At 58.3% G+C, this 57,671-nt stretch carries 51 protein-coding genes and 3 pseudogenes (1 of these 54 running past the window's edge); 23 read left to right on the top strand and 31 right to left on the bottom strand.

The genetic code is table 11. The annotated features are described in order from the left end of the window. On the bottom strand, nucleotides 1-263 hold the 5' portion of the coding sequence (pap, locus tag EIY72_RS13305) for a polyphosphate:AMP phosphotransferase (protein WP_093216202.1). The gene continues 1,261 nt to the left of window position 1, outside the view; only the first 263 of its 1,524 coding nucleotides appear in the window; it begins with the start codon at nucleotides 261-263; the stop codon falls past the left edge of the window. A gap of 160 nt (nucleotides 264-423) precedes the next feature. Between pap and mnmC the strand changes: the two genes are divergently transcribed. Then, nucleotides 424-2,406 (top strand): bifunctional tRNA (5-methylaminomethyl-2-thiouridine)(34)-methyltransferase MnmC2/FAD-dependent 5-carboxymethylaminomethyl-2-thiouridine(34) oxidoreductase MnmC1, encoded by a 1,983-nt coding sequence (mnmC, locus tag EIY72_RS13300; protein WP_093216197.1) that lies wholly within the window; start codon nucleotides 424-426, stop codon nucleotides 2,404-2,406. Nucleotides 2,407-2,410: 4 nt separating this feature from the next. On the opposite strand, the gene EIY72_RS13295 is transcribed toward mnmC, so the two are convergent. Continuing rightward, a complete protein-coding gene (locus EIY72_RS13295; protein WP_093216192.1) occupies nucleotides 2,411-7,222 on the bottom strand; it encodes an NEL-type E3 ubiquitin ligase domain-containing protein in 4,812 nt (1,603 codons plus the stop codon). 295 nt (nucleotides 7,223-7,517) lie between these two features. On the opposite strand from EIY72_RS13295, the gene EIY72_RS13290 reads away from it, so the two are divergent. From EIY72_RS13290 to EIY72_RS13275, 4 genes are all read left to right on the top strand, one after another. Continuing rightward, nucleotides 7,518-9,290: an N-acetylglutaminylglutamine amidotransferase gene (locus EIY72_RS13290; protein ID WP_093216187.1), complete on the top strand. Its 1,773-nt coding sequence runs from the start codon at nucleotides 7,518-7,520 to the stop codon at nucleotides 9,288-9,290. Nucleotides 9,291-9,293: 3 nt separating this feature from the next. Further along, entirely contained in the window at nucleotides 9,294-11,039 is a 1,746-nt protein-coding gene (gene ngg, locus EIY72_RS13285; RefSeq protein WP_093216182.1) for an N-acetylglutaminylglutamine synthetase, read from the top strand. 154 nt (nucleotides 11,040-11,193) lie between these two features. Then, nucleotides 11,194-12,384: an osmoprotectant NAGGN system M42 family peptidase gene (locus EIY72_RS13280; RefSeq protein ID WP_093216176.1), complete on the top strand. Its 1,191-nt coding sequence runs from the start codon at nucleotides 11,194-11,196 to the stop codon at nucleotides 12,382-12,384. A 209-nt stretch (nucleotides 12,385-12,593) separates the two neighbouring features. Continuing rightward, nucleotides 12,594-12,821 (top strand): YheU family protein, encoded by a 228-nt coding sequence (locus tag EIY72_RS13275; protein ID WP_008060849.1) that lies wholly within the window; start codon nucleotides 12,594-12,596, stop codon nucleotides 12,819-12,821. A 5-nt stretch (nucleotides 12,822-12,826) separates the two neighbouring features. Here the strand turns inward: EIY72_RS13275 and csrA are convergent, their stop codons facing one another. The 3 genes from csrA to EIY72_RS13260 form a co-directional block, all read right to left on the bottom strand. Then, nucleotides 12,827-13,012: a carbon storage regulator CsrA gene (gene csrA / locus EIY72_RS13270; protein WP_093216171.1), complete on the bottom strand. Its 186-nt coding sequence runs from the start codon at nucleotides 13,010-13,012 to the stop codon at nucleotides 12,827-12,829. A 135-nt stretch (nucleotides 13,013-13,147) separates the two neighbouring features. Further along, on the bottom strand, nucleotides 13,148-13,480 hold the full coding sequence (locus tag EIY72_RS13265) for a YnfA family protein (RefSeq protein WP_093216166.1): 333 nt from the start codon (nucleotides 13,478-13,480) through the stop codon (nucleotides 13,148-13,150). Nucleotides 13,481-13,545: 65 nt separating this feature from the next. After that, a complete protein-coding gene (locus tag EIY72_RS13260; RefSeq protein WP_093216161.1) occupies nucleotides 13,546-14,361 on the bottom strand; it encodes an SDR family oxidoreductase in 816 nt (271 codons plus the stop codon). Nucleotides 14,362-14,640: 279 nt separating this feature from the next. Here EIY72_RS13260 and EIY72_RS13255 point away from each other — a divergent pair, with 279 nt between their 5' ends. After that, complete coding sequence (locus EIY72_RS13255) at nucleotides 14,641-14,799, top strand: DUF3309 family protein (RefSeq protein WP_172825980.1); 159 nt, start codon at nucleotides 14,641-14,643, stop codon at nucleotides 14,797-14,799. Between the two features lie 57 nt (nucleotides 14,800-14,856). Here EIY72_RS13255 and EIY72_RS13250 read toward each other — a convergent pair whose 3' ends face one another. From EIY72_RS13250 to EIY72_RS13205, 10 genes are all read right to left on the bottom strand, one after another. After that, on the bottom strand, nucleotides 14,857-16,956 hold the full coding sequence (locus EIY72_RS13250) for an LTA synthase family protein (protein WP_093216156.1): 2,100 nt from the start codon (nucleotides 16,954-16,956) through the stop codon (nucleotides 14,857-14,859). Between the two features lie 331 nt (nucleotides 16,957-17,287). Next, a complete protein-coding gene (locus EIY72_RS13245) occupies nucleotides 17,288-17,893 on the bottom strand; it encodes an START domain-containing protein (protein WP_093216150.1) in 606 nt (201 codons plus the stop codon). Between the two features lie 40 nt (nucleotides 17,894-17,933). Next, on the bottom strand, nucleotides 17,934-18,188 hold the full coding sequence (locus EIY72_RS13240) for a YkgJ family cysteine cluster protein (RefSeq protein WP_093216145.1): 255 nt from the start codon (nucleotides 18,186-18,188) through the stop codon (nucleotides 17,934-17,936). 165 nt (nucleotides 18,189-18,353) lie between these two features. Then, nucleotides 18,354-18,857: a translation initiation factor 2 gene (locus EIY72_RS13235; protein ID WP_093216140.1), complete on the bottom strand. Its 504-nt coding sequence runs from the start codon at nucleotides 18,855-18,857 to the stop codon at nucleotides 18,354-18,356. A 73-nt stretch (nucleotides 18,858-18,930) separates the two neighbouring features. Beyond that, complete coding sequence (locus tag EIY72_RS13230) at nucleotides 18,931-20,370, bottom strand: aminotransferase-like domain-containing protein (protein ID WP_093216135.1); 1,440 nt, start codon at nucleotides 20,368-20,370, stop codon at nucleotides 18,931-18,933. Nucleotides 20,371-20,582: 212 nt separating this feature from the next. Further along, complete coding sequence (locus EIY72_RS13225; RefSeq protein ID WP_093216131.1) at nucleotides 20,583-21,395, bottom strand: OmpA family protein; 813 nt, start codon at nucleotides 21,393-21,395, stop codon at nucleotides 20,583-20,585. Continuing rightward, on the bottom strand, nucleotides 21,392-21,748 hold the full coding sequence (locus EIY72_RS13220) for a DUF4398 domain-containing protein (RefSeq protein WP_197678823.1): 357 nt from the start codon (nucleotides 21,746-21,748) through the stop codon (nucleotides 21,392-21,394). Before EIY72_RS13220 ends, EIY72_RS13225 begins: the two co-directional genes overlap by 4 nt. A 9-nt stretch (nucleotides 21,749-21,757) precedes the next feature. Next, the gene (locus tag EIY72_RS13215; protein ID WP_093216122.1) at nucleotides 21,758-22,597 is read right to left on the bottom strand and encodes a substrate-binding periplasmic protein; all 840 of its coding nucleotides are present in this window, start codon (nucleotides 22,595-22,597) and stop codon (nucleotides 21,758-21,760) included. 194 nt (nucleotides 22,598-22,791) lie between these two features. Continuing rightward, on the bottom strand, nucleotides 22,792-23,721 hold the full coding sequence (locus tag EIY72_RS13210) for an electron transfer flavoprotein subunit alpha/FixB family protein (RefSeq protein ID WP_093216117.1): 930 nt from the start codon (nucleotides 23,719-23,721) through the stop codon (nucleotides 22,792-22,794). Next, a complete protein-coding gene (locus tag EIY72_RS13205) occupies nucleotides 23,722-24,471 on the bottom strand; it encodes an electron transfer flavoprotein subunit beta/FixA family protein (protein ID WP_008017740.1) in 750 nt (249 codons plus the stop codon). A gap of 546 nt (nucleotides 24,472-25,017) precedes the next feature. Here EIY72_RS13205 and EIY72_RS13200 point away from each other — a divergent pair. Further along, nucleotides 25,018-26,682, top strand: coding sequence for an electron transfer flavoprotein-ubiquinone oxidoreductase (locus EIY72_RS13200; RefSeq protein ID WP_093216112.1), 1,665 nt, complete (start codon nucleotides 25,018-25,020; stop codon nucleotides 26,680-26,682). Between the two features lie 58 nt (nucleotides 26,683-26,740). On the opposite strand, the gene EIY72_RS13195 is transcribed toward EIY72_RS13200, so the two are convergent. The 3 genes from EIY72_RS13195 to EIY72_RS13185 are packed head-to-tail and all read right to left on the bottom strand — an operon-like array spanning nucleotide 26,741 to nucleotide 28,900. Beyond that, nucleotides 26,741-27,367, bottom strand: a complete 627-nt coding sequence (locus tag EIY72_RS13195) for a 2-dehydro-3-deoxy-6-phosphogalactonate aldolase (protein ID WP_093216109.1) — start codon at nucleotides 27,365-27,367, stop codon at nucleotides 26,741-26,743. 19 nt (nucleotides 27,368-27,386) lie between these two features. Further along, nucleotides 27,387-28,370, bottom strand: a complete 984-nt coding sequence (locus EIY72_RS13190; RefSeq protein ID WP_093216104.1) for a 2-dehydro-3-deoxygalactonokinase — start codon at nucleotides 28,368-28,370, stop codon at nucleotides 27,387-27,389. A gap of 47 nt (nucleotides 28,371-28,417) precedes the next feature. Beyond that, nucleotides 28,418-28,900, bottom strand: coding sequence for a GNAT family N-acetyltransferase (locus EIY72_RS13185; RefSeq protein ID WP_093216099.1), 483 nt, complete (start codon nucleotides 28,898-28,900; stop codon nucleotides 28,418-28,420). Nucleotides 28,901-29,107: 207 nt separating this feature from the next. On the opposite strand from EIY72_RS13185, the gene EIY72_RS13180 reads away from it, so the two are divergent. Together EIY72_RS13180 and EIY72_RS13175 are read left to right on the top strand one after the other, a co-directional pair. Beyond that, nucleotides 29,108-30,313, top strand: coding sequence for an MFS transporter (locus tag EIY72_RS13180; protein ID WP_093216094.1), 1,206 nt, complete (start codon nucleotides 29,108-29,110; stop codon nucleotides 30,311-30,313). 80 nt (nucleotides 30,314-30,393) lie between these two features. Further along, a complete protein-coding gene (locus EIY72_RS13175) occupies nucleotides 30,394-30,723 on the top strand; it encodes a hypothetical protein (RefSeq protein ID WP_093216089.1) in 330 nt (109 codons plus the stop codon). A gap of 51 nt (nucleotides 30,724-30,774) precedes the next feature. Here the strand turns inward: EIY72_RS13175 and EIY72_RS13170 are convergent, their stop codons facing one another. From EIY72_RS13170 to EIY72_RS13120, 11 genes and pseudogenes are all read right to left on the bottom strand, one after another. Continuing rightward, nucleotides 30,775-31,704: a PfkB family carbohydrate kinase gene (locus EIY72_RS13170; protein ID WP_093216085.1), complete on the bottom strand. Its 930-nt coding sequence runs from the start codon at nucleotides 31,702-31,704 to the stop codon at nucleotides 30,775-30,777. Beyond that, nucleotides 31,697-33,163, bottom strand: a complete 1,467-nt coding sequence (locus EIY72_RS13165; protein ID WP_093216080.1) for a purine-cytosine permease family protein — start codon at nucleotides 33,161-33,163, stop codon at nucleotides 31,697-31,699. The genes EIY72_RS13170 and EIY72_RS13165 overlap by 8 nt, the downstream gene beginning before the upstream one ends. Nucleotides 33,164-33,297: 134 nt before the next feature. Then, nucleotides 33,298-34,296, bottom strand: coding sequence for an ADP-ribosylglycohydrolase family protein (locus EIY72_RS13160; protein ID WP_093216075.1), 999 nt, complete (start codon nucleotides 34,294-34,296; stop codon nucleotides 33,298-33,300). Next, nucleotides 34,293-35,006 (bottom strand): GntR family transcriptional regulator, encoded by a 714-nt coding sequence (locus EIY72_RS13155; RefSeq protein WP_093216071.1) that lies wholly within the window; start codon nucleotides 35,004-35,006, stop codon nucleotides 34,293-34,295. The genes EIY72_RS13160 and EIY72_RS13155 overlap by 4 nt, the downstream gene beginning before the upstream one ends. Nucleotides 35,007-35,127: 121 nt before the next feature. After that, nucleotides 35,128-35,688 (bottom strand): DUF1285 domain-containing protein, encoded by a 561-nt coding sequence (locus EIY72_RS13150; RefSeq protein WP_093216066.1) that lies wholly within the window; start codon nucleotides 35,686-35,688, stop codon nucleotides 35,128-35,130. Between the two features lie 16 nt (nucleotides 35,689-35,704). Further along, nucleotides 35,705-36,313 carry a DUF4823 domain-containing protein gene (locus tag EIY72_RS13145; RefSeq protein WP_093216061.1) on the bottom strand — a complete coding sequence of 203 codons (609 nt, stop codon included), beginning with the start codon at nucleotides 36,311-36,313 and terminating at the stop codon, nucleotides 35,705-35,707. Nucleotides 36,314-36,408: 95 nt separating this feature from the next. After that, nucleotides 36,409-37,377, bottom strand: a complete 969-nt coding sequence (locus EIY72_RS13140; RefSeq protein ID WP_093216056.1) for a GTP 3',8-cyclase MoaA — start codon at nucleotides 37,375-37,377, stop codon at nucleotides 36,409-36,411. A gap of 138 nt (nucleotides 37,378-37,515) precedes the next feature. After that, on the bottom strand, nucleotides 37,516-38,154 hold the full coding sequence (locus EIY72_RS13135) for a TetR/AcrR family transcriptional regulator (RefSeq protein ID WP_034149949.1): 639 nt from the start codon (nucleotides 38,152-38,154) through the stop codon (nucleotides 37,516-37,518). Nucleotides 38,155-38,496: 342 nt separating this feature from the next. Further along, entirely contained in the window at nucleotides 38,497-39,282 is a 786-nt protein-coding gene (locus EIY72_RS13130) for a TatD family hydrolase (RefSeq protein WP_093216051.1), read from the bottom strand. A 70-nt stretch (nucleotides 39,283-39,352) separates the two neighbouring features. Continuing rightward, nucleotides 39,353-40,339: a DNA polymerase III subunit delta' gene (locus tag EIY72_RS13125; RefSeq protein ID WP_093216045.1), complete on the bottom strand. Its 987-nt coding sequence runs from the start codon at nucleotides 40,337-40,339 to the stop codon at nucleotides 39,353-39,355. Then, nucleotides 40,332-40,670, bottom strand: a pseudogene (locus EIY72_RS13120) (dTMP kinase); the annotation flags it as partial. The gene EIY72_RS13125 and the pseudogene EIY72_RS13120, both read right to left, overlap by 8 nt. Nucleotides 40,671-40,786: 116 nt before the next feature. On the opposite strand from EIY72_RS13120, the gene EIY72_RS13115 reads away from it, so the two are divergent. The 6 genes from EIY72_RS13115 (at nucleotide 40,787) to EIY72_RS13090 (ending at nucleotide 48,977) form a co-directional block, all read left to right on the top strand. Further along, on the top strand, nucleotides 40,787-41,620 hold the full coding sequence (locus EIY72_RS13115) for a deoxynucleotide monophosphate kinase family protein (protein WP_231985524.1): 834 nt from the start codon (nucleotides 40,787-40,789) through the stop codon (nucleotides 41,618-41,620). After that, nucleotides 41,621-43,846 carry a hypothetical protein gene (locus tag EIY72_RS13110; protein ID WP_093216034.1) on the top strand — a complete coding sequence of 742 codons (2,226 nt, stop codon included), beginning with the start codon at nucleotides 41,621-41,623 and terminating at the stop codon, nucleotides 43,844-43,846. Continuing rightward, the gene (locus tag EIY72_RS13105; protein WP_093216029.1) at nucleotides 43,839-46,031 is read left to right on the top strand and encodes a tyrosine-type recombinase/integrase; all 2,193 of its coding nucleotides are present in this window, start codon (nucleotides 43,839-43,841) and stop codon (nucleotides 46,029-46,031) included. The genes EIY72_RS13110 and EIY72_RS13105 overlap by 8 nt, the downstream gene beginning before the upstream one ends. Further along, the gene (locus EIY72_RS13100) at nucleotides 46,024-47,067 is read left to right on the top strand and encodes a hypothetical protein (protein ID WP_093216025.1); all 1,044 of its coding nucleotides are present in this window, start codon (nucleotides 46,024-46,026) and stop codon (nucleotides 47,065-47,067) included. Before EIY72_RS13105 ends, EIY72_RS13100 begins: the two co-directional genes overlap by 8 nt. A 32-nt stretch (nucleotides 47,068-47,099) precedes the next feature. Further along, nucleotides 47,100-48,446 (top strand): site-specific integrase, encoded by a 1,347-nt coding sequence (locus tag EIY72_RS13095; RefSeq protein ID WP_197678822.1) that lies wholly within the window; start codon nucleotides 47,100-47,102, stop codon nucleotides 48,444-48,446. Nucleotides 48,447-48,692: 246 nt separating this feature from the next. Beyond that, nucleotides 48,693-48,977, top strand: a complete 285-nt coding sequence (locus EIY72_RS13090; RefSeq protein ID WP_093216022.1) for a hypothetical protein — start codon at nucleotides 48,693-48,695, stop codon at nucleotides 48,975-48,977. An 857-nt stretch (nucleotides 48,978-49,834) separates the two neighbouring features. Here the strand turns inward: EIY72_RS13090 and EIY72_RS13085 are convergent. Continuing rightward, nucleotides 49,835-50,098, bottom strand: a pseudogene (locus tag EIY72_RS13085) (ABC transporter permease); the annotation flags it as partial. A 267-nt stretch (nucleotides 50,099-50,365) separates the two neighbouring features. Between EIY72_RS13085 and EIY72_RS13080 the strand changes: the two are divergent. Together EIY72_RS13080 and EIY72_RS29920 are read left to right on the top strand one after the other, a co-directional pair. Beyond that, nucleotides 50,366-50,557: an MbcA/ParS/Xre antitoxin family protein gene (locus tag EIY72_RS13080; protein WP_093216014.1), complete on the top strand. Its 192-nt coding sequence runs from the start codon at nucleotides 50,366-50,368 to the stop codon at nucleotides 50,555-50,557. A 262-nt stretch (nucleotides 50,558-50,819) separates the two neighbouring features. Next, a complete protein-coding gene (locus tag EIY72_RS29920) occupies nucleotides 50,820-50,972 on the top strand; it encodes a hypothetical protein (RefSeq protein ID WP_157720924.1) in 153 nt (50 codons plus the stop codon). Between the two features lie 61 nt (nucleotides 50,973-51,033). Here EIY72_RS29920 and EIY72_RS13075 read toward each other — a convergent pair whose 3' ends face one another. After that, on the bottom strand, nucleotides 51,034-51,810 hold the full coding sequence (locus EIY72_RS13075; RefSeq protein WP_093216005.1) for a DNA-binding transcriptional regulator: 777 nt from the start codon (nucleotides 51,808-51,810) through the stop codon (nucleotides 51,034-51,036). Nucleotides 51,811-51,944: 134 nt separating this feature from the next. On the opposite strand from EIY72_RS13075, the gene EIY72_RS13070 reads away from it, so the two are divergent. The 6 genes and pseudogenes from EIY72_RS13070 to EIY72_RS13045 form a co-directional block, all read left to right on the top strand. Further along, nucleotides 51,945-53,603, top strand: coding sequence for a bifunctional 3-(3-hydroxy-phenyl)propionate/3-hydroxycinnamic acid hydroxylase (locus EIY72_RS13070; protein ID WP_093216000.1), 1,659 nt, complete (start codon nucleotides 51,945-51,947; stop codon nucleotides 53,601-53,603). Between the two features lies 1 nt (nucleotide 53,604). Beyond that, complete coding sequence (mhpB, locus tag EIY72_RS13065; protein ID WP_093215995.1) at nucleotides 53,605-54,573, top strand: 3-carboxyethylcatechol 2,3-dioxygenase; 969 nt, start codon at nucleotides 53,605-53,607, stop codon at nucleotides 54,571-54,573. After that, nucleotides 54,570-55,433 (top strand): alpha/beta fold hydrolase, encoded by an 864-nt coding sequence (locus EIY72_RS13060; RefSeq protein ID WP_093215990.1) that lies wholly within the window; start codon nucleotides 54,570-54,572, stop codon nucleotides 55,431-55,433. The genes mhpB and EIY72_RS13060 overlap by 4 nt, the downstream gene beginning before the upstream one ends. A gap of 14 nt (nucleotides 55,434-55,447) precedes the next feature. Beyond that, nucleotides 55,448-56,242, top strand: coding sequence for a 2-keto-4-pentenoate hydratase (mhpD, locus tag EIY72_RS13055; RefSeq protein ID WP_093215985.1), 795 nt, complete (start codon nucleotides 55,448-55,450; stop codon nucleotides 56,240-56,242). A gap of 32 nt (nucleotides 56,243-56,274) precedes the next feature. Beyond that, a complete protein-coding gene (locus EIY72_RS13050) occupies nucleotides 56,275-57,210 on the top strand; it encodes an acetaldehyde dehydrogenase (acetylating) (RefSeq protein WP_093215980.1) in 936 nt (311 codons plus the stop codon). 10 nt (nucleotides 57,211-57,220) lie between these two features. Further along, nucleotides 57,221-57,671, top strand: a pseudogene (locus tag EIY72_RS13045) (4-hydroxy-2-oxovalerate aldolase); the annotation flags it as partial.

Here is a 57,671-nt window from a genome sequence, read left to right as displayed (position 1 = left end):
GCCGGTGGCCGCGCCAGCTCCTCGTCGGTTTGCTGATCGAAGGTGCGCACTTCGATCAGGCGCGGGTCCATCCACTCGTTGAGCACCTTGATCGTCTCGCCCTTGCCCGCCCCCTCGATGCCGTTGATCAGGATGATCACCGGAAATCGGCGTTGCTGTTGCAGCTCGAATTGCGCTTCCAGCAGCGCTTCGCGCAGGGCCGGGACTTCGGCGTCGTAGGTGTCTTTGTCGATGGCGTGATCGATTTCGGCGGATTCAAACATGAGCGACTCCATTCCAGATCTGAGCAAGACTAGCGGATTGACCTCCCACACGTCGTAGAAATCCCATTTTCACCGGCGTCGTTGCTTCAGACCCTGCCATGGATCAAGCACTGCATCGGCGATCGGCTAGAATAGCGGCCTTGCCGTTGCAGAGCCTGCCATGAAACCCGTAATGCCCCATGCCCAACTCGACTGGGACGACCAAGGTCGCCCGCACTCGCGTCTGTTCGATGATGTGTACTTCTCCGACAAGTCGGGGCTGGACGAAACCCGCTACGTGTTCATCGAGCAGAACCGTCTGGCAGAGCGCTTCGCGGCATTGCCTGAAGGGGGACGGCTGGTCGTCGGCGAAACCGGGTTCGGCACGGGATTGAATTTCCTCTGTGCCTGGGAGGTGTTCGAGCAGCACGCGCCAGCCGGCACGCGGTTGCATTTTGTCAGCGTCGAAAAGTACCCGTTGAGCCCGCCCGACCTGCAGCGCGCCCTGGCCCTGTGGCCGGAACTCAAGGTGTTTGCCGATCAATTGTTGGCGCAGTACGTGGCGATCCATCAGGGTTTTCAACGCCTGGTGCTGGACAACGGTCGTGTCACCCTGACCCTACTGATCGGCGATGCGCTGGAGCAACTCCCGCAACTCGACGCACAAGTCGACGCCTGGTTCCTCGACGGCTTTGCGCCGGCGAAAAACCCTGACATGTGGACTGCCGAGCTGTTTGTCGAACTGGCACGCCTGGCCGCTCCCGATTCGACCATCAGCACCTTCACCAGTACCGGCTGGGTGCGCCGCCTGTTGAATGCGGCTGGCTTTAAAATGAAACGCACGCCGGGCATCGGTCATAAATGGGAAATCCTGCGCGGATCCTTCATCGGCTGGCCCGAAGCAGTGACCGCTCCCCTGCAGCCCAAACCCTGGTTTGCGCGTCCGGCAGCATTGACTGGCGAGCGCAGCGCTCTGGTCATCGGCGCGGGCCTGGCCGGTTGCGCCAGCGCCGCCAGTCTGGCTGCGCGTGGCTGGCAAGTGACACTACTGGAGCGCCACGACGCCGTGGCGCAGGAAGCCTCGGGCAATCCGCAAGGCGTGCTCTACTTGAAACTATCGGCTCACGGCACCGCATTGTCGCAGTTGATTGTCAGCGGTTTTGGTCATACTCGAAGACTGCTGGAACATTTGCATCGCGGTGTCGACTGGGATGACTGCGGCGTTCTGCAATTGGCGTTCAATGCCAAGGAAGCCGAGCGCCAGGCACAGTTGGCCGATGCGTTTGCCGAAGACTTGCTGCATACACTCGACCAGGCCCACGCTGAGGAGCGCGCCGGCATCTCGTTACCCTCCGGCGGTCTGTACTACCCCGAGGGCGGCTGGGTGCATCCGCCGGCGCTGTGCCAATGGCAGGCTGCACATCCGAACATCCAAGTGCTGACGCATCATGATGTGCTTGAGCTGCGCCAAGTGGATGGACGCTGGCAAGCCTGGGACGGCGACCGCTTGCTGGCCGATGCACCTGTCGTGGTGCTGGCGGGTGCTGCCGACATCAAACGTTTTCCTTATTCAAGCGAGCTGCCCCTCAAGCGCATTCGCGGCCAGATCACCCGCCTGCCGCAGACAGGGGCAAGCCAAAACCTCAGTACCGTGGTGTGCGCCGAAGGCTATGTCGCACCGGCCCGTTTGGGCGAACATACGCTAGGGGCCAGTTTCGATTTCCACAATGACGACCTGACACCCACAGCTGCAGAGCACGCCGGTAACTTGCAGATGCTCGAAGACATCTCGCCGGACCTGGTCACCCGCCTCGGCGCTGACAGCTTGCAACCGGAGACATTGCAAGGCCGGGCGGCGTTTCGCTGCACCAGCCCGGATTACCTGCCGATTGTCGGCCCGCTGGCTGACAGTCAGGCGTTTGCCCAGACCTACAGCGTCCTGAGCAAGGATGCCCGGCAAATACCGGACACTCCCTGCCCATGGCTGGATGGGTTGTACGTCAACAGCGGCCACGGCTCACGAGGGCTGATCACCGCGCCGCTGTCAGGTGAATTGCTTGCCGCATGGCTGGATAAAGAACCTCTGCCATTGCCCAGAGCAGTGGCAGAGGCCTGTCATCCGAACCGCTTTGCCTTGCGTCGCCTGATTCGCGGCAAGCCCTGAAGCTTCAATTCAACGCAAAGCAGACCCTGGCTTCGTCAGCTTCCATTGCCGCCACGGTCAGACGCTTCAACAAGGCAGTCTCGGCAGTTTTCAGTTCCGCGGCGATGCCGTCGACGGTTGAGCGATACGCCGTACCCAGGGTTGCTTCGCTTTCAAAGGCCGTCGCCATCCGCTCGTGAAAAGGTGAAACAAGATCGGTGAACTGTTGCTGGTGATGCCGTCGCATAAAATCGCTCCAGAAATCGCGACCGCTGATAAAAGTCGATAACTCGGCGGAGAGTTCCGCAGTAGTGATCCTGTTGTAGGCAGTCTCCAGGCTCGCGTCGGTGACGCCGCTCAGCGATGCGTAGCGCATGCCGTAAGGTTGACCGACCAGTTCAAGCCTTTCGGCAAGACCGATGCGGTAGGCCAGTTCCACTTCCACCGGATCGAGCGTGGGATCGGCCAGGACATCCTCCCGAGCGATTTTGGCAAGATAATCCAGACGAAACAGGCGGCGCCCGAGGCCTAGCAGCCGAGCCGCCTGATCATGGGCATTGAGCGACTGACGGACCACCCTGTCGATGTCCACCGCTACCTCGAGGTTGGAGAAGATCGTGGCGGCAGCATCTGCACAATTGGCCCTCACGGCCATCGACAGCAATTGATCACGCAGGCCAGGGTCAGCCTGAGCCGCATCAATCACACTCCACACTCGTCGGGTCATGTCGTCCAACACTCTGCGACTATCGGTCGAGCTGCCCAGTTCTGCCAGCAACTCGAAGAAGCCCGTCGAACCCGGCTCGTTTTTCAACGCCAGCCAGGCGCGATTGCGATTGGCATAGGTTTGTTCAAGCGGGTTGGACATCCACAGGTCCCGAGCCCTTTGCTCACTGAGTGTCACGGTCAGGTTGTCCAGCAGTCCCATGCCCACGCCCGTCGCATCACGGTAGGCAACCAGACTTGCCCGGCTCGCCGGCGAGATCGGGTTATTGCGCAAGTTGATCGTTTGGGCGAATTGCCGGGGAACACCGAACAACCAGGCAGGCAACTCCCGGATCTGGTTGTCCCGCAAGTCCACGAAATCGAGGTACGGCAAGCGCGAAAGTCCGACGGGCAGTTCGGTGGCATGGGTATCGCGCAGGATCAGCGCTTGCAGATCAAACATCTTCCTGACGTCAACCGTAGCGCCCAGGCGATTGTCGCTCAGTCCCAAGGTCCGCAGATTACGCATGTCGGCCAGTTTGCGCAGCGTGTGTTCGGTCAATTGGATCTTATTGCCATCGAGCCTCAAGTGCTCAAGGTTGGGCATGTGCGACAGGGCCTCAGGTAACCGTGTGAGTTGATTACGGTCCAGCTCAAGACTGACCAGCCCTTTGAACGGTCTGAGGAAATACGCCAGCTCATCTCCAGCCTGCATGTCCTTGATGGACAGGCTGCGCACATGCGCGACATCCTGTTCGGTCAGCGTCGGCAATGCGCCCACTGGGCTGCGCTCAAGTGTGAGGGTGGTAGCGGCTTGGTTTCGCGGGGCAACCCGACGCCAACAGTTTTCGAGGGTATTGGCCACTTGACGGCGGCTTGCGCGGATATCCTTGAGCTGCCCTGGCAGCTTTTTCATTTGCTCGACATCGTCGCGCCAGGCGTGCAGTACCTGACGCAGTGTTTTCAATTGCTGGCCAAGTTCGCGGACACGTTTGGCCCGCAGCATCAGGGTGCTGCCGGCCTCATCGAGAAATGCCGAGGCCTGCTCATCCGTGAATAACGGATAAAGTTTTTTGACTTTGCGGATCAAGCCTCGGGCGTGAGCAGTCGCCGCGGGAGGGCTGGCCTGGACACAGGCAGAAAGATGTTTGGGTGTAACGATACGCTCGTCTCGTAACACCCGCGCGGTGCGTGCTGGATCTCCGGTGGCGGAACTCATCAGACGCGATCGCAGTGACGCCACATCCAGCGCATCGTCACCGGTGAAGCCCATGCGCGTGCGCTGGGTGGCAGGCAACGCATCCAGTATCGCCTGGGGCAAGGTTTCGCTTGCCACAGTCGAAAACACGTTGCCGTTGACTTGCGTGACCTGGTAGCCCGTGGACGTCTTGACGATAGTCCCGCGCGACGACGCATCTGCTTCGCCCACGCTGTCCAACAGCGTACCGGTCCTCGATCCCTGCCGCACTTCCAGACGAAAACCATCCTCCCAGCCTGACAGCCGATCCATCAGTCCCAGTGCCAGTTTGTCGGTGTCGGCATTGGCCAGTTGCGGCAAATGCAAGCCGATGAGCGCGCGATCCTGCCTGAGCGTGGCGCGGGCCTCACTGATTTGCCATGCGAGATCCACGCCGAGAACCTTGCGCTCGCGCAGAAACAGGCGGTCCCGGGCGGAAGCGTTTTCCCACAGCTCCTGGCACAGGCGAACGGGGAGATCGGGCACCTGTTCACGCAGTGTCGCAACGTCACCGGTCGCTGTGCCGTCATAGGTCTCATAGAGCCATTCATGCAACGGTCGGCGATTACCTTTGAGGCTCGCGGCAATTTTCTTTGCCAGCAATAGCGGCTTCGATTCCGTGGTCGTGTGACCGATGATGCCTTCGACCTCGCGGGAATAGAGCCCCTCGATGACGGTCTCCAGCAATTGCCCTGAATCCAGTTGTGCTTGAGTTACGTGCACACTGTTGGCGTCATCATCGACCCGCGCGGTCTTGGGAAAGCGTGACAGGACCCGATCATTCTCATCGCGCACTTCAATGAAACGCTCGGGCGGCCAGCCGGGCAACCTCGGCAATGTATGCAGTTGCTCCTGAACGAAATCGGTGTTGGCCGTCCTGCCCTGTTCCATCGCCGTGATCAGCGCGGTGATGCGTCGATTGAGCCTGAAACGCTCGGCACAGTCGCTCAGCTGCTGCGGCAGCCGGAGGTTGCTTTCGTGCAAGTAGTGCAGCTTTTCCGGCGTTGTATCGGTGATGTCGGCTATCGCCGCCAGGTCAGAGTCTGCATCGCGCAAGCGCGGGTCGGTGCGCCCCAATGCTTCGGCACCGTCTCGCCACTCATGCGCGTGCTCATGGGCATGCCGCCAGCCACCTTCCAGGGTTTGCTCGAGCACCGGCTGATAGGCATCGGTGCGCACGGCATGCTTGAGGGTCCACGCCTCCTCCGAGGTGTTGCGCGTGACGCCATAGTAGGCTCCGTCCATGGCAATCGACGTCTGCCCGGCATGCCGGTAAAGCCCTTGCGCATCGACTTGCGTATTCTGTGGCAGAGCCGTGCGCTGTTTGTAAGGCTCAAGGTCGGGCTTCCATAACTTCGCTTTACCGTCGGCAGGGGTGACGGCTTCCAATCCGTCGAAGAACGTGGCCTGAGCTTGTCCGCCCTTTTTGAGGGCCGAAGCGATCACCTTGCCGCCAGCCGCGAACGCCGCCATTTGTGCAACGTTTTCCACCACATTCAATAGGTGTTTCAAGGCCTCGGTACGCTCGCCGTGTGTCCAGTCAAGCACGCCCTCGTACACCTCACTGACGATCTCGAGTGCGGCGCTCGCCAACATCAACTGGCCTATCACCGGCACAAAAAAAGACGCGGCGTTCAACAGCACAAGGCCGCCATTGAGCAACATCTGAAGGGTTTTCTCGCGTTGTTGCTCGTCTACGTCTGCCGTCGGTACGGCAAGAATTCGCGCGTTTTCCTGGGTGCTGCTGACAAACGCACTGAACATGAAATCCGCCACACAGGTATCGGCGGGCGTGGCCGCGAGAGACCCCAGAGTCCTGCCCTTGTCGAACTGGGTGAAGAAATCGGTTTTGTCGTGGCCGTGCAAATGTTGCTCAATGAAGGTTTTTTTGTAGCGGGTGCTTTGCAGGTGGAGAGTGAGATACGCCTTGAAATCCTCCAGAGACGCGTATTCATAGAATGGTCGTTGAGGCTCATTGGCCATGTATACCACGCATCGCGTCTTCGGATCGGTATCGATCGATACCTTGGAAAAAATCAGGACGCCACAGATGCAGACATCATGAATCGACAAACCCTGCCAAAGCACCGGCTCGCCGTTAAACAGGGCGCCTTTGGTCCGGGCGGCGGGAAGGTCCTGTTCCATCACACTCGACAACATCGCATACACCGCCGGCGTGATGTGCTTTTTCAGGTAGGCCATGTGCAGGGCAACCTGCATGTCGAATACCTTCAGCCGGCGTATATCGGCAGTAGAGGCCCGCTCATCCGGCACCGCCCCATTTGCAGGCTTGGGCGGTAATGCCAGCGCCTCGGTTATATGCCGCTGATAACGGGCACCCAGGTCGAGTTCACGGCATAGCGTGGCGAATTTCGTGGGTGTTATTTCAGTACCCGTCTGAGCTTCTCCGCCAATGCGGATCACCGAGGCCGCAGAAAAACCGCCAATCCTGGCTTCCTCAGTGGTGAAGTTTTCCATGGCCGCATGGAGCAGGCTGCTCGAAACAATGGTTTCGCTCACCAGATAGCCAATGGGAAGAGGCGTGATGGATCCGTACTTCGTCGTTGAAATGTCCAGCATATCCAACTCGACATCGACATCGACCGCCCACTTGTCCTTGAGCAAGGTGGTCAGTTGTTCCTTGCAGAACTCGTCCAGCGGTTTAAGTTTCTTGAGTGCCGTTGCCACTTTTCCCTGAGCCACCAGCGATTGTTGGAACGCATCGTTCAAAGCCTGAACCACCTTATCATCCGCATTGGCCAACCAATCCGGAATAGACGCCTGTAGCGCCTCGGCCTTGTCCAGGTCGCCAGTGTGCTCCAGCAAAGCCTCAAGACGTTGTTCAGGGGTCATTGCTACCGCGACAGGGGTGGTATTGGGTGTTGTCGATGACATGCGCAATATCCTTATTGCATTGAAAGTGACTCAGTTTATGAGCGCACTCTCGGGATAAAAAAACGCAAATACCGGATCGAACCAGCGCATCTTCAAACAACATCCCGGATGCATCCCATCAATAATTACCACCACGGCAGCCCGAAGTTCTGCCTCGCGAGTGTTAACCCGCCTGCCACTGCTTATAACCGATCGATCTAAAACTCCGCCAACCACGACGGGTCAGTTTCTGAGTACCCGCCGTTTTGACGGGTACCGATTGACCATCCCCAACGGAAAAACCGGTAAGGAACTTATGTGCGGATTAGCTGGCGAGTTACGTTTTGATCATCAACCTGCAGACCTTGCAGCCGTTGAACGAATCACCCATCACCTGGCGCCTCGTGGCCCCGATGCCTGGGGTTTTCACAGCCAGGGACCGGTTGCCCTGGGCCACCGACGTCTGAAAATCATGGACCTGTCGGACGGCTCGGCGCAGCCGATGGTCGACCCGCAACTGGGCCTGTCCCTGGCCTTCAACGGCGCGATCTACAACTTCCCCGAATTGCGTGCCGAGCTTGAAGCGCTGGGTTATGCGTTTTACTCCGGTGGTGATACCGAAGTCTTGCTCAAGGGTTATCACGCGTGGGGCGAAGCCATGCTGCCGAAACTCAATGGCATGTTTGCCTTTGCCATCTGGGAGCGTGATGCCCAGCGCCTGTTCATTGCTCGCGATCGCTTGGGAGTGAAACCGCTGTACCTGTCACGCACCGGCCAGCGCCTGCGTTTTGCTTCGGCACTGCCCGCCTTGCTCAAAGGCGGCGACATCAATCCGATCCTCGACCCGGTGGCGCTCAATCACTACCTGAACTTCCACGCCGTGGTCCCGGCGCCGCGCACGTTGCTGGCGGGCATTGAAAAGCTGCCGCCAGCGACCTGGATGCGCATCGACGCGGACGGCCATACCGAGCAGAAAACCTGGTGGACACTGCCTTACGGCCCTCGGGACGATGAGAAGAGCCTGACACTTGAAGACTGGCGTGACCGCGTTCTCGACAGCACCCGTGAGGCGGTAGCCATCCGCCAACGTGCAGCTGTGGATGTCGGTGTCCTGCTGTCCGGCGGCGTGGACTCGAGCCTGCTGGTGGGCTTGCTGCGTGAGGTTGGCGTCGACAACCTGTCGACTTTCTCCATTGGTTTTCAGGATGCCGGCGGTGAGCGCGGCGACGAGTTTCAATACTCGGATCTGATTGCCCGCCATTACGGCACACAGCATAACCAACTGCGCATCGACGAGCGCGAAATCATCGAACAGTTGCCCGCGGCCTTCCGCGCCATGAGCGAACCGATGGTCAGCCACGACTGCATCGCCTTCTACCTTCTATCCCGTGAAGTAGCCAAGCATTGCAAAGTGGTGCAGAGCGGCCAGGGCGCCGATGAACTGTTCGCCGGTTACCACTGGTACCCGCAAGTGGACGGCGCCAGTGATCCGTATGCCGCGTACCGCGAAGCATTTTTCGACCGCAGCTACGACGATTACGCTGCCACCGTGCAACCGCAATGGCTGACGGCCAACGATGCTGCAGGTGACTTCGTCAAAAGCCATTTTGCCCATCCCGGCGCCGAGGCTGCCGTCGACAAGGCCTTGCGCCTGGACAGCACGGTGATGCTGGTCGACGACCCGGTCAAACGTGTCGACAACATGACCATGGCCTGGGGCCTGGAAGCACGCACACCGTTTCTCGACTATCGCCTGGTGGAACTGTCGGCCCGGGTGCCGGGCAAGTTCAAGCTGCCGGACGGCGGCAAGCAAGTGTTGAAAGAAGCTGCGCGACTGGTGATTCCAAGCGAAGTGATCGACCGCAAGAAAGGCTATTTCCCGGTACCGGGCCTCAAGCATTTGCAGGGTGACACGCTGAACTGGGTACGCGAGCTACTGCTCGATCCGAGCCAGGATCGTGGTCTGTTCAACCCGGCGATGCTCGATCGTTTGCTGACCGATCCGCAAGGTCAACTGACACCGTTGCGCGGTTCGAAACTGTGGCAACTGGCCGCCCTCAATCTGTGGCTCAGCGAGCAAGGAATCTGATCGATGAAACCTCATGCCACTGCGCTGAGCCAACGCCTGCTGCGCGGTCAGACGCCCTCCTATGAACGCTTGCAGGCACGCCTGGCCGAAGACCGTAGCGAACTGGGCGCACCTCCGATTGCCGTGCATTGCGGCTGGGGCCGGTTGTTGATCGGTCACACTTTTGCCGATCCTGCGAGCCTTGCCGGAGAACTGCTCAACGAGCAGCCCGGCGAACGGGACATTGCCTTGTATGTCGCCGCGCCCCAGCAGGTACTGGGGCTTGAGCCGGCACAGCTGTTTCTCGACCCGTCCGACACCTTGCGTCTGTGGTTCAGTGACTACCGCCCGGCGACGCGGGTGTTTCGTGGTTTCCGCATCCGTCGTGCGCAAAGCGAGAGCGATTGGCAGGCGATCAATCAGTTGTATCAGTCCCGCGGCATGCTGCCGATCGACGCTTCTCTGCTCACGCCACGGCACCTCGGTGGCCCTGTGTACTGGCTGGCCGAAGACGAGGACAGCGGCGCCGTCATCGGCAGCGTCATGGGGCTCAATCATCACAAGGCGTTCAACGATCCCGAGCATGGCAGCAGCCTCTGGTGCCTGGCGGTCGACCCGCACTGCGCACGCCCGGGCGTGGGTGAAGTGCTGGTGCGTCATCTGATCGAGCATTTCATGAGTCGCGAACTCGCCTGCCTCGATCTGTCAGTGCTACACGACAACCGTCAGGCAAAGAACCTCTACGCCAAACTCGGTTTTCGCAACCTCTCGACCTTCGCCATCAAGCGCAAGAATGGCATCAATCAGCCGCTATTCCTCGGGCCCGGCCCTGAAGCCGATTTCAACCCCTACGCGCGGATCATCGTCGAAGAGGCGCATCGTCGTGGCATCGATGTGCAGGTCGATGACGCCGAGGCCGGGATGTTTACCTTGAGCCATGGCGGGCGTCGAGTGCGCTGTCGCGAATCCCTCAGTGACCTGACCAGCGCCATCAGCATGAGCCTGTGCCAGGACAAAAGCCTGACCCACAAGGTACTCAAGGCGGCCGGTCTCACCGTGCCGAATCAGCAAAGGGCAGGCAATGCCGATGACAACCTGGCCTTTCTCGACGAACACACACGTGTGGTGGTCAAGCCGCTGGATGGCGAGCAGGGTCAGGGGGTGGCCGTGGATTTGCGCACCATCGAAGAGGTCCAGCAAGCGATTGAAGACGCCCGGTCCTTCGATACGCGCGTGCTCCTGGAAAGCTTTCACGAAGGCCTCGACCTGCGCATTCTGGTGATCGGCTATGAAGTGGTCGCCGCTGCGATCCGGCGTCCCGCCGAAGTGGTGGGTGACGGACAGCATGCCATCGGCGCCTTGATCGAAGCACAGAGCCGGCGACGGCAGGCGGCGACGGGGGGCGAAAGCAAGATTCCGCTGGATCACGAAACCCAGCGCACTCTGCATGCCGCCGGGCACGACTACAGCAGCATCCTGCCGGCTGGCGAGCATCTGTTTGTGCGGCGTACTGCCAATCTGCACACCGGCGGCACGCTGGAGGATGTCACTGCGATTCTGCATCCAACCCTGGTCGATGCCGCCGTGCGTGCGGCGCGAGCACTGGACATTCCCATGGTGGGTCTCGACCTGATGGTGCCGGCGGCGGATCAAGCGGAGTACGTATTTATCGAAGCCAACGAGCGTGCCGGACTGGCCAACCATGAACCGCAACCGGTGGCGGAGCGATTTGTCGACTTGCTGTTTCCGCACAGCCAGCCGGCGGTTTGAAAACCCTTTGCTGCCTGGGCTGGCCCCATCGCGAGCCAGCGCGCTCCCACATTAGAGCCCAATCCCCTGTGGGAGCGAGCTTGCTCGCGAAGACGGCCTGACAGGCACCGATCATCTGTCAGAGAAACATGATCGCCCTACATCAGGAGTTTCCATGACCACTAAAATTCCCGAACCCGACCTGAACTACCTGCAAAAAGTCCTGCTGGAAATGCTCGCCATTCCCAGCCCGACCGGGTTCACCGACACCATCGTGCGCTACGTCGCCGAGCGCCTTGAAGAGCTAGGCATTCCTTTCGAGATGACCCGTCGGGGCACCATCCGCGCCACGCTCAAGGGCAAGAAAAACAGCCCGGACCGCGCCGTCTCCGCCCACCTGGATACCATTGGCGCCGCGGTACGCGCAGTGAAGGACAACGGCCGCCTGACCCTGGCGCCGGTCGGCTGCTGGTCGAGCCGCTTTGCCGAGGGCAGCCGCGTCAGCCTGTTTACCGATAACGGTGTGATCCGTGGCAGCGTGTTGCCGCTGATGGCGTCCGGGCATGCCTTCAACACCGCCGTGGATGAAATGCCGATCAGCTGGGATCACGTGGAGTTGCGCCTCGATGCGTACTGCGCCACCCGAGCCGATTGCGAATCCCTGGGCATCAGCGTCGGTGACTTCGTCGCCTTCGATCCCTTGCCGGAGTTCACCGACAGCGGTCACATCAGCGCCCGACACCTCGATGACAAGGCCGGTGTGGCGGCACTGCTCGCCGCGCTCAAAGCCATCGTCGACAGCGGCGAAGCCTTGATGATCGACTGCCATCCACTGTTCACCATTACCGAGGAAACCGGCAGCGGCGCAGCAGCGGCATTGCCTTGGGATGTCAGTGAATTCGTCGGCATCGACATTGCACCGGTCGCGCCCGGCCAGCACTCCAGTGAACATGCTGTGAGCATCGCCATGCAGGATTCGGGCGGCCCGTATGACTATCACCTGTCGCGGCACCTGCTGCGCCTGGCCAGTGACAATGACGTGCCGGCACGCCGAGATCTGTTCCGCTACTACTTCAGTGACGCCCACTCGGCGGTCACTGCCGGCCATGACATTCGTACCGCCCTGCTCGCCTTCGGCTGCGATGCCACCCATGGCTATGAGCGCACGCACATCGACAGCCTGGCGGCGCTGAGTCGCCTGCTCGGTGCCTACATTCTCAGCCCGCCGGTGTTTGCCAGCGATGCGCAACCGGCCAAAGGGTCTCTGGACAGGTTCAGCCATCAGCTGGAACATGAAACGCAGATGGAGAGCGATACGCGGGTGCCGTCGGTGGATAGCCTACTGGGCCAGCGGTCAGACAGCTGATCTGAAATCTGTTTTGTCCTCTCCATCGCCATCGCGAGCAAGCTCGCTCCCACAGTAGTCCAGGTTGCCTGGAGGTTTATGGACCGCTCTCAAACCTGTGGGAGCGAGCTTGCTCGCGAAGCGGCCGTCTGAACGACGCCTGTGTCACAGACTGGCGACAAGCCCCTATTCGCCGTAGCATCGCGCCATTGTTCTGAGCGAGGCCCACCATGCTGATTCCCCACGACCAACTTGAAGTCGACACCCTCACCCGCCTGATCGAGGATTTCGTGACCCGGGACGGCACAGACAACGGTGACGATACGCCGCTGGAAACCCGCGTGTTACGCGTTCGTCAGGCCCTGATCAAGGGCCAGGCACTGATCGTTTTCGATCCCGAAAGCGAACAATGCCAATTGATGCTCAAGCACGACGTTCCCAAGCATCTGTTCGACTGAACGCGTCAGCGCTCCTTGGTCTTCGTCAGCTCGACCTGGATGCGTTCATAGATTTCCGCGCGATGCACATTGATCTCCTTGGGTGCCTCGACACCAAAGCGGATGCTGTTTCCGCTGATCTCCAGAACGCGCAAGGAAATGCTGTCGCCGATCGAAATCACTTCGCCTACAACGCGGCTGAGTACGAGCATGAGGTGTGTCCTTCAAGGATTAACGGTCCTTGAAGATGCCCGGCAGGTGGCGCACCTACAATGCAGCGGCAGTAATCCAGACCGGACCTACAAATAACTCCCACACTCCTTACGGAAATGTCTGACAAAGAGAGGTCAGGAAGTGGTGAACCGTGGACCGAACAGAATGATGCTTGCGCCTATCACGCACAGCGCCACGCCGATCCAGTCCGAACCCAATGGACGAATCCGCTCGACCACCGCCAGCCAACCGATAGAGGCAATGATGTAGATCCCGCCATAAGCGGCATAGGCCCGTCCGGCGTAGGTCGCCTCGACACGGGTCAGCAAGAGTGCGAACAACGTCAGGCTGATCAGTGCAGGCAGCACCCACCACACGCTTTTCCCCTGGCGCAGCCACATCCAGAAAGCAAAGCAGCCGGCGATTTCGAACAATGCGGCGAGAAAGAACCACAGATAATTGAGCATGCTTGCGTCTCGCGAGGATGGCCTGAAGGCGGCCACCCTAACGGCAGTACTTCCCGAGGGCAATATCAGCTTGCAGATTGCCTGGCCTTGGCGCGCATCTTGTCGGCCATGACGGTCATTTCGTTGTAGAGCAACTGCGGGTTCTTCTGCTTGAGCGCCCATGCCATTCGGCCTTGTTCGTGAGGCAGAATCATGAACTCGCCGGCGGCGACCTGCTGATAGATGTAGTCGGCAATGTCGGCGGCGCTGATTGGCGAGCTCTCCAGCAATTTGCCGACCTGCGCCTTCATCGCTGGCGTCGGGCCACGGAACGAGTCCAGCAGGTTGGTCTGGAAGAACGACGGGCAGACGACATGCACGCCGATTTCCTGATGGGCCAGCTCGATCAACAGGCTTTCCGAGAGCGCGACGACGCCGGCCTTGGCCACGTTGTAGTTGCTCATGGCCGGCCCTTGCATCAAGGCGGCCATGGACGCGATGTTGATGATCCGGCCTTTGCTTTTCTCCAGCAGTGGCAGGAACGCCTTGCAGCCTTTGACCACGCCCATCAGGTTGATAGCGATCTGCCAGTCCCAGTCTTCCAGGGACAACTCACTGAAGAAGCCGCCGGAGGCCACACCGGCATTGTTGACGATGACATCGATGCCACCGAGCTTGACTTCACAGGCCTGGGCAAACGCCGTCAACTGGCTGTAATCACGCACATCACAGCGCTGGATAAAGCCGTCGCCGCCAGCCTCGCGCACCATTTTCAGGGTTTCCTGCAAGCCCGCTTCGCTGACATCCGACAGCGCCAGTTGCCAGCCTTCGCGGGCCCAGCGCAGCGCGATTTCGCGACCCAGGCCAGAGCCCGCACCAGTGATCATCATGCGATTTTGCATAGCAAACAGCCTTGTTGTTCTCGGGGAAGATGCCTCGAGTGTAGCGAAGGATATTGTCAGACCCACGCTCAATCAGATTGCTGAATAGCCCGTGCAAACCCCGGGAAGTGTCTGTTGCACATGTCGGGAAACAACCCATCGGCGTTTATTGAAAATACCTGGAAAAAAGTTGGAATTTTCTCGTCGGCGCAAGAGTCGGAAATATTAAGCAGCTCGAATATCCGTCATTCCCGCTGACTGTTATCGGCATGGTCATTTACCTGCACTTTCAACAAGGAAATCGACATGGGCACAATACTTATCGTCATTCTGATCCTGCTACTGATCGGTGGTTTGCCGGTCTTCCCGCACTCCAGAAGTTGGGGTTATGGTCCATCCGGTATCATCGGCGTGGTGTTGGTCGTGCTGTTGATCCTGCTCTTGCTCGGTCGAATATAGAAATCGGCAGACAAAAAAAGAGGCCCTTGAAGGGCCTCTTTTTTATTGCGTCATAACTTACTTCTGTGTGCTCGGAGCGACACCGGCCGTGTTGTCCAGCAGACTCTTGGTCGCTGTTTGCAGGAACGCTTCAAGCTTGAGTTTCAACTCGGCAGTGCGTGGTGCATCCGGAACCACTTCAGCACTCGGCGTTGAACCCAGTTCGTACTTGTACATCTTCGGCGTCATGTCCTTGTCTTTTGGCAGCACCAGGATCTGGTCCGCCGTGACAATGGCCGTGGTCTGTTCACTGCCCGACGGCTTGATCACGCCAAACCCGGTGTCGCCTTCCGGCAGGTTGAGCAGATCGCGACCCCAGCATTGATGACGCACTTCGCCACCCAGACGGCCCATGATGGTCGGCACGATGTCGATCTGGGTGCCCACGGTGTGGTCACGCTGGCCGAACTTTTCCTGGATTCCCGGTGCGATCATCAGCATCGGCACGTTGAAGCGGCCCAGGTCCATTTCGGTGATCTGACGCTCGTTGCCAAAACCGTGGTCGCCGACGATGACAAACAGGGTTTCCTTGAAGTACGGCTCCTTGCGGGCCTTCTCGAAGAACTGGCCAAGTGCCCAGTCGGCGTAACGCATGGCGGTCAAGTGTTCGTTCAGGCTGCCACGGTCGGTCACGCGCTCGACCGGCAATGGCGTCGGCAAGGCGTAAGGCGTGTGGTTGGACAGGGTTTGCAGCAAGGCATAGAACGGTGGCTTGTCCTTGCCGTCGCGGGCTTTCAGTTCTTCCAGGCCACGATCGAACATGTCCTGGTCGGACACGCCCCAGGTCGGATCGGAGAACACCGGGTTGACGAAATCGTTACGGCCAACGAAGTTGGTCATGCCCTGGTTGCTGAAGAAGCCCGACTGGTTGTCCCAGGCAAAGTCACCGTTGTAGACATACACATCGTCGTACTTGCGAGCACTGAGCAACTGCGGCAGGCCCGACAGTTTGTGGCTGCCTTCCGGCGTCTGCATCAGGTATTCGAAACCCGGCAGGTTCGGGAAGCAGGCCATGGTGGCGAACATGCCCTGGTGGGTGTGGGTACCGTTGGAGAAGAAGCGGTCGAACAGCAGGCCTTCCTTCGACAGTTTGTCGAGGTATGGCGTGATGTTGCCCGGTGCGCCCAGGGCGCCGACCGAGTGACCGGCCATGCTTTCCATCAGGATCACGACGACGTTCTTGATCGGCAGGGTCTTGTCGGCCGGTGGCGTGTAGTCACGGCGCACGGCGGCGATGTCGCTGTCGACCAGCTTCTCGTCCGGCATCACCAGCATGTCACGCACGATCTGCTGCGCTTGCTGTTGTGGCAGGGTGGCTTTCCAGATGTTGTCGCGATCTTCGGACATGCGGCTCTTGGCGGCAGCGATCAGCTGCAAGGTGCCGTTGAGACCCAACTGGTTGGCGAAGTTGGACTCGGTGGTGTAGACATCACCCCAACGCAGCGGCGGGCCCTGGCGCAGGGTGCCACGGGCGGCAACCACGCAGATCAGCAGGCACACCACGAACACGGCAATGCGCGCGTACCACGGCGCTACCTGACGCGTACCGATGCTGCCGCCACTGAAGGGTCCGCGAGGACGGGTGGCGCGGTCGGCGCCCTTGAACGCCAGGCTCAGCAGCCAGGTGCCCACGGCCCACGCCAGCAGGTAACGAACTACAGGGAAACCGTACCAGAGCATGCTCATCACGGTTTTCGGGTCTTCCTTGACGTACTGGAAGACCAGGCCGTTGAGGCGCTGGTGGAACTCGCGGTAGAAGTCCATCTCCATCAGGCCGAGGAACAGCGCAATGCTGGAGACAATGGTCAGCCAGAAGCGGAAGAACCCGCGTGCGGCCATGGCCCGGGCACTGAACAGCGCCAGCAGCAACGGAACGCTGAGGTAGACCACCAGACGGATGTCGAAACGCAGACCGTTGGCGAACGCTTCGAAGAAGGTCGAAGCCGGTGTGTCGAGGATCATCTCGCGGTTGTAGACCAGCAGCGCCAGGCGCAGCAGGCTGAACATGACCATCATGACCAGGGCACACAAGAGCGTGTAGGCCAGATGCGATTTGACGGTCGGTTGCAGCAGGCGACTGGTAGGTCGCTGCTGATTCAGGGCGTCCGGGATTGCCATGTCGTTTTAGGACCCATTGGAAGTTGAAGTTTCAAATACAGCTGCGCCTAACCCTCTTTTGGCCAGTGACTGGTCCGGGGTTTGCGCGGTGCGCAAATGTTGCACGATCACTGACAGCATTGCCATTGATTACTCTTCCCTCTTCCACACTTTCATCCATGGACAGGATGCCAGGGCGTATTTCAGGGGCGGGCGAATTGTCTTGGAGGCCAAGTGAAAATTTCGTGCAACGCATATCCTGAAACAAATTAAAAGCACCGCCGCAACATGAAAACGCAAACGCCCCGAACCAGTCGGGGCGTTTTGACGATGCATCACTTCAACCGTACGGTTACTTCTCGGCACGCGCCTTGAGGGATTTCAAGGTATTGAACGGTGCGTCCACCACGAACTTGTTGGCCACCATCGACGGCACGCTTCCACCCGGCTCGGTGTGAACCTGATACGTCACTTCGATCTGGTCACCTTTGGGTACGAATTTCCAGAAGCCGTCGACCTTGGCAACGCGGACGAAACCTTTCTCTTCAGGCAGGTAGGTCGGCACACCTTCAAGTTTGCGGGTCAGGCTGCCGTCGGCACCTTCGATGGTGGTGACATGCAGGATCGAATCACGCGGGGTCACCGGCCAAGGGGTATTGAACTGGGTGTAGGTCCAGCTCTGATCACCCTCGTGCTTGAGCAACTTCTGGGTCTTGCACTCGTGTATCCAGGCGCAGGCACCGGCCACGTCTTCCTGCAAGGCGCGCAGCTTGGCCATGGAGGTTTTCATCAGGGTGACGCCCTGGTAGGCCTTGTAGTCGGAACCTGGCACTTCACTCAGGGAGACTTTGATGCCGTCTTCATTCTTGGCCACTTTCCAGTCTTCAGCCTGAGCGACCGAGGTGGCCAGCACGGCAGTCAAACCACACAGCACAGCAATACGATGCAGCGAACCCATAGTGTTATTCCTTATTGTTGAAGTTCCGTTCGTTGACACATCACGCCGCGGTCATTTGCTCCCACCAGCCAATCAGCCTGATCGCCTCTTCACTGCTGCTTCCGCACACTTCGGGATCGGCATCAAAGGCCGAGCACACGGCCGGCCGCTCCGGCTGACCAAAGATGTTGCACAGGTTTGCCGAAGACAACTGCACGCAGCGCTCCCCCGCAGCTTTGCCATGGGGCATGCCGGGAATCGGTGAACTGATGGAAGGGGCGATGCAGCAGGCACCACAGCCCTCACGGCATTTCATGACGACAAACTCCTCGCGACGAACAATGTGTTACAGGACGTGCCACAGAGTAACCGCTTAAACAGTTGTTTTAAATTACCCGCCAGCGGGTTTTTCATTTCAATCGGGCGTGACCGACCAGTCTCCGACAAAGCGTCTGGTCTGCGGCTTCCGGATCGGGTGACGTTATTGCTTGAACTGAATGTCGAGGGCCGCGCCTTCAACCTCGTGGCGCTCTTCATTGCGTCGCTGCAGCTGCATTTCATTGCTGAGCAACCGCCCATTGAGCTGGAACGGGCTGCTGCTGGTTTTGTCACCGAACATGGGCGGCAACAGCGCATCATGTTTGGGCAAGGGCACGGTACCGACGGGTTTCAGCTCCTGGACCATCTCTCGCGGCAAGCGCAAATCCAGCTGGGCGGATGGCAGTTCGGTTTTCACCACCTCACTGGCCGGTTTGGATTTTGAAGCAACAGGGGCGCGTTTTTTTGCGGCTGCCGCCTGTTTTTTTTCCGCCGCCGTCTGTTTCCTGGCTGGAGCGGCTTTTTTCACCGGCTCAGGCTCGTAGGGTGCGAGGTGAAAACTGCCGGTGGTCTGGAGTTCCTGCTCGGTGGCGGCGACGGCGGAGGCTGGCTGAACGCTCATCAACAGGCAAAACAGAAGCCAGACGGCAGGAAAAATCGGTTTCATGGACCCAACAGTGCAAACGGTAGAGGTGCATATGCTCGCCTGTTGCCGTCTACAAGACAAGCGCGGCCAACGGTCACAGGCCGCCAGCCGTCTCCTGACAGAGCTGGGTGGCCAGCATGCCCAGGGTCATCAGCGCACGATCGGCCTCACGGTTCCACGGTATGCCGCAATTGAGGCGGATGCAGTGATTGAACTGCTCGGTGTTACTGAAGATCAGTCCCGGCGCAATACTGATGCCCTGCTGCAGTGCCCGCACGTGCAGTTCCTGAGTGTTGACCCGCCCCGGCAGACTGACCCACAGGATGAAACCACCGGTAGGCCGGGTCATTTGCGTGCCTTCCGGGAAGTACTGCTGCACCGCCAGCTGAAACGCACTGAGGTTTTTTCGATACTCCTGGCGGATGTAACGTAAATGCCGGTCGTAGCCGCCATTTTCCAGATAGGCCGCGATGCCCATCTGCGTGACGCTGCACGCCGAATGGGTGCTGAAGGTTTGCAGGCGCTGGATTTCCTGCTGGTATTTGCCGGCGATCATCCAGCCGATGCGCACCCCTGGCGACAGGGTCTTGGAGAAACTCGAGCAATAGATCACCCGGTCCAGCCGGTCATAAGCCTTGAGTGACTTGGTACGGCCCTGCTCGAACATCAGTTCGCCATAGATATCGTCTTCGACAATCTGGATATCGAAGTCGGACGCCAGGCGCAGCAACTGTTTCTGCCGCTCTTCGGGCATGGTGCCACCCAACGGATTGCTCAGCCGGGTGGTCAGTACCAGCGCCTTGATCGACCACTGGTTGGCCGCCAGTTGCAGCGCTTCCAGGCTCATGCCGGTCGATGGATCACTGGGAATCTCGATGACCTTGAGCCCGAGCAGGTCGGCCAGTTGCAGCAAGCCGTAATAAGTTGGCGATTCGGCGGCAATCAGATCGCCCGGACGGGTCAATACGCGCAACGACATCTGCAATGCATCAACGCAACCGTGGGTAATCACGACCTCTGAAGGATCAACCACGACCCCGGCATCACGCATGCGGATCGCCACCTGGCGGCGCAAGGGCTCAAAACCGGGGCTGAACATGTAGCTGAAAGCCCGGGGGCTGTGGAAACGGGTGACCTTGGCCAATTGCTGATGCAACGCCCGCACCGGCAGGTAGTCGACACTGGGCACCGCTGCGCCCAGCGGGAACACGCCTTCACGACGGGATTCGACCAGGACCTGTTGAATGATGCTGCTGCGGGTGACCAGCCCCGGGCGTTCGACCCGCGCAATGTCCGGCGTCGGTGCCGTCAGCGCCGGTGTCTGGTGCACGTAATAGCCCGATTGCGGCCGCGCACGGATCAGCCCCTGATCTTCGAGGTTGGCGTAGGCCTGCAACACAGTTGCATGGCTGACGTTGAGCTGCGAGCTCATCTTGCGCACCGATGGCACGCGCTCACCCGGCTGGTACACCCCACGGCGGATGTCTTCAGCCAGCTGCTGAGCAATACGTTGGTAGAGCAAAAGATTGGTCATGACGCAGCACTCGATATCACGGGCATTTTATTATTAGTTTGAAACAATACCGGAACAGTTTAGAAGTGTACTGGGACAGTTGCCACAATAGTCGACCGTACAGTGCTGTGTCAGCAACATCTGTACTGGTTTGCGACGTGCTGCACGGATAATCCGCAGGCATAAAAAAGCCCGGCGCGCTTGGCGGGCCGGGCTTTCCAGTGACGCAACCCTTAGCGGGACGCGCCGAGCTGGCCGGTTTCGTCGGAGAACACAATTTCCACCCGACGGTTTTGTGCGCGGCCCCGCTCGGAGGCATTGGCATCCACCGGGTACTCATCGCCGTAGCCTTCGACCAGGATGCGCTTGTCGTCGATCCCCAGGTCCATCAGCAGATCCGCGACAGACTGCGCACGATCGCGCGACAACTGAAGGTTTTCCTGCTTGCCGCCGGTACTGTCGGTGTAGCCCTCGATACGCACCATGCGCTTGGGATTGAGCTGCAGGAACTGAACTATCTTCAACACCACGCGATTGGCTGAGTTCTTCAACTCGGCCTCGCCCGTATCGAACAACATGTCGCCCAGGGTCATCACCAGGCCACGGTCGGTCTGATTGGTGGTCATCGCGGCGATCTGCTCTTCAAGCCACTTGCCTTGCTGCTGCACACTCGCCAGTTTCGACTCACGCAAGGCCAATTGCAGGCGCTGGCGCTCCAACTCGAGCTTGGCCGCACGCTCTTCGTTAAGCGCCTGCTGAGTGTGCTCTCTGGCAATCGCACTGTAACGCTGGCTCAGGTAGGCGTAATGGACCACGTCGGAACCGCTGCCCCAGTAACTGGACAGGCGATCGGCGCGAGCCAGGGATTCGCCTGCGCGAATCACATCCTTGGGCGCAATGCGCAACACATTGGAATCTTCCTTGACCGCCTGGAAGTCGGCACTCGCCTGCTGCAGGGCATTTTCGCTGTGCTGGCCGGCACAGCCAAACAGGCTGGCGCTGCTCACCAGGATCAGGCTGCCGAATATTTTGCGTTTGAGGTTCATTCGGCATCTCCCAGTTGCTTGCGCAGTCGGGCAATGCGGGTATTGAGGACGTTCAGTTGTTCTTCGCTCTTGAGCGTCAGCACCTTGGCTTCAGCCAAGCGTGCATCCAGTTCGGCCTGCTCGGAGCGCATGCGCGCATTCTTGTAGGACTCATCATTCATGCTGCCTTTGGCGCGGTTGAACTTGTCTTCAGCCAATTTCATTTCCGGCATTTCGTCAGCGTTGGCACCCACGGCCTTGGCCTGTTCGAGTGCCTGTTCGGTCAGGCGCATTTGCTCGTTCGGCGCCGGATCGGTCGCACACCCCGCCAGGGCCAATACGGCCATGGCAGCGAAAAGAGGTCGAATACTCACTAAAAATCCCTACTGTTTTGGGGTACTGGCGGGTGGTTGCGGCGCTTTTGCTTGCGGTTGCGAAAGCTGTGCCTTCCAACGCTCTACATTGCGCAACAGAGCGGCCTCCGCCAGTCCGGACGCGGGCAATTCTGTCATCTTTTTAGTCAACTGTCCGCGCAACCAGGGATCGTTGCAGGCCGAGTTGTGGGAAATAGCCAGAAACAGCCCGGGCCTGTCGATCGGTTGCGGGCGCGCAATCAGGTCTGCGGCCATGCCCAGTGTCTGCACGGTGGCCATGCCCGAGTAGCGGCCGGCGATGACGAATTCGGCTTCACCCAGCAGCAGCTTCTGAAAGGCCGGAGTCAGGCCGGAAGTTTGCGTGAGTGTCAGTTGCTGTTGGGCGAACGTGCTGAATGGCGCGGACAGGCGAGCCTTTTCCGATACGGCACCGGGATGCCCCTGAAGGTCTTGTGCCTCGTTGTAGACCAATGCTGAGTCCTTGCGGGTCCAGACCAGGTAATCGTTTTTCAGCAGGGATGGATGGATGTAATCCAGCGTCTCCAGTTCGCTGACCGTCAGGGACGCATCGGCAAGCATGTCCATGCGTCCGCTGCGCACTTCATCCAGGGCCTGGGAACGTTTGCCGGCGTACAGCAATTCAACCTTGAGTCCTAACTCCCCCGCCACCTGCTGCAACAAATCAGCGCTGGCACCGATCAGGTGTTTGGGGTTTTGCGGATCCTGCCATAGATACGGCGGTGCATCCGGGCTGCCGGTGACGACAAGGTGTTCGCATTTGCCTGCGGCGAAAGACAGCGCTGGCAAAAGCGTCAATCCCAGCAGACTCCAAACAAGGCGCAGTTCCATGACGACACTCTCTACTCAAATCTGGTGACGCCCCCCTGTGGAAGCGTGCTCGCAAAGAGCGTTAGCGATGACGCGTTAATTCTGGACAAACGCGGCGCATCCGAGACCATCGCGAGCAAGCTCGCACCTGCAGAAAGCGAGGCAAAAAAAAGCCCGACCAGAAGGTCGGGCTCTTTATAAGTGAAGCAGCCGGTTTAGACCAGCTTCTCCAGCTCAGGGATGGCTTCGAACAGGTCCGCCACCAGGCCGTAATCGGCCACCTGGAAGATCGGCGCTTCTTCGTCCTTGTTGATCGCAACGATCACTTTGGAGTCTTTCATGCCGGCCAGGTGCTGGATCGCGCCGGAAATACCGACGGCGATGTACAGCTGAGGAGCAACGATCTTGCCGGTCTGACCGACCTGCATGTCGTTCGGGACGAAACCTGCGTCGACCGCGGCGCGCGAAGCACCGACGGCAGCGCCCAGCTTGTCGGCCAGGGCGTACAGGTGTTTGAAGTTGTCGCCGTTCTGCATGCCGCGGCCGCCGGAAACGACGATCTTGGCAGCGGTCAGTTCCGGACGATCGGACTTGGCCAGCTCTTCGCCAACGAAGCTGGAGATGCCAGCGTCGTGAGCAGCAGCTACAGCTTCAACGGCAGCCGAACCACCGGTAGCGGCAACCGGGTCGAAACCGGTGGCACGTACGGTGATCACTTTCACGGCAGCGTTCGATTGCACGGTAGCAATGGCGTTACCGGCGTAGATCGGACGCTTGAAGGTGTCAGCGCTTTCAACCGAGATGATCTCGGAGATCTGGTCAACGTCCAGGGCAGCGGCAACGCGCGGCAGGATGTTTTTGCCGTTGGAAGTGGCGGCAGCCAGGATGTGGCTGTAGCCCTTGCCCAACTCTGCAACCAGAGGAGCGATGTTTTCCGGCAACTGGTGAGCGTAGGCAGCGTTGTCGGCTACCAGCACTTTCGCCACGCCAGCCACTTGCGCAGCGGCTTCTGCCACGGCGCCAGCGCCCTGACCGGCTACCAGCACGTGGATGTCACCACCGATTTTGGCAGCGGCAGCAACGGTGTTCAGCGTGGCCGGGGCCAGCACTTTGTTGTCGTGTTCAGCAATAACCAAGATAGTCATTTAGATTACCTTCGCTTCGTTTTTCAGTTTCTCGACCAGTTCAGCCACCGACTTGACCTTGATACCCGCGCTGCGTGCAGCAGGCGCTTCGACTTTGACGGTCTTGTTGGTGGAGGCGGTGGAAACGCCCAAAGCGTCCGGAGTCAGCGTCTCGAGAGGCTTCTTCTTGGCTTTCATGATGTTTGGCAGGGACGCATAACGCGGCTCGTTCAAACGCAGGTCGGTGGTGACGATCGCCGGCAGTTTCAGGGAAACGGTCTGCGCGCCGCCGTCGATTTCACGGGTCACAGCGACGCTGTCGCCGCTGATTTCGACTTTCGAAGCGAAGGTACCCTGACCGTAGCCGCTCAATGCAGCGAGCATCTGGCCAGTCTGGTTGTTGTCGCTGTCGATGGCCTGTTTGCCGAGGATCACCAGCTGAGGCTGTTCCTTGTCGACAACGGCTTTGAGCAGCTTGGCCACAGCCAGGGAAGTCAGGTCTTCGGCGGACTCGACGAGGATGGCGCGGTCGGCACCCAGAGCCAGCGCGGTGCGCAGTTGCTCCTGAGCGGTGGACGGGCCGACGGAGACGACGACGATTTCAGTCGCAACGCCTTTCTCTTTCAGGCGTACGGCTTCTTCAACGGCGATCTCGCAGAACGGGTTCATCGACATCTTGACGTTGGCAAGATCGACGCCGGAATTGTCCGCCTTGACGCGGACCTTGACGTTGTAATCCACAACGCGTTTGACAGCTACAAGAACCTTCATGGATTCCTCGTTACTCTCCGGTGAAAAGAAAGTCGCCTAGGCGAACCTGGCGGTTGATGCTCATCGGGCCAAGGGCACCTCTAAAAACGCCGGCATACGTGTCAAGTGACCATCGCTCATGATGTTGATGACCGTTCGTCAGCAGTGACTGACGAGTCATTCAATTCCACGACGTGTAAACTGCGCGCCAAAGCCGCGCCGTTGATCACTTTCTACTGCCATCGCCCTGTCTTTAGAGGTGCTCTTGAAACCAGGTGCCAGCCTACGGCGAGCGCAAAACCGCCCGTATCTTGACCGGAACGCCTATTCCGGTCAATACGCCAAAATGGCCGTTCATAAGGCGCGTGACTTTGATTTCTGCGGCTTTGAGCCAATTCAAACAAACGTTTGTATTGGACGCTGAGAGTGGTGTAGATATAATGCGCCACCCAGAGAGAAAGGTGGTTAATCGATTGTCCCTTCCCGGCGTTGCGCCGAGATTCACGGATGCGACACCCAACCTCCAATTAGAAAAAAAACTGTTGAGCCTTGAGTAGGAGATAACCTGTGGAACGCGAATACATGGAATTCGACGTTGTCATCGTCGGTGCCGGCCCCGCTGGTCTTTCCGCTGCCTGCCGCTTGAAGCAGAAGGCTGCTGAAGCCGGTAAGGAAATCAGCGTCTGCGTGGTCGAAAAAGGCTCCGAAGTCGGTGCTCACATTCTGTCCGGTGCCGTGTTTGAACCACGCGCCCTGAACGAACTGTTCCCGGACTGGAAAGCACTCGGCGCCCCACTGAACACGCCGGTCACCCGCGACGACATCTTCGTCCTGAAGAATGCCGAAAGCGCGCAGAAAATTCCTGACTTCTTTGTGCCCAAGACCATGCACAACGAAGGCAACTACATCATCTCCCTGGGCAACCTGTGCCGCTGGCTGGCCCAGCAGGCCGAGAACCTCGGCGTGGAAATCTACCCGGGCTTCGCTGCTCAGGAAGCGCTGATCGATGAAAACGGCGTGGTGCGCGGGATCATCACCGGCGACCTGGGCGTTGACCGCGAAGGCCATCCGAAAGAAGGCCTGTACACCCCGGGCATGGAACTGCGTGGCAAGTACACGCTGTTCGCCGAAGGTTGCCGTGGCCACATCGGCAAGCAGCTGATCAAGCGTTTCAACCTCGACAGCGATGCCGACGCCCAGCACTACGGCATCGGTCTCAAGGAAATCTGGGAAATCGACCCGGCCAAGCACCAGCCAGGCCTGGTGGTTCACACCGCCGGTTGGCCGATGGACATCATGGGCACCGAGAACACCGGAGGCTCGTTCCTCTATCACCTGGAGAACAACCAGGTGGTCGTCGGCCTGATCGTCGACCTGTCCTACAGCAACACCTACCTGTCGCCGTTCGACGAGTTCCAGCGCCTCAAGCATCACCCGGTGCTCAAGCAGTACCTGGAAGGCGGCAAACGCGTCAGCTACGGTGCCCGCGCCATCTGTAAAGGCGGCCTGAACTCGTTGCCGAAAATGGTCTTCAAGGGCGGCGCGCTGATCGGTTGCGACCTCGGCACCCTGAACTTCGCCAAGATCAAGGGCAGCCACACCGCGATGAAGTCCGGCATGCTCGCCGCTGAGTCGGTGGCTGACGCGCTGTTCGCCGAAAAAGACGGCACTGAAGAACTGACCACCTACGTCGACGCGTTCAAGAAGAGCTGGCTCTACGAAGAACTGTTCGCCAGCCGCAACTTCGGCCCGGCGATCCACAAGTTCGGCGCCATCGTCGGCGGTGGTTTCAACTGGCTGGACCAGAACATCTTCGGCGGCAAACTGCCGTTCACCCTGCACGACACCAAGCCGGATTACGCTTGCCTGAAACTGGCGGCCGACTGCAAGAAGATCGACTACCCGAAACCGGACGGCAAGATCAGCTTCGACAAATTGAGCTCGGTGTTCATCTCCGGCACCAACCACGAAGAAGAGCAGCCGTGCCACCTCAAGCTGACCGACCCGAGCATCCCGATCAGCAAGAACCTGCCGCTGTACGATGAACCGGCCCAGCGTTACTGCCCGGCCGGCGTGTACGAGGTGATCACCAAGGAAGACGGCGAGAAGCGCTTCCAGATCAACGCCCAGAACTGCGTGCACTGCAAGACCTGTGACATCAAGGACCCTTCGCAGAACATCACCTGGGTGACACCGGAAGGCGCCGGCGGCCCGACTTACCCGAACATGTAAGCCGAACCGTTGCACATCAAGGCTCCCTTTATGGGGGCCTTTTTGTTGCCCGGGATTTTCACATTGACCGTCGAACGCCCGTAGCGACCACATAAGCCGCCGCATTGGCCGCCACCTGTTGCGCGCTCATGCCCGGCTTGAACAAACCGGAACCCAGGCCGAAGCCCTTGACGCCCGCCTCGAGGTAGACCTGCATGTTGTCCGGTGTAATGCCGCCCACCGGCACCAGCGCCGTGTCGGGCGGCAACACGGCCAGCCAGGCGCGAACGACCGCCGGCCCCATCTGTTCGGCCGGAAACAGCTTCAGCACGTCCGCGCCTTCGGCCAGTGCCGCGAAGGCCTCGGTCGGCGTGGCAACACCTGGCGCCAGGTACAGCCCAGCGGCCTTGGCTGCGCGCATCACTTGAGGATCACTGTGGGGCATGACAATCAACTCGCCCCCCGCGAATTTCACTTCGGCGACCTGCTCCGGCGTCAACACCGTGCCGGCGCCGATCAGGCAATCATCCGGCAAGGCAGTCCGCAGGATGTGGATGCTGTCGTAGGGTTGCGGGGAGTTCAGCGGCACTTCGATCAGACGAAAACCGGCGTCATACAGGGCTTGGCCAATGGTGGCCGCTTCCTGCGGCTGGACGCCACGCAGGATGGCGATCAAACCGTTGTGCGCCAGGGCTTGCTTGAACATGTCGGACCTCCAATCGGGTTTAACGGGAGGCGATCAGGCCGGCGGCAAGCGCCAGCTGCCACAATCCGCGTTCGGTGGCCTGCTCGGCCTGTGTCACATTTGCAAAGCCGCAAGCGTTCAGCGCCCGGCTGTAACGGTTGCAGAGCTGGGCATTGCCGATGAGGATGATTGACGGCAGGCGTGCATCGTTTCGACGGCGACGCTGAGTGTTGGCCAGCGCTGACAGTTCATGACCGATGAGCAGACCGGACAGATAATCCACCTGAGCGGTGGCACTCAGTTCACCGGTCAAGCCGAGGCTGCGTGCGCTGAACAAAGTCGACAGCGGACCGCTTTCGCCTTCCCTGGACAGCGCCACCTGCACCCCACGATCGAACGCGGCCTCATCGAAAGCTCCGCCGCGTTGCTGGGTACGTCCGAGGATGCTGTGCTCACTGAGCACGGCGAACACTTCGCCGGTCATGAAGGTATCGAAATGCACGATGCAGCCATCCGCCGCCTCGACCCATTTCGAATGGCTGCCCGGCAATCCGATCAACAGATCACTGCCCGCCTCCCCCGCCAGACGGTGCAGCACGCCAAGCACCTGGGTTTCTTCACCACGCATGACATTCGGCAAACGCGAGCGCTCAATGACACCGGGCACGATGTGCACATCGACTCCGCGAAGACTACGCACCGCATGTAGCGCCTGTCCAAGCGTGGCGACATTGGCCGGCGTGTCGAGATAGGGCACTTCGCACCAGCCCTGGGCGCTGCCGACCATGCCACAGGCAATCACCGGCAGATCGGGTTGTGCATCGAGCCAGTCGCCGCAGGCTTCATCGAACGCCAGTTCAAAACCGTTGCTGCACGCCTGGCCGCGAATGACCCGCGGCGACACGGGCAAGTGCATGATGCCGGCCGCCAGCGAGCGCTGTTCAAGCACGTGGCCACCTTCCGCCAGCTTGTAGGCACGCAGCGAGGTTGTTCCCCAATCCACAGCGATCAATTGCGCCTGCATCGTCTCACCTGCTTCAGAGGGTGAATGGGCCGGGCTTTGGAAAAGACTCAGTTACCCGCAGCGAAATCGCGCAATACCGCGCCATCCATGCGATAGCGGACCCACTCTTCCTGCGGCTGGGCACCCAGGGATTTATAGAACTCGATGGCCGGGGTGTTCCACTCCAGTACGCTCCATTCAAAGCGCCCACAGTCATTGGCACAGGCGATTTTCGCCAGATGGCGCAGCAGGGTTTTGCCCGCCCCGCCACCGCGCTGTTCCGGGGTGATGTACAGGTCTTCGAGGTACAGGCAGTTGCTGCCCAGCCAGGTGGAATAGCTGAAGAAGAACACCGCGAAACCAATCGGCGCGCCATCGCGCAGGCAGATCAGGCCATGGGCCGTGGCGCCCTCGCTGAACAGGCTGCGCTCGATATCGGCAACGCTGGCGATGACTTCATGACGGGCACGTTCGTAGTCGGCCAGTTCAGTGATGAACGCAAGGATTTGAGGTGCATCACTGGGGGTCGCCGGGCGGATTTCAATCGTCATGGACGTGCCTTGTCGGAGGAGAAAGACACCATACTAAGACGACGCGTGGCGCTCGTCACATGGGAAATCAAAACGTCATCAACCACATGGGCGCAGGCTTTACTCCGCTGCTCACTAACCCTGGAATCGGTAACCTCGGACCTAACATGGCGCCCAGACATGCTTAGATAGGCAGGCTGCTCATTTATCCGGTCAAGGAACCGCGTCATGTCTACCGCAACACCCCCCGTTTCAGGCAAGTTGTTCGGGCTGTTTTGCCTGGCCAGTTATCTGTTGTCGTTGTCCTACGGCTCGACGTTCTTGCTATCGCTGTTGATCAGTTCCCGTGGCGGCAACGAACACGATGCCGGCAGTGTGATTTCGGCCGCCATGCTCAGTACCTTTGCCGCCGTCATCGTCTCCGGACATTTGTCCGATCTGCTTGGCGCCGCGCGCTCGGTGGCGCTGTTCGGTGTGCTGCTGGTGGCAGCCAGCCTGGGCTTTGCCCTGACGCCGGGGTTTGGCCATCTATTGCTGCTTTTTGGTTTGTTGCTGGGGCTGGGCTGGGGCGTGTTCTACACCCTGGGGCCGATCATTGTGGCGAGTCTGGTGACTCCCACCCAGCGGGCCAAATATTTCGCCTTGCTGTCGGGCAGCATGATGACCGGGATTGGCAGCGGCCCGTTGCTCGGTCGGGCAGCCAGCGCATTTGGCTATCCGGTGACGGCCGCATTCTACCTGGCCGCGCTGGCCAGCCTGATCGGCGTATTGCTGTTCTGGCGCCTGGATCGGCAGCTGAAGCAGGCCGCCGTGCAGACCACGGCCGTATCGCGCATTTCTTGGCGTTCAGCCGGTCAGGTGCTGTCCTCCAAAGCCGTGTTCCCGATCATCATGGTCGGCCTCGGTGGCTGCGTGTTCGGTGGCCTGTCGAGCTTCCAGACCAGCTATGCCGCCGCGCGCTCGCTGGACTATTCGCTGTTTTTCCTCGGCTTCATGAGTGCCGCCATCAGCGGGCGCATGCTGATCGCCGGTTTTGTCGTCAAGCGTGATCCGTTCCGTGCCTCATGCCTGCTGTCCGGCTTGATGCTGGCGTCCATCGTGATGTTCGGTTTTGTCGTCGACAGCGGCTTCACCTACTTGCTCGCGGCGGTGATGCTCGGTGTCGGATACGGCCTGACCTATTCGGTGATCAACGGCCTGGCCGCCAACGAGGCACCGAACGGCACCACCGCGCAATCCTTGCTGCTGTTCAGCCTGTCGTACTTCATCGGTGTGTTCGGCTTTCCCTTGCTGGCGGGAAAAATCATCGTCGAACAAGGCATGGGCACACTGTTGCTCACGGTGCTGGCTGTTGCCTCACTCAACTGGCTGATCACTGTGGGCCGATTGATCTGGCGCCGACTGTCCACGACCAGGGCGTTGCAGCGGGCCTGAGCCGTTCGTCGCACGTCAGGCACCCTTTGCCCTCACGGGCGGACTAATCAGATAGGACTCTATTCGTTGGAGACGACACCATGAGCCTGTCCAGATTGTCCGCCCTGATCCTGACTACCGTGATGTCTTCTGTCGCCCTCGCCGGCACCCTCGGCTCGAGCACGGGCCCGACCAATCCGGTGGAGAAACCCAGGGCACCGGCCATCCAGAGTGCCCCGGGCCTGAACACCGACGGCGTGGGGATCGACAGTAACTTGCCACCCTCCACCGGCACCGATCCGCGCATTCAGGGCAATGATGCCGGGCGTCAAGGTGGAATGAATCTGCCAGACACCAAGACGCCCAGCAGCGGTGGTCTTGGTTCCAGCACGACCGACAGTTCGGGCAAGGAAGGCGGCATCAGTCAGTAGCAAGATCGCAAGCAGACTCGCTCCGGGCGGCGTTCCGACGATGGCGGCAGATCAATCGTTGGCGGAGTTCCCGATCAGCGCATCCACTTCATCCGTTCCCGGCGAAGTCGCAGGACCCCAACGAGTCACCGCCAACGCAGCTGCGGCATTGGCCCGGCGCGCTGCATCGAATGAAGACAGTCCCTGCGCCAACCCCGCCACAAATACCCCGGCATGAGCGTCACCCGCTCCGTTGCTGTCTACAGCTTCGACCTTGAATCCCGGCACATGCCGACGCTCGCCGCCTTGACTGACCCAGCAGCCTTGCGGCCCGTCACGCACGACCATCAGCACGCTGGCCGGGAGATGCACGGTGAGGCGCTCGAGTGCCGCCGCGATGTCTGTGGCACCGGTAAATTTCAGCGCCTCGACCGCATTGCTGGTCCACACATCAATGCGTGCCAGCAAGGCCTGCATCAACGGTGCATCCGGTGAGTCCACCAACGGGCCCGGATCGAACACCACTTTCACGCTATCGGGCAGCGCCAGGGTCCAGTCCACCAGCGCTTGCGCCTTGCCCACGTGCAGCAGGCTGTAGCCGCTGACGTACACATAATCGTCCGCCTCGACCGTAACACTGGCCAAGTCCTCGGCGCTCAGTTCGCCCTCGGCTCCAATGTAGGAGACAAAACTGCGTTCGGCCGATGCATCGGTGATGGCCACGCACAAACCGGTATCGCGCGGCGCACGATCGACCAGGCCGATGCGAATCCCTTCAGCGTGCATCGCATCGCGAGCCAGATCACCGAAACGTCCGCTACCGTGACGGCCCAGGTAGACCACCGGCAGCCCGTTGCGCTGGGCGGCGGCCATCACATTGAAACCGCCGCCGGCCTCGAAACTCGCGGATTGAGCGAGGACATCGCCGCCCTTCTCCGGCAGTTTGTCCACGGCCATGACCAGGTCGATGATGACCTGGCCGGTGTGCAGCATTCTAGGCATGAGCGTTCTCGACCTGTGCGGCGCGGCGATCCTTGGAACCGCCGAGTATCCAGTAGATCCCGCCGGCGACGACGAAGGTCACGATCCAGCCGAGACCGTTGTGGCCCAGCCACGAGTCCGACAGGAAGCCTTTGAACCAGACGTTCTGCGCCGTGGTGCCGATGGTAGTGAAGCTGAATCCCAAGACGATGGCGAAAGCCCAGGCACCGAACGCGCGCCACTCGATACCGCCGCGATACCAGTAGGCGCTGCTCGGGCTGACGTCGAGCAGATCCTTCGGGCTGTAGTAGTGACGGTGCATCAGGTCGACCACAAAAATGCCGACCCAGGCGGTAATCGGCACCGCCAGCAACGAGATGAAGGTGATGAACGGGCCGTAGAAACTGTCGGCGATCAACATGAAGTAAATCGAGCCGGCGAAGATCGCGACGATGTCGACCACCACTGCGTAGACACGCTTGACCTTCAGGCCGAGGGTCAGCGTGGTCAGGCCGGCGGAATACACCGACAGGTTGTTCGACAACAGCAGGCCGCCGAACGCGGTGATCAGGTACGGCACAGCCATCCAGGTCGGCAGCATGTCACGGATCGCAATGATCGGGTCGGTGGCTTGGGCCAGGTCGTTGTTACCCACCGACAGCAGCCCGCCGAGGGTGATCAGCAACACCAGCGGGATACCCGCGCCAAACGCCGCCGACGCCACCAACCGTACCGCCTTGACGCTGCGATGCTGGTAACGCGACATGTCGGCACCGGCGTTGGCCCAACCGATCCCGGTACCGGCCGCCATGGTACCGACCCCGATGATCATGGCGCTGAGGGGTGCCGGCGTGGCATTGAACACCGCGCTCCAGTCGATGGTGGCGCACAGGAAACCACCGACCAGAATGTTCAGCGCGCCGAACACGTAGGTCGCCCACTTCTGGATGACCAGCAAGGTCGCATGACCGAGACCGGACACCGACAAGGTCAGCAGCACGAAAATCGCAATGAAGATCAAGGTTAGCACCGGTGCGCTTTTCGCTTCCACCGGCGAGCCGAACAGGATCGAGCACAGCGACAACAGCACGAAGGCTGCGGTGGTGGTGTTGACGGTTTCCCAGCCCAGGCGCGACATCAGCGAGACCAGGGTCGGGCCGATATTGCCGCGTACACCGAAGATCGCCCGTGACAGTGTCAGGCTCGGTGCCCGGCCACGTCGACCGGCGATGGAGATGATCCCGACCACGGCGAAGGAGCCGGCGGCGCCGAGGATCGCGACGATGATCGCCTGCCAGATCGCCAGGCCGCGAAACGCGACCAGGGTCGCCCCTAGCGGTAATCCGAGAATGGAAATGTTGGCGGCGAACCAGACCCAGAACAGTTGCAGCGGGTGCCCGTTGCACTCGCTTTCCGGCACCGGTTCGATGCCGCGGGTTTCCAGTTGCCCGGCGTTTTGCCCGGCGTTGGTTGAACTCATGAAAAATGCTCCTGTTGCCATTTATTGTGGTTGTGGGCAAAGACGTACGTCGACACAACAACCCGGCCGTCCTGGCCGTGTTCTTGCGTTCCGTTGCGGGTTTTCACATTTGCTCGGCGAGGGCGCCAGTACCGTCAGCGCAAAGCCAACAGTCCTTTCACCAGAGGCTCCAGTTCCAGCGCATTGACTACCTTGACCTTGTCGATCATCTCGACAGGCCAGCTCTCAAGCCCCAGGCAAGCTCCCAGCATCGCGCCAAGAATCGCCGCGATGGTGTCCGTGTCGCCGCCCAGGCTGGCGGCCATGCACAGGGCTTCGAAGGCGTTCATTTCACCGATGGCCACTTGCTGGGCCAGGGCAAACGAGACCACCACCGACTCTTGGGACGCCACCGAAGTGCCGATCACGTCATACAGCAAGTCGGCCAACATGGCCTTGTCACTGTCGACACTGATGCTGCGTGCCCAACTGATGCGTGAAGCGATGCGTCCACCGGCTACCCAGTGGCCATGGCGCTCGGCCTGCTGGGCGATTTGCTGACCAAGGTTCAGTGCTTCGCCGAGGTCCATGCCGTTGATCCCGGCAGAGATTACTGCGGCCACCGCTGCGGCACTGGATATGCCCAGGGTGGTGTTGTGGGTGACCTGGCAAGCCTGCACCACGGCCTGGATGAAACGTCCGGCATCGGCCACATTCGCCGCAATGCCGACCGGCGTGATGCGCATCGCCGCACCGTTGGTGGTGCCGTAGCGTCCCGCCTCTTCCGGCGAATGCCCGGCGAGAATCATCTCGATCGCCCGCTTGGTCGATGGGCCGAGCAGGTCCTGCGAGCCTTTGGCGCGCATCACCGCTTCCCAGTCGATCAGGCGTTGCGCGAGCACTGCCGGCTCAATCTTGCCGCCACCTTCAACCAGTAACTGACCGACCAGAATGGCTTGCTCGGTATCGTCGGTGATCGAGCCCTTGGGCATGTTGGCGGCGATGGGTTGATGGGGACCGGCATCTTCCAGGTCGGTGATTTCACCAAAACGCGCCTTGATCTCGGCGCGACTCAGGGATTGCGTCGGCATGCCCAGGGCATCGCCCAGGGCCAATCCGTAGAACGCGCCCATGGCACGGTTGAGCGCAGTCATTTCGAGGTTCCAAATTGCAGGTGCAGACGGAAGTGCACGGGATCGAGCAAGCTCTCCACCAGCTCCATGAAGCGATTCTGACGGTCGTAGGTGGTACGCAGCGCCTTGAGGAAAACCGTACCTTCCGGCCGGCCGAGCAGTTCGGCGTCCACTGCATTCAAGGGCTCGGCGCCGATCCACTGGTCGCCGCGATCCCCGACGTAACCGTAGGCCGCCAGGGTGATGGTCAGGGAATTGTCGATCAGCCCTACGCGCGGCAGGCTCTCCAGGCCTCCGCTGGCAGGCATCAGCGAACGCTCAAGCGAGACGAGCGTGCCGTCGGTCGAGCGGCGACGGCGGTCGAGGGTAATGAACTGATCGGTGCCGAAGCGCGACAGCAGGTCAGGACGCGTCACAGCTTCCAGGCGCAGGACTTCGGTGTTGACCATCGCCCCGCTGTCCGCCAGTGCCTGGGCCCAGCCGCTGCGTTGATCCAGCGGCACACCGTCAAAGGTGACGATGGAGCCAACACCACTTTGCGTCGCGATGTACTTGCGCCGTTTCAATTCGGCCAGCGCCTCGCGCAAGGTGCCACGGCTGACGTTGAATTCCTGAGCCAACTGATGTTCACCGGGCAGATGAAAGCCGTCTTCCATGAGACCGCTTTCGATGCGCCGGATGAGTTCGTCGACCACCCGTTGTTTCTTGTCGAATCGTACCTGTCTAATCATGTACAAAGTGATAACCGAAACCGGCCGACGGGTGCAATCAATATTTCAGGGAGGTGACCAAAGGACGTCTGTACAGCAGGCAAAAAAATGGGAGCCATCAGACTCCCACAGGGTTCGTCAGTCAGGGCTCGAGGCCGATGGGAAAGAACTCGCCCCCACTCCAGACGCCCAGCCAGCGTTGCCCCTCGATCTCGCGACTCACCGCCAGCTCCACCAGTTGGTAGAACACATTGCGATGGATCAGTGCTTCAAGGTTGCTGCGCACATGCACGTAGGGTGCAGGCTCCTGAGTCAGCGGATCAACCACCACGCGAATCGGATGTTCCACACCGGCCTCGGTGGTTTCATCAACGTTGGTGGTAAAGCGCAGGACCTGCGCCTCGCCCTCGCCTGTCACCTCTACGGCAATCGCCACGAAAGGAGCGTCATCGACCTTGATGCCGACCTTCTCGACCGGTGTGATGAGGAAATAATCATCGCCATCGCGGCGGATGATGGTGGAGAACAGCTTGACCATCGGCTTGCGCCCGATCGGCGTGCCCAGGTAATACCAGCTGCCGTCCCGGGCGATGCGCATGTCGATGTCGCCGCAGAAGTCGGGGTTCCACAAGTGGACCGGTGGCAAGCCTTGGGTCTTGGGGATTTGCCCCAGCAGGTCGTTGGCTTTTTGCGGGCCACTCATGGCGTTCTCCTTGAAATTACTGGTCGCTCATCCCCAGCAGGCTGCGCGCGTATTGTTCCAGCGGCGGGCCCATCAGGTCTTCGGGTTTCTTGTCGTGGAATGTCAGTAAACCGCCACGACTCTTGATGGTTGCAGTATCAATCAAATACTGGGTACTGGTCTCGATCAAACTGAGCTGAATCATGCCGCTGTCGATACCGAGACGATCAACCGCCTCTTGATCCAGCCACTCGTCCGAGTTACCGATACGGTCATCAGACTTGGCGAATCGCGTATACAACAGGTAATGCGCGCCGGCCGCACGAGCCTCGGCCATGGCCTGGTCCAGACCTTCCGGCCCACGGGCACGACGAACCATCGGGAAGTATTCGACGAAACCGTCGAAAGCGACTTCAGCGATCACGTTAGGGCGCGGGTACACGGCGCTGCCCGGCGGCATGAAAGCGCCCTGGGCAATGAAGACAAACGAATCAGGCTGGATACGCAGATTGTTCGCACGACGACTGTCGCTGTGGTCAAGCAATCCTGCATCGCTCATCTGCGAGCGAGTCCCTTCGGCCATATCGCTGACGCTCATGCAGCCACCAAGCGCCAAAACGGCCAGCAGCAAAACCAGGCTACGCATCCTATTCCTCCAGAGGCCGGTGACGGAAAACCGGCGAATGGCCGTTGGATGCAGCTTCCGCGCCAGCTCCGCAAATAAGAGGGTTCGCGAACGGCTTAGCCGCCGATGATCTTCATGACTGTTGCCCCACCGGAGAATGCCACTTCCTGCTTGTCGCCCAGGGCTTTGACCAGCAGGCGTTGCAAGGCCGGCAAGGCCTGGTGACGGGGTTTGTCCAGCAGATCACCGATGTAGTGGCGGTTGCTCGACGACAGGCAACCATGCAGCCACCCGGTGGAAGACAGGCGCAAACGCGAACAGGTGCGACAGAACGGTACGCTTTCGTTGGCAATCACCCCGAAAAAGCCCTGCCCTGGAATTTCATAGCGAACGGCTGTCGCATCGACCGGCGCGTCGGCTTGCAGGTATTCGTAGCGCTCGCCGATCAGGCTGAGCAATTGCTGCAAACTGACGAACTGTTGCAGGAAGGCATTGGAATCGTTGGCCAGGTGGCCCATGCGCATCAACTCAATGAAACGCAGTTCGTAACCACGCTCCAGGCAGTAATCGAGCAAGGGCATCACCTGATCCAGATTCTGCCCGCGCAACGGCACCATGTTGACCTTGATCTTCATCCCCGCCGCATTGGCTGCGTTCATACCGTCAAGCACAGTGGCGAGGTCGCCGCCCCGGGCAATACCACGGAATGCGCCGGCGTCGAGAGTATCGAGGGAAACGTTGATGCGCCGAATGCCTGCGTCCACCAGAAGCGGCAGCTTCTTGGCCAGCAATTGACCGTTGGTGGTCAGGCTGATGTCTTCCAGGCCCATCTTGCCGACTGCTGACATGAAGGCTTCAAGCTTTGGACTGACCAGCGGCTCGCCGCCGGTAATGCGCAAGCGCTCGATGCCGGCCGCTTCGATCAGGTAAGCCACACCGCGGGCCATGGCTTCGGCTGACAATTCATCCTGCGCAGCCACCAGCCGCTTGCCGTTGGGCACGCAGTAGGTACAAGCGTAATTGCAGGCTGAGGTCAGACTGATTCGCAGATTGCGAAAACGCCTGCCTTGACGGTCAACGATCATGATTTCTCCGGCGGAAGACAATTCGGGCCGCTAAAACTTGACTCACAAATCAAGTTTTAGCAAGTCCTCTACCTGAGTATATTCCTGCGGCGAGGCGCCAAGTAGCGTTTTAATGGCGCCATCAGGCAGCTGAATGGCTCAACTGCTCGGGGTATCGGTATCGCGCTTGCGCTTGTTGCCCATGCGCACGCCGATGTCCATGAGGAACTGGAAGAAACCTTCCTGATCTTCCAGCACATTGCTCCAGAACGGCGAGTGATACAGCGCCACGGCGCCATGCACCAACGCCCAGGACGCGCAGTAGTGGAAGTACGGCGGCACGTCTTCAAGCTTGCCTTCGCTGATACGCCCCTTGATCAGCAGGGTCAGGCGTTCGAAGTTCGAGGCACGGATCTTGTGCAGTTCCTCGATCATCTCCGGCACCTGGTTACCCTTGACCACCTTCTCTTCCAGGCGATCGAACAGGCGATAGCGTTGCGGGTCGCGCATACGGAATTCGAAGTACGCCCGGGACAGGGCCTCCTTGTCCTTGTCGACATCGGCCGAATGCAGCAGCTCGTTCAAATCGCGCTCGTAGTCGAGCATCAGGCGCAGATAGATTTCCGCCTTGGATTTGAAGTGCTTGTAGATCGTGCCTTTGCCGATACCGACGGCATCAGCAATCATCTCGACGGTGACACTGTCTTCACCTTGTTCGAGGAACAGCTTGAGCGCGGTATCGAGAATTTCCTGCTCGCGGCGGCGAAACTCACGGACCTTACGAGGTTCTTTATGCATAAGAAAAGGTCTGTTCGGGTCAAAATTCGAAGCCGCGTATTATGCCTAACTTGCGCCAAAATGCACGGATCATCCGACCATAACTGTTATTTCTGGTCATTTTGCGCACGCTTGCGCCTTGATGAGAACTCTTCTGAAGCGCACGTATTCCAAATTTGTTTAAAAACCGACACAGACAAACTGGACTGGGGCAAATACTGATCAATACTTGAACTGTCGGCGGGGCATCTCCCCCAAGTGTCACGCCGATATTGGTACCAACGGACCGCGTGCCATTGTTTTACTCCTAATGGTCTTAACCCGGATTCACCCCCCAGAACCCGGGTTTTTTTTGCCTGCGATTCAGCCTTTCACGTGAGCCAACGGGAACAGTCGCTTGAAATTCGTCGTGGTTTGCTCGGCAAAACGCTCGTAGGACTCGCCCCGCAACATTGCCAGAAATTCCGCTACTTCACGCACGTACTGCGGCAGGTTCGGCTTGCCCCGATGAGGGATCGGCGCCAGGTACGGCGAGTCCGTTTCCACCAGCAATCGATCGGCAGGTACCTTGCTGGCGACATCGCGCAGGGCGTCGGCATTGCGAAAAGTGACAATACCGGACAGGGAAATGTAATACCCCATGTCCAGCGCAGCCTTGGCCATGTCCCAGTCCTCAGTGAAGCAATGCAGCACGCCCGCCTGGGGCAACGCCGCATCTCGCAACAGGTCCAGGGTGTCGGCGCGGGCGCCACGGGTGTGAATGATCACCGGTTTGCCCGTCTGTTGCGCTGCTTGCAGATGCAGGCGGAACGAGGCCTGCTGCACCTCTGCCGCTTCCGGCTCGTAGTGATAGTCCAGACCGGTTTCGCCGATCGCCACCACGCGCGGGTGATTCAGCTCCTGCAACAGCCAATCCAGCGCCGGGGCGGCACCGGGTTGCACGTCCAGTGGATGCACGCCAACCGAACAGTCGACATCCTCATAACGCTCGGCCAGGGCTTTGACGTCCGCGGCATTGTCGGCGCTGACACCGATGCACAGGAAGTGACCGACCCCGCGTTGACGGGCCGCATCCAGCGCAGCATCGAGGGAGCCGTTGTGGGCGTTGAGGTCGAGGCGATCAAGGTGGCAGTGGGAATCTACGAGCATAATGGGCCGCAATTTACATCGAATGAGTGGGACCGGCCGATGATCTGATTCAAAGTCCGGGCGCTGACAGTCATATCCGCGCAGGCAGGGACGCCCATTGCACCAGCAACGCTTCGAGCAGCAAGGCCGGGTTGAGGTTGGCCTTGCTCAGGACTTTCTGACGCTGGGCGAGGATCCAGTCCTGCATATCCAGGACTTTGTCTTGAGCGGTCTTCTGCGCCAGGTATTGTACGACTTTTCGCATGTCGGTCAGGCCAAGCCCGGTTTCGTCCTGGGTCAATTGATAGCGCAGGATCAGGCTCGACCAGTCACAGAACCAATCGAACAGGCGCAACATCGGAATATTTTTCCATTCCTCGGCCAGTTGCGTGGGTGACTGCTGTTGCTTGAGGAGTTTTTTCACCCCTTCCACGACTTGCGCGCGCTGTTCACGGACACCCTGAGCCTGCAGATTGACCGCCGCCAATGGCGAGCCCGCGGCAAGTGTCAGCAGTTCGATGCGATCTTCCGCGGAACATTCAGGAAGTGCCTGAGCCAGCCACTGCAGACTCATGGCTTCACTTGGCAACGGACAAGCCTGCTGCACGCAGCGACTCTTGATGGTCGGCAGCAAACGGCTGGGCTGATGGCTGACCAACAGCAAAACGGTATCGCCAGACGGTTCTTCCAGGCTCTTGAGCAGAGCGTTGGCCGCGTTGATGTTCATCGACTCGACCGGTTCGATCAGCACCACCTTGCGTCCGCCCAACTGCGCGGTCTGCACCACGAAGCTGACCAGATCGCGGACCTGGTCGACCTTGATCGCCTTGTCGGCCTCTTCCGGCTCCAGGATGTAGTTGTCGGGATGACTGCCGGCCTTCAACAACAGGCAGGATTTGCATTCACCACAGGCTTCCAGGCCATTGGGGCGCTGGCACAGCAGGCTGGCCATCAATCGCTCGGCCAGAGCCCGCTTGCCGATGCCGGCCGGGCCATGCAACAGGTAGGCGTGTGCATGCTGCGCACGACCGGCCAATTGCTGCCAGAGACTGTCCTGCCATGGGTAGGCCTCAGCCACGGCTCAACTCCAGCAAGCGTGGCAACAAGGCATCCAGTGATTGCTGCACCTGTGCCAGTGACTGTGCGGCATCGACCAGCACGTAGCGCGCAGGGTCGGCCTCGGCACGCTTGAGGAAAGCACTGCGCACCGCATCGAAGAAGGCTCGCCCTTCAAGCTCGAAGCGGTCCAGACGACCACGGGCGCTGGCACGGGCCAGACCCACTTCCACCGGCAAATCGAAAATCAGGGTGAGGTCCGGGCGCAGATCACCCTGGACGAAGGTTTCCAGCGTGGCGATACGCTCCACCGACAAACCGCGACCGCCGCCCTGATAGGCGTAAGTCGAATCTTGTTTTCCGTTTGTTGTGAATGTAAACGTCAAAGGGATACAATCCTTTTTACAGAACGTAAACGCGCTTAAAAGCCCCGAGATAGAGGGCTTGAGCAAAAAATCAGGAGTCCACCGTGAGAACAATCATTGGCCTCGCAGCCCTAGCCAGATCAGGAAAAGACACCGTAGCATCAATGCTTCTGACCTACCCGGGGGTGGCCGCCTTTGCTTTAGCCGACCCTCTCAAGGTTGGTTGCCAAGCCCTTTTCGGTTTTACCGATGAGGAGGCTTGGCAGGACGACATGAAAGAGAAGGCCATTGAACTATGGGGCCGCTCGCCAAGAGAGTTCTTTCAAACGGTTGGAACTGAATGGTTGCGCAATCATAACCCAGACCACTGGCTGATGAGAGCAGACCGAGAAATCAACCCACCAGCGGGGGTGAAGGACTACTCCTTCCCAGCCAACCTTACCTCCCCGGATGCCCCTTTCGCCTTAGCCGCCCAAGCCTTTTTCGACTTCACTGACGACCAAGTCTGGAACCCCACCAGCTTAGCTATAAAAGATGAGTACTGGGGACTGGCCCCAAGCGAAGCCATTGAGCTTTTGAAACACCACGCCTACACCCTCTTCCCTGATTACGATCAGAGACGAGCCGCTCGCCCAGTGATGCTGCTCAAGCACAGAGGGCAACTTACGCAAGACGCTCGAACAATCATTATCAAAGACATCCGCTTTGAGAATGAGGCGTCGTTCCTGCGCGCTCATCAAGGTTCAATCTGGCATATCACGCGCCCCGATCTTCAGAAGGTGAATGCGCACTCCTCGGAGCTAGGTATCGACCAAGCTACCGACGATGTTCGGCTGCTGAACAGCGGCACCCTGGATGACCTGAGGGCACTGGTGGAAAGTGCCTGGGAGGCACATAAAGCAAAGCAATCAAATCAAATATACAAAGGCGGTGTTTAAATGACTGCCTTTGACCATAGCATTACCGAAGTTGAATCGATTAACGGAATGCGTATCGATTGCCGTTACTTGATGAGCCCGAACTACATTCCGGCCACCAATGTTTGTAGGTCGTTGCATTGGTTGTTCCTGCTTTATGCTCCCGATCGCACTCATCCGAATGGATACTTACTCCGATCCGGCATTGAGCATTTTCTTGATTACATGGCGATGCACAACCTCGCTAATCCTGAGCCTTTGCAAATAAAAAAGTACACCGACATCAACGCGGAAGTATTTAGTGGCTTCGTTAATTATATACGTGACAAAAATATCCCGGTCGCGTGCGCCGAGAAATTGAAAGCAGCCATGACGGTGGTTCCCAAGGATACCGGGAAACTTCCACTTATTGCGCTCCCGATCGTGGCGATGGATAGAAAAAACGGAACACCACCACTGAATTCTGACGGGTTTGAATCTTTTGAGCTGGCCATCACCACGCACATTATCGCGGTGTTTAAAAAGCTCATGTTTCGCGCACAAGTAGAAAAAGCCGAACCCTACGATGCCGCAACGGTTATGGAGGAAGTACGTCCAACGCCAACCAAGGAATGGCTGTTCAAATGGCAAAAGAATGAGTTCAAAAAGAAGAAAAGAGCTAACAAGGAAAGCTATCACAGTCGTTTCAGAAAATGCCTTGATCCGGAAATCAAGGCGCTGACTGATGACCCAAAGGGTATCAGCAAATTCATCGAAATCTACCATCGCGACAACCCCAACGCTGGAGCCCCCAAAAAAACCCAAGAAGATCAAGAAGCGCAACAAGAACAAAAAGAACAGGAAGAAGCCTCAGTAGAAGGCAAGGGTTTTGCTAACTGGAAGGTCGATTACGCCAGAATCGTAAAGACGTTCATCGTCCATGGTTTCCCGTTCAAGTTCAGCTCAGACGAGCTTTACAACAAATATCGCCAGGCCACAGTGACCACTGTCCCCGAAGATTGCGACGACATCATCGCGATTTTGTTGCACCGACTGACGTGGGCAAATAGAAGCACCAATGGAGCGCAACTCCTCAAGTTCGACGAAGTGCTAGGGCTTTATTACCCGACCATCACGGACATGACAGCAGTCCTTATGTTCATGATGTTCCAGTCTGGATGGAACAAAGAAACCGCTTTGGCGCTCGACCAAGACAATTTCGAGCACCTGCTAACGGGGACTATCGAGGAAGCGATCAAAGTCGTCTTTTCGGAAAAGCATCGTTCCCAGGGCGCTGGTAAACCCTTCGATGCCCCAAAACGGATCAACATGCCTACCCGCAATGATGATCCGTTCAGCTTCTATAACCTCATCCAACTGGCCGTCGAGCTTTCAAGCCCACTCGCCGATTACCCATTCGACGTCATTTCTGTTCTTGCGCCGGAAGAGAGAATGAATCCGATGTTTCTATGCATCCGGCCGTGGGGTGAATGGGTCAAGGGCGGACGTCACACTTCAATTGCACACCCCAAGACCTTCCCGGTGGGTGTTCAACAGTTCCTCAAACAGTACGAGGTCATCGATGACGGCAAGCGACTGACCTCGGCAATCGAACTTACGCGACGCTTCAGGCCTACCTGGCTTCTCTACAAGAAAAAGCACCATCCAATCACCTTGCTCTCCATGACGATGGGGCACAAAGACCGAGAGACCACTGACATCTTCTATGACAGTTCAAGCGCCGCTCACTATGAGCGTTTGAAACGGTTGCGCTCGGAACTGGAAGAAGTGGTCAAACTGCTACGCACACGGCAGTTTAAAGGACTCTTGGGCAAACAGGCTCAGGCAGAGGCTTCGGCGAACCTCAAGATCTTTCACATCCCGGGTAAACCGCGAGCGCTGTGGGGGTGTGCCAACCAAACGAAACCCGACTGGGTGGGCTCGGACATCATCGTAAGCACGGGCCGCAAATGTTTTGCCATCAAAGAATGCATTTTTTGCAGCCAATTTCGTGTGTTTGAAGACTCACTCCCATTCCTGATGGAGCGCGCGTCACACCTGGAAGAGTTGTTGGGCGATGCCGAGGAGTCGGGCTTCAGCTCACGGCTGAGCAAAGAGCTGGAGGTTCTTCAGTTCATTCTGGATGAGTGGGGAGATGAGAACGAGATTACGACCGCAGCACGATACCGCCGCCGGGAGTCGCCACTCTTGCCACGAGACCTGAACATCCTGGAAATCATTTTCGAGAGTGAGGAATACAATGTCTAACGTTAATACAACCTCAGCTTTCGAAACCATTGAAACGGCTGAAAACCTCTCCGATATTGATCCTCTGAACGGATTTGCACCGTCCACCCATGATACTGACGACTTCATCGGTGATGAGGTTGACCAGGAAGAGGACAAGAACACGTCCCAGAAAGAATACACTGATGATGGAGAGGAAAGTGAATCCGAGGCAGAGCACCTGCTCCAGGAAATGGAAGCCGACTACTCAGAGTCCGAGCTTGAGGAGTTGGAAGCTTTGCAGGAGGAATTCAAGTCCCCCGTTGCCACGCCTTCAGTGACCTTGGGGAGCAAATTGGTAGTCACAGGCGGCAAATTTCCTGTCGCCAAAGGCTCGAACTATAGAGACGCCATCTGGTATTTCCCACATGGCAAACATAGCTTTCCAAACAATGTGCGTTTTGATCGCAAGGTACCCGGATCGAATGAGCTGAAACGCGTACTCATCTATCACGTGATCCCAGAATTCTCGCCCTTCAGCTACATCCGTTCGTACTCGACGACAAAGTCATGGGGCAACGAATACAAGATCCTGGAACAGTACATTTTTTCGGCCAACAGGATGACCGCCGAGCCTCATCATCTTCGAATGATCTCTTTGCCATTGATCCTCCGGGCATTTGAGGCCGCCAAAGAAAGTGAGGCCAAACACCATTATTTTGCGCTGTTCAAGCTGATCAGGCTCTGGATCAACCTCTCGGAGCACCAACTGATCCCTGAAGAGCTTCGATTGGATATCGCTCTTGAACAAATCGACATCCCGGAGCGGCGTCAGGAGGTAGTGAAATCGCGCTTCCAGGGCACCTTGGATAGCTGGGTCTCCTATTCCGAAGAGGACCTTGAGATTCTGATCGACTACTCAATGTTTTGGGTTGAGGGGGTCATGCCAGAACTGAAGAAGCTCAAGGACTACCTGGTAGAAAGCAAATTCATTCATCTGGCAGACAAGCTCGTCACTCGTCGAGAGCGATTTGAAGAGCTAGAGCAACTCATGACCATCACAGTCAAAGAAAAGACCGTGATGCGCCCCAGCATTCGCAAATTTGCCAAGGAAGGTGTCGATTACTACTCGTACACCTGGATCGAAGGTTACGCCGATGTGCTCGATGGCATTCGTAACGCGATTTTCATTCTGCTGGCGTTGGTGACAGGGGCCAGGAAATCGGAGCTCGCGGTGATGAGCTTCGCGGATTTTGAAATTGATGGCAATGGTGATTACTGGCTCAAAATTACCCGCTGGAAAACGGCTGCCAGTCCAACGCACGGTGAAGATGACAGACTGCCGATCCCCAAATTTATCGGCGACTTGGTCATGCAATACCAGGACCTGCGCAGTATTGAGCCGTTTGTCAAACAAGGCTTTTTGTTCCAGGCGCAGAAATCCAACAAGACCGTGAAGAAAGCGACCCCTGCGCTGATCAATTACATCATTATTCAACTGAAAAACGAACTGCCTATTGATCGCTTGCATTGCCATCGCTTTCGCAAAACCATCGCAGAAATCCTGATCAATCGGGATGAACGGAACATCGATATCATCCGCGCGCTCTTTGGGCATAAGAGCTACGCGATGACCATGCGCTACATCGCGCGCAATCCGTTGATGGTTCGCAGTGTTGCAATTGCCATTGAGCAAAACTACACCAGGGAATTTCATGAAATCGTCGCGGGAATCCGATTCGGCGCTCATTCGGGTGACGCAGCCAAGCGTATCTATCAGCAAATCCTGAAGCGTCCCGATGAATTCAGCGGCAAGCAGCTCAAGGTGTCGCTGATGGCCTATATCAGCCATCTGCTTTCCGCCGGCGAGCCCATTTTCATCCGCCGAACTGCAGTCGGTACCTACTGCTTGACTGGGGAGCATTTCACCCGCGAATCCCTGCCCCCTTGTTTGCATGGTAAGCATGTGGAAGGTGAGTTGATCATGCCCGATCCCTCTAATTGCCAGATGGATTGCAAAAAAATCGTTGTCTTGGCCTCTGCCAAACAAGCGCTGAGCGACAACATTACGTTTTATACAACCGTTCTGGAAAACTCGACCGGCAAGTTGAGTTCTACGGCGGAACGCGAACTGCAGCGCAGGATTCAGGCAACACAAATTCACCTAAATAACCTTAACGCTGCTGGCCACTCCGGTCCTCAGTTGATCGAGGCGCGCAATGTCTGAGCAGCAGACCACTCAAACTTGCGTACATCCAGACACGCTTGAACAAGGCAGCGGCGCCCAGCGCCGCAAGCTCTTGATCGAGATCATTGTGGAACATCACCTTTCCGGAAACCGTTCAAAGCTTAAGCTCAAGGATGTGGCAGACCGGGCTGGCATCAGCCGCCAGGCACTTGACCGTTACTACGGCGATCTAAAACCGTACATCGCTGGCAAGCGTGATGTCGCCGATCTGGTCAACGGTAACGAACTCCGGTCACAAGTGCAGACCAAGACAGCCGTCAACGAGGTTGAGGCGAAGTATACCGAGCAAATTGAACGTCTTAAGGCTGAACACGAGAAGACGCTTCAGAAGGAATTGGACAGGCACATCACCTCGCTCATGAACAGCGATATTGTGCTATTGGAAAGTAACCAAATACGCGTCTCGCTCGAGAGACAGACACTTCACAATGCCGACTTGCTGAGCCAGATTCAAAGGTTGGAACTCAAGTTAGCCTTGGGTGTGGACGCCAACTCGTCGTTTGCAAAAGAAACCGAGGCATCGAAGAACACTAAGCTTGTATTCGACTTGGATATTGAAGCGCTTTGCATTGACTATCAACGCGGGAAAAACTTTGACACGTTCGAGGATCAGAAAAATGTCGAGCTTAGAAAAATTCGCGACAAGTTGAGTAAATATGCAAACACATCAGGCGTCCGTGTTATTTTCTTCTCCGACCGGTACATCTCACGATTCAAATTATTTGCCGATCAGTACATAAGCCTCCCAAAGGAAGTCAGCCTGATCGTCAGACTGCCGCTGTTCAGTCGCAGTGAGATTATTGCTTTTACAAGGCATATTCCAAACACATTCAAAACAAGCATTTACATTCCACACTTTTCCGGCTCAGAAAGTGAAAAAAAACTACAAAGACTTGGAATCTACAAATCATTACTGCCACCCGAGGAGGTCAAAGGCGCGGACAATGCCGACCAGCCTGCCATCGCATGGGGATTTGATGAAGTTAACTTCTTTAAAATAAATCCTGGCAGTTAATTCAATCGGGCCTTGCACACGGATAATCCATAATGCTGACAATAAAATCAAAAGAGATCACGTACAACAGTGCTGAGGTATTGATGGATGTCTCGCATTGCATCCTCATTGCAGGGCAAGACGGGAAAAACATCTTGCTCTCGCATCCTAATATGTTTTTGCATTCAGAAACGCGTGCTTCTATAAAAACGTCAAAGCGCTATGCCAGTATTATTTCCATGTTTTATCGCTTCCTATCCACTCAGGAAAAAATGAAGAATAAAGCACTGGGCCTGTATCACGTGTTGGCTGACAATAGAGACATTAAGCTTTGGCAAGTCCAGCGTCAAATTGATCGTGTAGAAGCACAATCACTCCGTCCTTCGTCAGAGACCATTTATGAGGATGCCAAAATTTTGCTGGTGTATTTCAAGTGGCTCAATGACCGTGGCTATCTGACCAACGTCCATGTCACCTTGAAAACATGGCGTGCAAATTTTCGTAGTAGGCGCATGCTCAACTATGTGCAACTTATGGCCAGGAGCAAGATTAATGCGAGCAACATTCGTGTCTTGGACAAAAAAAATCGCCAAAAAAGATCTAACTTCCTAATCACTGATCCCGAAATAAAACTCCTACTTGAAAACTATTCCGACCCTGTCTATGCGGCCATGTTCAACTTGGCACTTGGCACTGCGATGCGCCCGATGGACTTGGCAAAGTTTCCTTATATCGGCAATAAAGACAACAAACATATCTCGCCCTATTCAGAAATGGACAAACATCGGATAACAACATCTTATACCGTGTATAAGAGCAAGGGAAACAAAGACCGTGAAATCACCATCCATATGGCAGATTTAAAGTCCCTTGAAGAAAATTACATTATCCCTTATTACACCACCAGAAAACTGCTCTATAAAGAACGGTATGGACATGCCTGCCCACTGGGCGTCTTGTTCCTGAACAAAAAGGGAGAGCCAATCGATGAAAACATGATTGCGTCCCGTACGAACTATACAAAAAACAAAATCATCAAAACTCATCCCGAGTTCCGGGCGCACTTGGCATTTTATCAGAGCCGTCATTGGTGGCCAACGCAACATATCATTGCGACTTTTGGTGACAGGCTACTGACGGAATCGCTGGATGCCTTGTATCTTGCGACCGCGCAAGTCCTTACCGCGCAGATGGGTCACGACGATGTCCAGACCACCTATAAATATTACGTCGATATGGCACGCCTCATCATGCTGCTTCACAAGGGGCGCTCATTTGACCTCGTCACATCACCTGCTCAAACGGTCAGAGATTTTATGAACGGTCTAAAAATGCCCGAAGATGTTTTAGCCAACGAGGAAATTGAATCAATCGACGAAGAGGAGCAGATGGCAGGTTAGGAATCGCAGCGCCCCTGACTTTCGCAAATCTAGCGCAAGGGTTCGGGGCGGGGATTGCGTGCGCCAAGTCAACAGAGCTTGGCTTGAGGATTCTCAAACGGTGCTTCGCGCAAGCGTGTGCCCTGCATCAGTCGCATTTTTTCCATCAAAATTAATGAATAGCGAGTGTATGCACACAAAGTAGACTCTCGTTTCGCCTTCGCTTAATCTCGGTCACGCCACCCTCGATTCAACAAGGAGCAATCAATGGCTGTCTTTATGGTGACCTGGAACATCAACAAAGAGCGCGGTAATTACGCTCAAGCTCGACAGGCCTTCATTCAGCATTTGGATCGCTATCCAAACGTAAGCGATCCGGGCCTTGAAACGGTTCGATGGGTTAGCAGCACCGCTACGGCGAACCAGATATCTGACGACCTTCGCGCCAGACTGGATGCCAATGACCGCATTTTCGTCACTAAGTTGAACAACGGGGAGCATCAGGGCTGGCTTAGCAAGATTGTCTGGGAATGGATCAATGCACGCCTTTGACACTGCCCCCGCCCCTCGTATCGCTGGCATTTCAAAGGACGATCAAGGAGCCGTCTCCTCGGGCATCGGTCAACGCCGAACGCTAAAGCTGCGGGCTACGCTTAGACCCTATCCATTCCCGACATACTGCTCTCAACGCCGCTTCCCGCGGAACAACCTAGTGATTAGCATCGCACCAGCGGATCACCCTCCCTTGCTTCCATCACTACTGAAATCGATCTCTCAAACACATCACATCATTTCAAAAAGCGGATAGTCCATAGCTGGTGCCCAGCATTCTTGGCTGAACATCCAGTATTCTTAAGAGGGGGGATTATGCGTCGCAACTTCACTCTCAAGCGTTGTCTTCGTAAGCAAGCTAAGTCACGCGCCGCCGCGAGAGGCGATGAGCTGCCGCCAATCAGTGAACAGATCAGAAGTTAGAGGAGTGTATGGGCGATATCGGAGCGGGTGGTGAGCACTTTTTCATGGCTTTTTGCTCCGTCGATGCAGTGACCGCAAACAAAAGCAACGCTGACAAACACGGATGGGACGTCTTCGTCGAGGTCGAACAGGAAGCGAGCGAGCTTACACAGTTAACGCTCCATGAGCCCATCATTGCAGGTAAAGTCCAAGTAAAGTCCACCCGCACCACTTCATTGAAAGTCGATGTCACCCTGTCCAACCTGAGAAAAATGGCCACCAGCCCACTTCCCTCCTTCTATGTCCTGATGGATTTTTCTCAGGGGCTGTACTCCCCAAGGGCATTCATACGTCACGTGGATGAATCTCTGATTCGTGAAATTTTGGAGAGGGTGAACACTCATATCATCGCGGGCAAAGCAGAAAAACTGCACAAGCTCAGCGCCCCCCTCCTGCACGCCAATCAACAACACCATCGCCATCACACCGAATACGTCAACCGGGCCCGGCTGCCCACAATGAAACCAACCCCGCATTGCCCCTGAGCATTTCGCACGGCACCAGAACGATCCATTAAATCCCGATGTACACGCGCACCCCCAGCACAGTGTTCAGCAAGATCGGCAGATCGCAGCGAAGGTCAGCTGGAACTGGATCGGCTAGTCGCCCACGCCCATCAGCATTACCACCACCGACATCCATGACAGCGGCGAGATCATCGCGGTTTCCCTGGGACGGCTCAGCTTTTCCCCTAATCGTTGCTTTTTTATTATTTTCGTAGCTTATGATTGTTGGGAAAACAGCTTCAACCACAGAAGCTTCAATGGATTGAACAACCAGATGACTTGGCTCGTGTTCGTTTGTTTGCTCTCGATGAACATTGAGCGAGGCATCAAAGCGTTTCGTGGATACTGTTCCAACGCCCGACGCCTAACACAACTGTAGGCTAAACGGCACACACGCCAGCAAACCTGCGAGTGCAAACAATGGATTCTGTTGAGTCAATTCAGCGTCAAGCCGAGCGGGTCTTCGGCAACGAAAATAAGGCTAACGCCTGGTTAAATCAGCCGAAAGTCGCCTTCGGCGATAACACACCACTGCAAGCCATTCAAAATAGAGGGGGATACGAACTCGTAAAGGCTGAGCTTGAAAAAATCAGCCAAGGATATGTGTGCTAATGCGCTCACTTCCTTCTACGCTCATGATGGGTTTTGACAATCAATCCCCATTGCGAAGCCTCCCTCGTCATGCCGAAGAATTTAAGCTGGTTGTTTTCGTGAGGTTAAGCAGTAACGATTTCCACAGCAGGAGCGTCGGACAACGCCCGCTTGCTTATAGGTCGAGTCATCCTCGCTTATTGCAAATCTGTGTTTGCTAGAGTTGAGCGACCTCATGTCAAGGGCGTCGGAACGTGTCGCGGCTTACTTCATGGACCGAGGCTTGCTCGTGCCCATTGCGTTCGAACTCAACACTCTTGGATCGTTTGCTCATGTGCTGGGGGAAGGGACAGATTACGAGGCTGGTTTGATTAATCTGCTCGAAAGCCTGCGCGATCCAGCCGCCCATGAAACGGTATTTTCGGATGTGCGTTGAGTGACGGGCGCTGCAGACAATCCGACCATTGTTCATGATTTTGAATAACCACACGCAGGCGCTAGCCCAACTGATCCTGAATCTGTTGAACCACCCTTCGCATCGCCGGCAAATAACGCCTTGCAGCCTCCTCGACCGACATAGCCTTGGCGATGTACACCAGATTCAGGCAACCCATTACTCGTTGCTCGTGCGCGACCGGGATCGCAATGGCGGCGATCTTACGTTCCAGCCCCCAATGAGAGTTGTTTTCGCCATAGCCCTTGGCCAAGGTGTGTTCCACCAATCGCTCGACAAAACGGCGGTCGGCGGCCAGCGCTGATTGTTCATCTTCGCGGCCGATCATCAATTCAATCAGCTCTTCCCGCTCGGCGGGTGGGCAGAACGCAAAGTACGCACGCCCAGTCGCGGTCATAAGCAACGGCAGGCGCCGGCCAACCATGGAGCGGTGAAACGAAAGGCGGCTGAAGCGATGGGTGGTCTCGCGAATGACCATGGCATCGCCGTCCAGCGTGCACAGGTCGGTGGGCCAGATGACTTCTTGCAATAACTCTCCGAGCAAGGGCGCTGCGATGGAGGATATCCACTGCTCATCGCGAAAACCTTCACTGAGTTCGCGCACTTTCAACGTCAGACGATAGCTATCATCCGACTCGCTACGCCGCACATAACCTTCAGCCTGCAAGGTCTCTAACAGTCTGCGCACTGTGGTGCGGTGCAATCCGCTCTGCTCAGCCAGTTGTGCGGTGCTAGCTCCGCCGTCGAAGCGGTTCAAGCCATTGATCAGTGCCAGACCTCGCATTAGGCCACGCACTGGTTTGTATTCAGTCTCGCTCATGGCTGGATCCTTTGTTGTTGTAAATCAATTATGTGCACTTAGTGCACACTAACAAGGGTTGTCGTTGTCGACTAGCCTTGTGATTTCCATACTGCGCCCAACAAGAAATCCAAAAGCGCTGTACGGAGATATCCATGAGTCCTGCACCCACCCCCTCAACATTGGAGCTGACCACCGACGTTGCCATCGTCGGCGCTGGCCCTGTCGGCTTGATGATTGCCAATTACCTCGGGCAATGTGGCGTGAATGTCACCTTGGTGGAAAAGCTCGACAGTCTGATCGATTACCCCCGCGCCATCGGCCTGGACGACGAAAGCCTACGCACCTTCCAGTCGGTCGGCCTGGCCGATGCTGTTCTACCGCACACCACCCCTTGGCACGCCATGCGATTCCTGACCCCAAAGGGACGCTGCTTCGCCGATATCCAGCCCAAGACCGACGAGTTCGGATGGTCGCGTCGCAACGCGTTCATCCAGCCCCTGGCCGACCGCGTGCTGTTCGAAGGCCTGCAGCGCTTTGACAACGTCAAAGTACTGTTCAGCCGCGAGCTCGACAGCTTTGAGCAAACCGCTGGCTCGGTAGTGCTCAACCTCAAGGACTCCCAAGGCCGCGACGAACGGTTGCACGCCCGTTACCTGATCGGTTGCGACGGCGGCAACAGCCTGGTGCGACGCAACCTCGACATCAGTTTTGAAGGCAAGACCGCCCCCAACCAATGGATCGTCGTCGACATTGCCAACGATCCGCTGAGCACACCGCATGTCTATCTGTGCTGCGACCCGGTGCGCCCTTATGTGTCCGCTGCCCTGCCCCACGGCGTACGCCGTTTCGAATTCATGGTCATGCCCGGTGAAACCGAAGCCGAGCTGAGCAAGCCGGAAAACATGCGCAAGCTATTGGCCAAAGTGCTGCCGAACCCGGACAACATCGAATTGATCCGCAGCCGCGTCTACACCCACAACGCCCGCCTCGCCGGCCAGTTCCGCCAGGGTCGGGTGCTGTTGGCAGGCGATGCCGCGCACATCATGCCGGTATGGCAAGGCCAGGGTTACAACAGCGGCATGCGTGATGCCTCCAACCTGGCGTGGAAGCTGTCGCTGGTGATCAAGGGCCTGGCTGCGGACAGTCTGCTCGACAGCTATGAACAGGAGCGTCGCGATCACGCCAAGGCAATGATCGATCTCTCCGTGCTCGCCGGTCATGTCCTGGCGCCGCCGAAGCGCTGGCAAGGCACCCTGCGTGATGGTGTGTCCTGGTTGCTGAACTATGTGCCGCCAGTCAAACGCTACTTCCTCGAAATGCGCTTCAAGCCGATGCCGCAATACGCCCAGGGCGCCTTGATCGCACCGAGCGAAAAAACCTCGCCGGTGGGCAAGATGTTCATCCAGCCGCGGGTGCTGACCGAAGCCGGCGAGCAGGTATTGCTCGATGAAGTGATCGGCAAGCACTTCGCGATCATCGCCTGGGGCTGCGATCCGACCTGGGGCCTGACACCGGCACAAATCGAACAATGGCAGGCGCTGGGCACACGCTTCATTCAAGTATTGCCCGATGTCCAGCTGCGCGCTGCCAGCGATGCCGGTCCGGACGTGATCCGTGTCGGTGACAGCAGCGGTCGCCTCAAGGAATGGTTTGCCCGCGGTTCATCCTCCATTGCCCTGGTACGGCCGGACCGTTTTCTGGCTGGCCTGGCAATCCCGCAAACCGTTGGCCAGGCCTGCGATCAACTGGCGCTGGCCCTCAAGGCCTTGCCACAACCGATCGCAGCGATCGTTACCAGCAAGGTGGCTTGAAATGAGCGCCTATTTGCACTGCATGTCGCACACGCCGCTGGTGGGTTTCGTCGACCCGGCGCCCGAAGTGTTGGTCGAAGTCGACGGCATGGTTGCCGATGCCCGGGAACGTATTGCCCGCTTCGATCCGGAACTGGTCATCCTGTTCGGGCCCGACCATTACAACGGGTTTTTCTACGATGTGATGCCGGCGTTCTGCATCGGCATGGCCGCCGACGCCATCGGCGATTTCGACACCGCCGCCGGGCCGCTGGATGTGCCCAAGGCCTTGGCCGAAGCCTGCGCTCAATCGGTACTGGACGCCGGTGTCGATACCGCCGTGTCCTATCGCATGCAGGTCGACCATGCCTTCGCCCAGCCACTGCAATTGCTGCTCGGCGGTTTGCGTGGCTGCCCGGTGATTCCGGTGTTCATCAACTGCGTCGCAGTGCCCCTGCCCGGCTTCAATCGTGCTCGTTTGCTTGGCGAGGCCATCGGTCGGTGGGCCAGGTCGCTGGACAAGCGCGTGCTGTTTCTCGCCTCCGGAGGCTTGTCCCACCAGCCACCGGTGCCGGAACTGGCCAAGATCGACGCGCGCATGGCCGACCGTCTGATGGGCAGCGGCCGGCAGTTGCCGGCCGATGAGCGCCAGGCGCGGCAGGACCGGGTCATCCAGGCCGCCCGGGATTTTGTCGAGGATCAGCACAGCCTGCATCCGCTCAACCCAACCTGGGACCGGCATTTCATCGAGACCCTTGAGCAGCAACGACTGCCCGACCTCGATGCCCTGGGTAACGACGAACTGTCGACCCTGGCCGGTAAATCCACCCATGAGGTGAAAACCTGGGCGGCCGCCTTTGCGGCGCTGTCTGCGTTCGGTCCCTACCACAGCGAAGGCCGTTACTACCGACCCATTCCCGAGTGGATCGCAGGATTCGCCGCCCTGAGCGCCCGCCCAATACTCACTTGCGTATCCGAGGAACTGTCATGATCGCCACTGCATTCACCGAAGCGTCCACCAGCCGTTTTGCCGATATCCACGAGGGCGAACTGCAACTGCGACTGCATTACAACGACGTTGGCCAGGGCGACGAAACCGTGGTCATGCTTCACGGCTCCGGCCCTGGCGCCAGCGGCTGGGCCAATTTCAACCGCAATATCGAGCCACTGGTGAATGCCGGTTATCGGGTGATCCTGATGGACTGCCCGGGCTGGAGCAAAAGCGACCCGGTGGTCAGCGCAGGCTCGCGCTCGAACCTCAACGCACAGGCGCTCAAGGGCCTGCTGGACGCGCTGGACTTGAACCGGGTGCACATCATCGGCAATTCGATGGGTGCCCACAGCACAGTCGCTTTCGCCCTTGAGTACCCCGACCGCATTGGCAAACTGATCTTGATGGGCGGCGGCACCGGTGGCCCTAGTGCGTTTGTCCCGCAGCCCACGGAAGGCATCAAGCTGATCGGCGCGCTGTACCGCGACCCGACCATCGACAACCTGAAGAAGATGATGAACGTCTTCGTGTTCGACGCCAGCAGCCTGACCGATGAACTGTTCCAGTCTCGCCTGGACAACATCCTTGCGCGCCGCGATCACCTGGACAACTTCGTCCAGAGCAGCACCCTCAACCCCAAGCAGTTTCCCGACTTCAGCCATCGCCTGCATGAAATCGCTGCTGAAACCCTGCTCGTCTGGGGCCGCGAGGACCGCTTCGTGCCGATGGACACCGGCCTGCGCCTGCTGGCTGGCCTGCCCAGGGCGCAGTTGCATGTGTTCAACCGCTGCGGCCACTGGGCGCAGTGGGAACACGCGGAAAAATTCAACCGCATGGTCCTGGACTTCCTGACCCACTGATCCGCGAGGCTGAGATGAATCTGAATCAAGAAACACTGCAACGGCTGGCCGCTGATCTGCGTCGGGCCGAAGCCCAGGGTGAAGCCATCGGGCCGTTGCGCGAGCAGATCGGCGAAGACAATGCCGAAGCGGCCTACACCATCCAGCGCCTCAACGTTGACCATGCCGTGGCGAGTGGCCGACGCGTGGTCGGCCGCAAGATCGGCCTGACCAATCCCAAGGTGCAACGTCAGTTGGGTGTGGATCAGCCGGACTTCGGCACCTTGTTCGCCGACATGTGTTACGGCGATAACCAGACCGTGCCACTGGGCCGTGTGCTGCAACCGAAGATCGAAGCCGAAATCGCACTGATTCTGCAGGGTGATCTGCCACGCGCAGACACCACATTCGCCGATGTCATGGCGGCTACCGGCTGGGTTGTACCTGCCTTGGAAATCGTCGGTAGCCGCGTGCAGGGCTGGAACATCCGCTTCGTCGACACCGTGGCCGATAACGCTTCCAGCGGCTGTTTCGTGCTCGGTGGCCCGGTCCGTCGGCTTAATGGACTGGACTTGCGCCAGGCCGGCATGCGCATGACCCGCAATGGCGAAGAAGTGTCCAGCGGCAGCGGTGCCGAATGCCTGGGGCACCCACTCAATGCTGCCGTGTGGCTGGCACAAACCATGGCCCGCCTGGGCGATCCGCTGCGAGCCGGCGACATCATCCTGACCGGGGCGCTCGGACCGATGGTGGCCGTCGGGGCCAATGATCGATTCGAGGCCGACATCGAAGGCATTGGTCGAATCGGCGTGCAGTTCAGCGCCGAATGATCGGCGACTTGCGTGTAAATGAGGCAACAACAATGAACAAACTGAAAGTCGCCATCATCGGTTCCGGCAACATCGGCACCGACCTGATGATCAAAATCCTGCGCAACGCCAAGCATTTGGAAATGGCCGTGATGGTCGGCATCGACCCGGCCTCCGATGGCCTGGCCCGCGCCAGTCGCATGGGCGTGGCGGTGACCCACGAAGGCGTCGAAGGCCTGACTGGCATGGACGTATTCAAGGACATCGACTTCGTCTTCGATGCCACCTCGGCCGGTGCCCATGTAAAGAACGACGCGTTTCTGCGCTCGATTAAACCCGGCATTCGCCTGATCGACCTGACCCCAGCAGCCATAGGCCCGTACTGTGTGCCGGTGGTCAACCTGGAGCAAAACCTCGATCGACTTAACGTCAACATGGTCACCTGCGGTGGCCAGGCGACGATCCCGATGGTCGCGGCGGTGTCGCGCGTGGCCAAGGTGCACTATGCCGAAATCGTCGCCTCGATCGCCAGCAAATCGGCCGGCCCCGGCACCCGCGCCAACATCGACGAGTTCACTGAGACCACCTCCAAAGCCATCGAGGTGATCGGCGGTGCGGCCAAGGGCAAGGCGATCATCGTCATGAACCCGGCCGAGCCACCGCTGATGATGCGCGACACCGTCTTCGTGCTGTCCGAAGCCGCTGACCAGGCCAAAGTCGAGGCCTCCATCGAAGAAATGGCCGCTGCGGTGAACGCCTATGTACCGGGCTATCGCCTGAAACAGAAGGTTCAGTTTGACGTCATCCCTGAAGACGCACCGCTGAATATTCCTGGCCTTGGGAAATTCTCCGGCCTCAAGACCTCGGTGTTCCTTGAAGTCGAAGGCGCCGCCCATTACCTGCCGGCTTACGCCGGTAATCTCGACATCATGACCTCCGCTGCCTTGGCCACCGCCGAGCGCATGGCGCAGTCGATGCTCAACGCCTGAGGAGACCGACATGAGTTTTAATCCCGGCAAAAAGCTGTACATCTCCGACGTCACCCTGCGCGACGGCAGCCACGCGGTCCGTCACCAGTACTCGATCCAGAACGTGCAGGACATTGCCCGCGCGCTGGACAAGGCGAAAGTCGACGCCATCGAAGTGGCCCACGGCGACGGCCTGCAAGGGTCGAGCTTCAACTACGGCTTCGCCGCCCACACCGATCTGGAGTGGATCGAAGCTGCCGCCGATGTGATCAGTCACGCCAAAATCACCACCTTGTTGTTACCTGGCATCGGCACGGTGCATGACCTGAAAGCAGCCTACAACGCGGGTGCCCGGGTGGTACGCATCGCCACCCACTGCACCGAAGCGGATGTGTCGAAACAGCACATCGAGTATGCCCGCGAGCTCGGCATGGACACCGTCGGCTTCCTGATGATGAGTCATATGATTCCGGCCGATCAGT

The organism is Pseudomonas vancouverensis, assembly GCF_004348895.1.
Lineage (GTDB): Bacteria > Pseudomonadota > Gammaproteobacteria > Pseudomonadales > Pseudomonadaceae > Aquipseudomonas > Aquipseudomonas vancouverensis.
Note: the sequence above shows the minus strand (reverse complement) of the source record. Positions and strands in the feature narration are given on the sequence as shown.

Coding starts and splice junctions, on each gene's coding strand:
- mnmC (WP_093216197.1), top strand. CDS start 424: ATGAAACCCGTAATGCCCCATGCCCAACTCGACTGGGACGACCAAGGT.
- EIY72_RS13295 (WP_093216192.1), bottom strand. CDS start 7,222: ATGTCATCGACAACACCCAATACCACCCCTGTCGCGGTAGCAATGACC.
- EIY72_RS13290 (WP_093216187.1), top strand. CDS start 7,518: ATGTGCGGATTAGCTGGCGAGTTACGTTTTGATCATCAACCTGCAGAC.
- ngg (WP_093216182.1), top strand. CDS start 9,294: ATGAAACCTCATGCCACTGCGCTGAGCCAACGCCTGCTGCGCGGTCAG.
- EIY72_RS13280 (WP_093216176.1), top strand. CDS start 11,194: ATGACCACTAAAATTCCCGAACCCGACCTGAACTACCTGCAAAAAGTC.
- EIY72_RS13275 (WP_008060849.1), top strand. CDS start 12,594: ATGCTGATTCCCCACGACCAACTTGAAGTCGACACCCTCACCCGCCTG.
- csrA (WP_093216171.1), bottom strand. CDS start 13,012: ATGCTCGTACTCAGCCGCGTTGTAGGCGAAGTGATTTCGATCGGCGAC.
- EIY72_RS13265 (WP_093216166.1), bottom strand. CDS start 13,480: ATGCTCAATTATCTGTGGTTCTTTCTCGCCGCATTGTTCGAAATCGCC.
- EIY72_RS13260 (WP_093216161.1), bottom strand. CDS start 14,361: ATGCAAAATCGCATGATGATCACTGGTGCGGGCTCTGGCCTGGGTCGC.
- EIY72_RS13250 (WP_093216156.1), bottom strand. CDS start 16,956: ATGGCAATCCCGGACGCCCTGAATCAGCAGCGACCTACCAGTCGCCTG.
- EIY72_RS13245 (WP_093216150.1), bottom strand. CDS start 17,893: ATGGGTTCGCTGCATCGTATTGCTGTGCTGTGTGGTTTGACTGCCGTG.
- EIY72_RS13240 (WP_093216145.1), bottom strand. CDS start 18,188: ATGAAATGCCGTGAGGGCTGTGGTGCCTGCTGCATCGCCCCTTCCATC.
- EIY72_RS13235 (WP_093216140.1), bottom strand. CDS start 18,857: ATGAAACCGATTTTTCCTGCCGTCTGGCTTCTGTTTTGCCTGTTGATG.
- EIY72_RS13230 (WP_093216135.1), bottom strand. CDS start 20,370: ATGACCAATCTTTTGCTCTACCAACGTATTGCTCAGCAGCTGGCTGAA.
- EIY72_RS13225 (WP_093216131.1), bottom strand. CDS start 21,395: ATGAACCTCAAACGCAAAATATTCGGCAGCCTGATCCTGGTGAGCAGC.
- EIY72_RS13215 (WP_093216122.1), bottom strand. CDS start 22,597: ATGGAACTGCGCCTTGTTTGGAGTCTGCTGGGATTGACGCTTTTGCCA.
- EIY72_RS13210 (WP_093216117.1), bottom strand. CDS start 23,721: ATGACTATCTTGGTTATTGCTGAACACGACAACAAAGTGCTGGCCCCG.
- EIY72_RS13205 (WP_008017740.1), bottom strand. CDS start 24,471: ATGAAGGTTCTTGTAGCTGTCAAACGCGTTGTGGATTACAACGTCAAG.
- EIY72_RS13195 (WP_093216109.1), bottom strand. CDS start 27,367: ATGTTCAAGCAAGCCCTGGCGCACAACGGTTTGATCGCCATCCTGCGT.
- EIY72_RS13190 (WP_093216104.1), bottom strand. CDS start 28,370: ATGCAGGCGCAATTGATCGCTGTGGATTGGGGAACAACCTCGCTGCGT.
- EIY72_RS13185 (WP_093216099.1), bottom strand. CDS start 28,900: ATGACGATTGAAATCCGCCCGGCGACCCCCAGTGATGCACCTCAAATC.
- EIY72_RS13180 (WP_093216094.1), top strand. CDS start 29,108: ATGTCTACCGCAACACCCCCCGTTTCAGGCAAGTTGTTCGGGCTGTTT.
- EIY72_RS13175 (WP_093216089.1), top strand. CDS start 30,394: ATGAGCCTGTCCAGATTGTCCGCCCTGATCCTGACTACCGTGATGTCT.
- EIY72_RS13170 (WP_093216085.1), bottom strand. CDS start 31,704: ATGCCTAGAATGCTGCACACCGGCCAGGTCATCATCGACCTGGTCATG.
- EIY72_RS13165 (WP_093216080.1), bottom strand. CDS start 33,163: ATGAGTTCAACCAACGCCGGGCAAAACGCCGGGCAACTGGAAACCCGC.
- EIY72_RS13160 (WP_093216075.1), bottom strand. CDS start 34,296: ATGACTGCGCTCAACCGTGCCATGGGCGCGTTCTACGGATTGGCCCTG.
- EIY72_RS13155 (WP_093216071.1), bottom strand. CDS start 35,006: ATGATTAGACAGGTACGATTCGACAAGAAACAACGGGTGGTCGACGAA.
- EIY72_RS13150 (WP_093216066.1), bottom strand. CDS start 35,688: ATGAGTGGCCCGCAAAAAGCCAACGACCTGCTGGGGCAAATCCCCAAG.
- EIY72_RS13145 (WP_093216061.1), bottom strand. CDS start 36,313: ATGCGTAGCCTGGTTTTGCTGCTGGCCGTTTTGGCGCTTGGTGGCTGC.
- EIY72_RS13140 (WP_093216056.1), bottom strand. CDS start 37,377: ATGATCGTTGACCGTCAAGGCAGGCGTTTTCGCAATCTGCGAATCAGT.
- EIY72_RS13135 (WP_034149949.1), bottom strand. CDS start 38,154: ATGCATAAAGAACCTCGTAAGGTCCGTGAGTTTCGCCGCCGCGAGCAG.
- EIY72_RS13130 (WP_093216051.1), bottom strand. CDS start 39,282: ATGCTCGTAGATTCCCACTGCCACCTTGATCGCCTCGACCTCAACGCC.
- EIY72_RS13110 (WP_093216034.1), top strand. CDS start 41,621: ATGACTGCCTTTGACCATAGCATTACCGAAGTTGAATCGATTAACGGA.
- EIY72_RS13105 (WP_093216029.1), top strand. CDS start 43,839: ATGTCTAACGTTAATACAACCTCAGCTTTCGAAACCATTGAAACGGCT.
- EIY72_RS13100 (WP_093216025.1), top strand. CDS start 46,024: ATGTCTGAGCAGCAGACCACTCAAACTTGCGTACATCCAGACACGCTT.
- EIY72_RS13095 (WP_197678822.1), top strand. CDS start 47,100: ATGCTGACAATAAAATCAAAAGAGATCACGTACAACAGTGCTGAGGTA.
- EIY72_RS13090 (WP_093216022.1), top strand. CDS start 48,693: ATGGCTGTCTTTATGGTGACCTGGAACATCAACAAAGAGCGCGGTAAT.
- EIY72_RS13080 (WP_093216014.1), top strand. CDS start 50,366: ATGGATTCTGTTGAGTCAATTCAGCGTCAAGCCGAGCGGGTCTTCGGC.
- EIY72_RS13075 (WP_093216005.1), bottom strand. CDS start 51,810: ATGAGCGAGACTGAATACAAACCAGTGCGTGGCCTAATGCGAGGTCTG.
- EIY72_RS13070 (WP_093216000.1), top strand. CDS start 51,945: ATGAGTCCTGCACCCACCCCCTCAACATTGGAGCTGACCACCGACGTT.
- mhpB (WP_093215995.1), top strand. CDS start 53,605: ATGAGCGCCTATTTGCACTGCATGTCGCACACGCCGCTGGTGGGTTTC.
- EIY72_RS13060 (WP_093215990.1), top strand. CDS start 54,570: ATGATCGCCACTGCATTCACCGAAGCGTCCACCAGCCGTTTTGCCGAT.
- mhpD (WP_093215985.1), top strand. CDS start 55,448: ATGAATCTGAATCAAGAAACACTGCAACGGCTGGCCGCTGATCTGCGT.
- EIY72_RS13050 (WP_093215980.1), top strand. CDS start 56,275: ATGAACAAACTGAAAGTCGCCATCATCGGTTCCGGCAACATCGGCACC.